This is a genomic window from Microbacterium longlingense, assembly GCF_058349825.2.
This window is the reverse complement of sequence record NZ_JBYRJA020000006.1, coordinates 110,663-168,333: the sequence shown is the minus strand read 5'-3', so window position 1 is coordinate 168,333 and position 57,671 is coordinate 110,663. Positions and strand designations below refer to the sequence as shown.

Annotated in this window: 44 protein-coding genes, 2 tRNA genes and 1 pseudogene (2 of these 47 running past the window's edge); 20 read left to right on the top strand and 27 right to left on the bottom strand. The window is 70.3% G+C overall.

What is annotated here, in order from left to right; genetic code table 11:
• Positions 1 to 552, top strand: partial view of a glycosyltransferase family 2 protein gene (locus AC3RXY_RS10505; RefSeq protein WP_491510974.1) — the 3' portion only. The gene continues 477 nt to the left of window position 1, outside the view; 552 of the gene's 1,029 nt are visible here — the last part of the coding sequence; the start codon falls outside the window, past its left edge; the stop codon is at positions 550 to 552.
• Between the two features lie 12 nt (positions 553 to 564).
• On the opposite strand, the gene AC3RXY_RS10500 is transcribed toward AC3RXY_RS10505, so the two are convergent.
• The 3 genes from AC3RXY_RS10500 to AC3RXY_RS10490 form a co-directional block, all read right to left on the bottom strand.
• Complete coding sequence (locus AC3RXY_RS10500; RefSeq protein WP_491510864.1) at positions 565 to 2,007, bottom strand: CDP-glycerol glycerophosphotransferase family protein; 1,443 nt, start codon at positions 2,005 to 2,007, stop codon at positions 565 to 567.
• Positions 2,004 to 3,260 (bottom strand): CDP-glycerol glycerophosphotransferase family protein, encoded by a 1,257-nt coding sequence (locus AC3RXY_RS10495; protein WP_491510863.1) that lies wholly within the window; start codon positions 3,258 to 3,260, stop codon positions 2,004 to 2,006. The genes AC3RXY_RS10500 and AC3RXY_RS10495 overlap by 4 nt, the downstream gene beginning before the upstream one ends.
• Before the next feature lie 64 nt (positions 3,261 to 3,324).
• Positions 3,325 to 4,890 carry a S1C family serine protease gene (locus tag AC3RXY_RS10490; protein ID WP_491510862.1) on the bottom strand — a complete coding sequence of 522 codons (1,566 nt, stop codon included), beginning with the start codon at positions 4,888 to 4,890 and terminating at the stop codon, positions 3,325 to 3,327.
• 96 nt (positions 4,891 to 4,986) lie between these two features.
• Here AC3RXY_RS10490 and AC3RXY_RS10485 point away from each other — a divergent pair, with 96 nt between their 5' ends.
• Positions 4,987 to 6,180, top strand: coding sequence for an aminotransferase class I/II-fold pyridoxal phosphate-dependent enzyme (locus tag AC3RXY_RS10485; protein WP_491510861.1), 1,194 nt, complete (start codon positions 4,987 to 4,989; stop codon positions 6,178 to 6,180).
• Between the two features lie 63 nt (positions 6,181 to 6,243).
• Here AC3RXY_RS10485 and AC3RXY_RS10480 read toward each other — a convergent pair whose 3' ends face one another.
• Positions 6,244 to 7,053, bottom strand: coding sequence for a carbon-nitrogen hydrolase family protein (locus tag AC3RXY_RS10480; RefSeq protein ID WP_491510860.1), 810 nt, complete (start codon positions 7,051 to 7,053; stop codon positions 6,244 to 6,246).
• 85 nt (positions 7,054 to 7,138) lie between these two features.
• On the opposite strand from AC3RXY_RS10480, the gene AC3RXY_RS10475 reads away from it, so the two are divergent.
• Positions 7,139 to 7,212, top strand: a tRNA-Met gene (locus AC3RXY_RS10475).
• A 294-nt stretch (positions 7,213 to 7,506) separates the two neighbouring features.
• Positions 7,507 to 8,121 (top strand): PadR family transcriptional regulator, encoded by a 615-nt coding sequence (locus AC3RXY_RS10470; protein WP_491510859.1) that lies wholly within the window; start codon positions 7,507 to 7,509, stop codon positions 8,119 to 8,121.
• Here AC3RXY_RS10470 and AC3RXY_RS10465 read toward each other — a convergent pair.
• The 5 genes from AC3RXY_RS10465 to AC3RXY_RS10445 form a co-directional block, all read right to left on the bottom strand.
• A complete protein-coding gene (locus tag AC3RXY_RS10465) occupies positions 8,064 to 9,845 on the bottom strand; it encodes a sulfatase family protein (RefSeq protein ID WP_491510858.1) in 1,782 nt (593 codons plus the stop codon). The two genes, AC3RXY_RS10470 and AC3RXY_RS10465, sit on opposite strands and share 58 nt — an antisense overlap.
• On the bottom strand, positions 9,842 to 10,720 hold the full coding sequence (locus AC3RXY_RS10460) for an ATP-binding cassette domain-containing protein (RefSeq protein ID WP_491510857.1): 879 nt from the start codon (positions 10,718 to 10,720) through the stop codon (positions 9,842 to 9,844). Before AC3RXY_RS10460 ends, AC3RXY_RS10465 begins: the two co-directional genes overlap by 4 nt.
• Entirely contained in the window at positions 10,713 to 12,476 is a 1,764-nt protein-coding gene (locus AC3RXY_RS10455) for an ATP-binding cassette domain-containing protein (RefSeq protein WP_491510856.1), read from the bottom strand. The genes AC3RXY_RS10460 and AC3RXY_RS10455 overlap by 8 nt, the downstream gene beginning before the upstream one ends.
• Positions 12,473 to 13,414, bottom strand: coding sequence for an ABC transporter permease (locus AC3RXY_RS10450; protein WP_491510855.1), 942 nt, complete (start codon positions 13,412 to 13,414; stop codon positions 12,473 to 12,475). The genes AC3RXY_RS10455 and AC3RXY_RS10450 overlap by 4 nt, the downstream gene beginning before the upstream one ends.
• A gap of 63 nt (positions 13,415 to 13,477) precedes the next feature.
• A complete protein-coding gene (locus AC3RXY_RS10445) occupies positions 13,478 to 15,025 on the bottom strand; it encodes an ABC transporter substrate-binding protein (protein WP_491510854.1) in 1,548 nt (515 codons plus the stop codon).
• Between the two features lie 289 nt (positions 15,026 to 15,314).
• On the opposite strand from AC3RXY_RS10445, the gene AC3RXY_RS10440 reads away from it, so the two are divergent.
• The 4 genes from AC3RXY_RS10440 to AC3RXY_RS10425 all read left to right on the top strand — a co-directional run bounded on the left by AC3RXY_RS10440 (position 15,315) and on the right by AC3RXY_RS10425 (position 18,803).
• Positions 15,315 to 16,244, top strand: coding sequence for a MetQ/NlpA family ABC transporter substrate-binding protein (locus AC3RXY_RS10440; RefSeq protein WP_491510853.1), 930 nt, complete (start codon positions 15,315 to 15,317; stop codon positions 16,242 to 16,244).
• 122 nt (positions 16,245 to 16,366) lie between these two features.
• Positions 16,367 to 17,461, top strand: coding sequence for a methionine ABC transporter ATP-binding protein (locus AC3RXY_RS10435; protein ID WP_491510852.1), 1,095 nt, complete (start codon positions 16,367 to 16,369; stop codon positions 17,459 to 17,461).
• Complete coding sequence (locus AC3RXY_RS10430; RefSeq protein WP_491510851.1) at positions 17,458 to 18,141, top strand: methionine ABC transporter permease; 684 nt, start codon at positions 17,458 to 17,460, stop codon at positions 18,139 to 18,141. The genes AC3RXY_RS10435 and AC3RXY_RS10430 overlap by 4 nt, the downstream gene beginning before the upstream one ends.
• A gap of 113 nt (positions 18,142 to 18,254) precedes the next feature.
• Positions 18,255 to 18,803, top strand: coding sequence for a flavin reductase family protein (locus AC3RXY_RS10425; protein WP_491510850.1), 549 nt, complete (start codon positions 18,255 to 18,257; stop codon positions 18,801 to 18,803).
• An 86-nt stretch (positions 18,804 to 18,889) separates the two neighbouring features.
• On the opposite strand, the gene AC3RXY_RS10420 is transcribed toward AC3RXY_RS10425, so the two are convergent.
• From AC3RXY_RS10420 to AC3RXY_RS10405, 4 genes are all read right to left on the bottom strand, one after another.
• The gene (locus AC3RXY_RS10420; protein ID WP_491510849.1) at positions 18,890 to 20,077 is read right to left on the bottom strand and encodes an acyl-CoA dehydrogenase family protein; all 1,188 of its coding nucleotides are present in this window, start codon (positions 20,075 to 20,077) and stop codon (positions 18,890 to 18,892) included.
• A complete protein-coding gene (locus tag AC3RXY_RS10415) occupies positions 20,074 to 21,426 on the bottom strand; it encodes an LLM class flavin-dependent oxidoreductase (RefSeq protein WP_491510848.1) in 1,353 nt (450 codons plus the stop codon). Before AC3RXY_RS10415 ends, AC3RXY_RS10420 begins: the two co-directional genes overlap by 4 nt.
• Complete coding sequence (locus AC3RXY_RS10410) at positions 21,423 to 22,274, bottom strand: LLM class oxidoreductase (RefSeq protein WP_491510847.1); 852 nt, start codon at positions 22,272 to 22,274, stop codon at positions 21,423 to 21,425. The genes AC3RXY_RS10415 and AC3RXY_RS10410 overlap by 4 nt, the downstream gene beginning before the upstream one ends.
• Positions 22,275 to 22,463: 189 nt before the next feature.
• Positions 22,464 to 23,786: a M20/M25/M40 family metallo-hydrolase gene (locus AC3RXY_RS10405; RefSeq protein WP_491510846.1), complete on the bottom strand. Its 1,323-nt coding sequence runs from the start codon at positions 23,784 to 23,786 to the stop codon at positions 22,464 to 22,466.
• Between the two features lie 144 nt (positions 23,787 to 23,930).
• Here AC3RXY_RS10405 and AC3RXY_RS10400 point away from each other — a divergent pair.
• A tRNA-Met gene (locus tag AC3RXY_RS10400) sits at positions 23,931 to 24,001 on the top strand.
• 96 nt (positions 24,002 to 24,097) lie between these two features.
• Here AC3RXY_RS10400 and AC3RXY_RS10395 read toward each other — a convergent pair.
• Positions 24,098 to 27,007 (bottom strand): UPF0182 family membrane protein, encoded by a 2,910-nt coding sequence (locus tag AC3RXY_RS10395; RefSeq protein ID WP_491510845.1) that lies wholly within the window; start codon positions 27,005 to 27,007, stop codon positions 24,098 to 24,100.
• A 56-nt stretch (positions 27,008 to 27,063) separates the two neighbouring features.
• Positions 27,064 to 28,287: a YlbL family protein gene (locus AC3RXY_RS10390; RefSeq protein ID WP_491510844.1), complete on the bottom strand. Its 1,224-nt coding sequence runs from the start codon at positions 28,285 to 28,287 to the stop codon at positions 27,064 to 27,066.
• A gap of 146 nt (positions 28,288 to 28,433) precedes the next feature.
• Between AC3RXY_RS10390 and AC3RXY_RS10385 the strand changes: the two genes are divergently transcribed.
• A complete protein-coding gene (locus AC3RXY_RS10385; protein ID WP_491510843.1) occupies positions 28,434 to 29,852 on the top strand; it encodes a zinc-dependent metalloprotease in 1,419 nt (472 codons plus the stop codon).
• 818 nt (positions 29,853 to 30,670) lie between these two features.
• Here AC3RXY_RS10385 and AC3RXY_RS10380 read toward each other — a convergent pair.
• Together AC3RXY_RS10380 and nudC are read right to left on the bottom strand one after the other, a co-directional pair.
• The gene (locus AC3RXY_RS10380) at positions 30,671 to 32,380 is read right to left on the bottom strand and encodes an ATP-dependent helicase (RefSeq protein WP_491510842.1); all 1,710 of its coding nucleotides are present in this window, start codon (positions 32,378 to 32,380) and stop codon (positions 30,671 to 30,673) included.
• Positions 32,377 to 33,309, bottom strand: coding sequence for an NAD(+) diphosphatase (gene nudC, locus AC3RXY_RS10375; protein ID WP_491510841.1), 933 nt, complete (start codon positions 33,307 to 33,309; stop codon positions 32,377 to 32,379). The genes AC3RXY_RS10380 and nudC overlap by 4 nt, the downstream gene beginning before the upstream one ends.
• Positions 33,310 to 33,398: 89 nt before the next feature.
• On the opposite strand from nudC, the gene AC3RXY_RS10370 reads away from it, so the two are divergent.
• Positions 33,399 to 34,709: a phosphotransferase gene (locus tag AC3RXY_RS10370; protein ID WP_491510840.1), complete on the top strand. Its 1,311-nt coding sequence runs from the start codon at positions 33,399 to 33,401 to the stop codon at positions 34,707 to 34,709.
• Here AC3RXY_RS10370 and AC3RXY_RS10365 read toward each other — a convergent pair.
• A complete protein-coding gene (locus AC3RXY_RS10365) occupies positions 34,655 to 38,164 on the bottom strand; it encodes an ATP-dependent DNA helicase (protein WP_491510839.1) in 3,510 nt (1,169 codons plus the stop codon). The genes AC3RXY_RS10370 and AC3RXY_RS10365 overlap by 55 nt on opposite strands.
• Positions 38,165 to 38,294: 130 nt before the next feature.
• Positions 38,295 to 41,534, bottom strand: coding sequence for an ATP-dependent helicase (locus AC3RXY_RS10360; protein WP_491510838.1), 3,240 nt, complete (start codon positions 41,532 to 41,534; stop codon positions 38,295 to 38,297).
• Positions 41,535 to 41,760: 226 nt separating this feature from the next.
• Here AC3RXY_RS10360 and AC3RXY_RS10355 point away from each other — a divergent pair, with 226 nt between their 5' ends.
• Positions 41,761 to 41,985, top strand: a complete 225-nt coding sequence (locus AC3RXY_RS10355) for a DUF3107 domain-containing protein (protein ID WP_491510837.1) — start codon at positions 41,761 to 41,763, stop codon at positions 41,983 to 41,985.
• A 59-nt stretch (positions 41,986 to 42,044) separates the two neighbouring features.
• Here AC3RXY_RS10355 and AC3RXY_RS10350 read toward each other — a convergent pair whose 3' ends face one another.
• Positions 42,045 to 42,755 (bottom strand): ferritin-like fold-containing protein, encoded by a 711-nt coding sequence (locus AC3RXY_RS10350; RefSeq protein WP_491510836.1) that lies wholly within the window; start codon positions 42,753 to 42,755, stop codon positions 42,045 to 42,047.
• Between the two features lie 150 nt (positions 42,756 to 42,905).
• On the opposite strand from AC3RXY_RS10350, the gene AC3RXY_RS10345 reads away from it, so the two are divergent.
• A complete protein-coding gene (locus tag AC3RXY_RS10345; RefSeq protein ID WP_491510835.1) occupies positions 42,906 to 44,432 on the top strand; it encodes a DEAD/DEAH box helicase in 1,527 nt (508 codons plus the stop codon).
• 61 nt (positions 44,433 to 44,493) lie between these two features.
• Here AC3RXY_RS10345 and AC3RXY_RS10340 read toward each other — a convergent pair whose 3' ends face one another.
• Positions 44,494 to 45,363: a PHP domain-containing protein gene (locus AC3RXY_RS10340; protein ID WP_491510834.1), complete on the bottom strand. Its 870-nt coding sequence runs from the start codon at positions 45,361 to 45,363 to the stop codon at positions 44,494 to 44,496.
• A gap of 92 nt (positions 45,364 to 45,455) precedes the next feature.
• Here AC3RXY_RS10340 and AC3RXY_RS10335 point away from each other — a divergent pair, with 92 nt between their 5' ends.
• Positions 45,456 to 46,481, top strand: a complete 1,026-nt coding sequence (locus AC3RXY_RS10335; RefSeq protein ID WP_491510833.1) for an endonuclease/exonuclease/phosphatase family protein — start codon at positions 45,456 to 45,458, stop codon at positions 46,479 to 46,481.
• A 74-nt stretch (positions 46,482 to 46,555) separates the two neighbouring features.
• Positions 46,556 to 47,986 carry an aminopeptidase P family protein gene (locus AC3RXY_RS10330; RefSeq protein ID WP_491510832.1) on the top strand — a complete coding sequence of 477 codons (1,431 nt, stop codon included), beginning with the start codon at positions 46,556 to 46,558 and terminating at the stop codon, positions 47,984 to 47,986.
• A 63-nt stretch (positions 47,987 to 48,049) separates the two neighbouring features.
• Here the strand turns inward: AC3RXY_RS10330 and AC3RXY_RS10325 are convergent.
• The 4 genes and pseudogenes from AC3RXY_RS10325 to AC3RXY_RS10310 all read right to left on the bottom strand — a co-directional run.
• Positions 48,050 to 48,300 (bottom strand): annotated as a pseudogene (locus AC3RXY_RS10325) (transposase); the annotation flags it as partial.
• Between the two features lie 14 nt (positions 48,301 to 48,314).
• Complete coding sequence (locus tag AC3RXY_RS10320) at positions 48,315 to 49,124, bottom strand: beta-keto acid cleavage family enzyme (RefSeq protein WP_491510831.1); 810 nt, start codon at positions 49,122 to 49,124, stop codon at positions 48,315 to 48,317.
• Complete coding sequence (locus tag AC3RXY_RS10315) at positions 49,121 to 49,915, bottom strand: cyclase family protein (RefSeq protein WP_491510830.1); 795 nt, start codon at positions 49,913 to 49,915, stop codon at positions 49,121 to 49,123. Before AC3RXY_RS10315 ends, AC3RXY_RS10320 begins: the two co-directional genes overlap by 4 nt.
• The gene (locus tag AC3RXY_RS10310) at positions 49,912 to 51,657 is read right to left on the bottom strand and encodes a CocE/NonD family hydrolase (protein ID WP_491510829.1); all 1,746 of its coding nucleotides are present in this window, start codon (positions 51,655 to 51,657) and stop codon (positions 49,912 to 49,914) included. The genes AC3RXY_RS10315 and AC3RXY_RS10310 overlap by 4 nt, the downstream gene beginning before the upstream one ends.
• 72 nt (positions 51,658 to 51,729) lie before the next feature.
• On the opposite strand from AC3RXY_RS10310, the gene AC3RXY_RS10305 reads away from it, so the two are divergent.
• Both AC3RXY_RS10305 and AC3RXY_RS10300 read left to right on the top strand, forming a co-directional pair.
• Positions 51,730 to 52,338 (top strand): TetR/AcrR family transcriptional regulator, encoded by a 609-nt coding sequence (locus AC3RXY_RS10305; protein ID WP_491510828.1) that lies wholly within the window; start codon positions 51,730 to 51,732, stop codon positions 52,336 to 52,338.
• A gap of 393 nt (positions 52,339 to 52,731) precedes the next feature.
• Positions 52,732 to 53,322 (top strand): sugar O-acetyltransferase, encoded by a 591-nt coding sequence (locus AC3RXY_RS10300; RefSeq protein ID WP_491510827.1) that lies wholly within the window; start codon positions 52,732 to 52,734, stop codon positions 53,320 to 53,322.
• 379 nt (positions 53,323 to 53,701) lie between these two features.
• On the opposite strand, the gene AC3RXY_RS10295 is transcribed toward AC3RXY_RS10300, so the two are convergent.
• Positions 53,702 to 54,415, bottom strand: a complete 714-nt coding sequence (locus tag AC3RXY_RS10295; RefSeq protein ID WP_491510826.1) for a YflT domain-containing protein — start codon at positions 54,413 to 54,415, stop codon at positions 53,702 to 53,704.
• Positions 54,416 to 54,629: 214 nt separating this feature from the next.
• On the opposite strand from AC3RXY_RS10295, the gene AC3RXY_RS10290 reads away from it, so the two are divergent.
• From AC3RXY_RS10290 to AC3RXY_RS10280, 3 genes are read left to right on the top strand one after another with little or no spacing between them, the layout of a single operon-like run.
• The gene (locus AC3RXY_RS10290) at positions 54,630 to 55,901 is read left to right on the top strand and encodes a magnesium transporter MgtE N-terminal domain-containing protein (RefSeq protein WP_491510825.1); all 1,272 of its coding nucleotides are present in this window, start codon (positions 54,630 to 54,632) and stop codon (positions 55,899 to 55,901) included.
• Complete coding sequence (locus tag AC3RXY_RS10285) at positions 55,901 to 56,446, top strand: DUF1003 domain-containing protein (RefSeq protein ID WP_491510824.1); 546 nt, start codon at positions 55,901 to 55,903, stop codon at positions 56,444 to 56,446. Before AC3RXY_RS10290 ends, AC3RXY_RS10285 begins: the two co-directional genes overlap by 1 nt.
• On the top strand, positions 56,443 to 57,582 hold the full coding sequence (locus AC3RXY_RS10280; protein WP_491510823.1) for an Mrp/NBP35 family ATP-binding protein: 1,140 nt from the start codon (positions 56,443 to 56,445) through the stop codon (positions 57,580 to 57,582). The genes AC3RXY_RS10285 and AC3RXY_RS10280 overlap by 4 nt, the downstream gene beginning before the upstream one ends.
• Before the next feature lie 35 nt (positions 57,583 to 57,617).
• Here AC3RXY_RS10280 and AC3RXY_RS10275 read toward each other — a convergent pair whose 3' ends face one another.
• Positions 57,618 to 57,671 carry the final stretch of a twin-arginine translocase TatA/TatE family subunit gene (locus tag AC3RXY_RS10275; RefSeq protein ID WP_491510822.1) on the bottom strand. It continues 348 nt past the right edge of the window, so only the last 54 of its 402 coding nucleotides appear in the window; its start codon lies off the right edge, out of view; its stop codon occupies positions 57,618 to 57,620.

Here is a 57,671-nt window from a genome sequence, read left to right as displayed (position 1 = left end):
GTGCTGGACGAGGTGGGTGGTTTCGACGAGTCGATCCGGCGGGGTGAGGACTGGGAGCTCAACCTGCGCATCCGCAGCGCCGGGCACCGGGTGTGGTTCGACCCGGCCCTGGTCGTCACGTACTGGCCGCGCGAGAGCTGGACGCGTCTGGCACGGCAGTTCCGCGCGACCGGCGCGTGGCGCGGTGAACTCGTCCGGCGCTATGGGCGACGAAACAGCCTGCGCTACTTCGCCCCTCCCCTTCTCGTGGCCGCCCTCGCGATCGCGATCGTGGTCGCGCTGCTGCAGGTCACGGGCGTGGTGACCGGCACCGCGTCGATCCTGGCGAGTATCGCCTCTCTGCCGGTCCTGGCCTACGCACTCCTCGTCGTGGCCGTCGCGCTCACCGCACGCGGTCTCGGAGGCGGGTGGCGAGAGCGGATCTGGCTGGCGGCCGTCCTGCCGACGATGCATCTCTCCTGGGGTCTCGGCTTCCTCGGCGGCCTGCTGCGCGGCGCGCGAGGCACGGTCGATGCATCGCGGCTGGCCACGCGGAACACACCGCTCCCCTGACGCGCAGCGAACTCACTCCGCGTCGACGAAGCCCAGATCCAGGATGCGGTCGACGACGCGCTGCGCTGCACGGCCGTCGTCACGCGCATTGAAGCGGCGGCGCCAGCTGCGATAACGGTCGGCGTAGACGTCTGTGACGCCACCCTCTGCGGCGAGCGCGGCGTGCAGGTCCTCCTGGGTACGCACGAGCGGCCCGGGGGCTTGCTCGGCGAGATCGAAGTAGAAACCCCGCAGCCGGCCGCGATAGTGCTCGAGATCTGGCACGAAGAAGTAGATCGGCCGGCCGGTCACGGTGAAGTCGAACATCACCGAGGAGTAGTCGGTGATGAGCGCATCGGCTGCGAGCAGCAGTTCGGCGGTATCCGGGAAACCGGTCACATCGATCACGCGGGCGCCCACCTGATCGCGGCCGGGGGCGAGCGTGCGCGAGTGCCCGCGCACCAGCACGACGGCGTCAGCAGCCTGGGCGAGGCGCTCCGGGTCGAGGAAGTCCACCATGTCCTCGCGGTCGTCGCGCCAGGTCGGCGCGTAGAGCAGCACGCGCTCCCCCTCGCCGATGCCCAACCGGGTGCGGATGCCCGAGCGGTCCCCCGTGGACAGCAGGTCGTTGCGCGGATAGCCCTCGGTCCAGACCGGTCGTCCGCGGAAGGCGTAGGCCCGCCCCAGGATCCCCGCCGCATAGGGGTTCTGCGCGAGCAGGACATCCCAACGCCGCGACTCGCGCAGCACCGCGGCGATGCGGCGCGGGTGGAAACCCGGGCGGTGCAGCGCGAGCCGTTTGAGCGGGGTGCCGTGCCAGGTCTGCAGCACCTTCTGGCCACGCTTGCGCACGAAACGACGGCGGAGCCATTCGTTGACGACGAGAAGACGCGCATCGCCGCGGGCCCGCCACCATTCCGGTGTGCCCTCGATCACGGCGATCGCTCCGTCCGGCACCGACTCGGACAGATCGTTCACGCTCCAATAGCGTCGCACCGCGGGCGCGCGTGCGGCGAGCTCCCGGTCGATCGCCAGCGGATTGCAGCCCACGTGCACGCCGTAGAAGCTCTCGAAGAACACCGCGTTCTCGGTGCCCCCCTGCTGCACCGCATAACGGCCCTCGAGCGCTGCCTGCGCCTCGGGTGCTTCGAATGCCGGATCGACGGGAGCCGCGATCGCGACATCCGCTCCCGACACCGCGATGCGCAGCCCCGGCAGCACCGTGGGCGGCACGGCGATCTCGGAGAGGTCTGCCCCGTCGATCTCCAGACGATACCCGCCGGTGGGCAGCGGGAGCTCCTGCCCTCCCCACCGGGACAGGTGCAGCGGGAAGCGGGCCTTCCATGTCTTGCCGCCGCCGGTGAGGCGGCCATCGACGCGGGCTCGCGCCCCCACCAGCACGGCGCTCGCCGGGCGCTCCCCGAGGCCCGCGACGATCAGCGTCTCGGCGGACTCGTCGATCAGCGCGCTGGTCATGCTGCTCCCTTCGGGGCGGGCACTCCCCGCGCCCGGATGGCGCGGTAGACCCGTTCGGTGTTGCGCCCGTCTCGGAAGGCGTGCATCACGGCGCTCAGGCTAGCCGACGCCGCCGACCGTTCGGTGAAGACCGCGTCGTCGGTGAGGAGCACCCGCAGCTGGGCGATGGTCTCCGGCCAGTCGCGCGCCGCATCCGGACCGGCGACGTCGCGGAACCGGCCGTAGAAGCCGCGCGTCCTGGCGTAGTCCTCGGGGTCGGGAGCCAGGTACACCACCGGCATCGCGAGCAGGCCCACATCGTATGCGAGCGAGGAGTAGTCGGTGACCAGCACGTCGACGGCCGGCAACGCCGGGGTGATGTCGGCGATCGCATCGGACCCCACCAGCCGAATGCGGTCGGCAGCCACACCGGGTGGCGGGGTGTAGGCGCCGGCCCCGAGGGGATGCGAACGGACCAGCAGGGCTGTGTCGGTCTCCTCGAGCAGGTGTGCGATCGCGGCCCACTCCGACGCCGTGGGCACCGCAGGGTCCGGCGCGCCGTCGCGCCAGGTCGGGGCGTACAGCACGATCCGTGCGGCGTCGGGAAGGGCGTCGACCGCGGCGAGTGCCGCGCGCGCCCATGACCGCCGCTGTGCTGCCGTGCCGGAGGACAGCACGTCCACACGCGGCTCACCGGTCACCACCACGCGGTCGGAGCCGAGCCCGAACGCGGACTCGAGTCGCCCCCTGGCCCGGTGGGACGCCGCCGGCAGCACACGGATGCGGCGCGTGGCACGGGCATAGAGCAGCGCGAGCAGCCCCCCGAGCAGCGCCGAGTGCGGCAAGATCCGGCTCGCGAACATCGCCGGGGAGTCCAGGCCGATGCGCTTGAGGGGAATGCCGTGCCACAGCTGCACGAGGAGTGCCCCGGAGAGGCCGTAGCGGTTGGCGTCTCCGAAGCCGTGGGTGACCACCACCACGCCGGCCCGTGCGGTGGCCCACCATCCGCGCATCGTCGCCTTGGGGATCGTGCGGATGCCGAGGGCGGCCGCGTCACGGCGCTCACGCTCATCACCGGTGAGCCAGACCACATCGTGCCCGGCGCGGACGGCGGTGCGCCAGAGGGCGAGAGCGCCATCGCCGATGCCGGCACCACAACCGATCACCCAGGCGTCACCGCGCGGCACGATCAGCGTGGCCAGACGGCCGAGGGCATAGAGCGGTAGCCGCAGAAGCTGCGCGACATTGCCGGCGCCGAAGGAGAAGGACCCCACTCGGCGAGCCTATCGCGCGGTGCGGGGTCCTTCTCCGAGTCCGTCCGGAGCGGCAGTCGGCCGATCAGGTCGTGAGCGAGCCCAGGGTCACGGTGACCGTGCGGGTCTCATCGCCGCGCACGTAGCGCACCTCCGCCTCAGCGCCCGCCGCGAGGGCGCGCACCTGGGCCGTCAGGTCCTGGGCGTCGGTGATGGGCACACCGTTGAAGCCGGTGACGACGTCGCCGGACTTCAGCCCGGCGGCCTCCGCTGCGCCACCCGGGGAGAGCTTGACGATCTCCGCCCCGGCGAGCCGGGCGCCGTTGGTGTTCGACGCCGGGGTGACCGTGGAGCCGAGCAGGCCGTGGGTGGCCTCGCCGTTCTGAATCAGCTCCTGCGAGATGCGCTGGGCGATGTCCACCGGAATCGCGAAGCCGAGCCCGATCGAGCCGGCCTCTGTCGAGGTGCCGCCGGCGGTCGCGATCGCCACGTTGATGCCGATGAGCTTGCCCTCGCCGTCCACCAGGGCACCGCCGGAGTTGCCGGGGTTGATGGCCGCATCGGTCTGCACCACGGCGATCGAGATGGACCCGGTCGACGCACGCGGCGTGTTCTGCCCGGGGATGTCGAACTGGAACGGACCGCCGGAGGAGCCGTTGTCCTCCTCCGGAGCGCTCTCCGGGGTGCTCTCCGGCACGGCGGAGGAGGCGACCTGGATGCTGCGGTTGAGTGCGCTGACGATGCCGGTGGTGACGGAGTTGGCCAAGCCGAGCGGAGCACCGACCGCGATCGCCGTCTCCCCGACGTTCAGGGCGGACGAGTCGCCGAACTCGATCGGCTGGAGCCCGTCGTAGCTCTCCAGCTTCAGCACCGCGAGATCGTACACCGGGTCGATCCCGACGACCGCGGCGGTGATGAGTCGCCCGTCGGCGGTCGTGACCCGGATCGCGGGGTCGGCCACGGCGCCCCCGAGGGTCACCACATGCGCGTTGGTGAGGACGTGGCCCTGATCGTCGATCACGACGCCGGAACCGCTGCCGCCCTCTGTGCTGCTGGAGACGTCGATCGTGACCACCGACGGCACGACCTTCGTCGCGATCGCGGTGGTCTGGTTGACGTCGTCGGTGTTGTTGACGGTGACGGCCACCGGCCCGCTGGCCGGTCCGCTGGCCGCACCGCCGTTCAGCTGCGGTCCGAGCAGGCTCCCACCGAACCCGGCGATACCGCCGACGAGCGCTGCGGCGACGATGATCGCGGCGACCTTGCCCGCTCCGACGCGCGCCTTCGGCGCGGCCGGGGACAGCGGCGTCGGCTCGGCGACGGCGCTCTGCGCCGGGAGCCCGAACGCGGCGCCCGCATCGGAGAGCGGCACGGTGGGCGCTGTGGCACCCCAGCCGTGCTGCGGGTCAGAGTGGGCTGCTGCTTGCGCCGGAGACGGTGCGGCCCACCGCTCGGCGCCCGGGCCGGCGGCCGCAGGGTTCTGGGCCGCAGGGTTCTGGGCAGATGCGCCGAAGCCGGTCGGGAACGCGTGCGCCTGCGCGGGGGTCTGGTGAGCCGCGCCGGCCGCGGACGGAGTGGCGGGATCCGCCGGAACCGCGCTGCGGTCATCGGCCGGCTCACCGGTTCCAGGGGTGGGGAACTGATCGTTCATGTGTGCTCCTTCGTGCAACACCCTCAGGTTCGCCCGTGTCGCTGTGTGTTCCCTATGCAGGAAGTGGGATCCGGTTGTGCCATTACCCTGGGCGACATGGGAATCGTGGCGGGCGCGTGGCGCCGGACAGCGCAGGGTGCCGGGCTCCTCTCGGCGGATGGTGAAGCAGCCCCGACGATCTTCGCAGAGATGTCGGCGCTGGCCGCGCGCACCGGCGCCGTGAATCTCGGTCAGGGGTTCCCCGACGAAGACGGCCCCGCCGAGATCCTGGCGGCGGCGAAGGCGGCGATCGACGCCGGCGCGAACCAGTATCCGCCGGGGCGCGGCATCCCCGACCTGCTGCAGGCGATCTCCGAGCATCAGCACCGCTTCTATGGACTCGTGGTCGACCCCGAGCGCGAGGTCATCGTCACCACGGGTGCGACCGAAGCTCTGGCTGCGGCGCTCCTGGCGCTGGTGGACGGACCGGAGGACGAGGTCGTCGTCTTCGAGCCCTATTACGACTCCTATGCGGCTTCGGTGGCGCTGGCCGGAGCCCGGTTGCGCACGGTGCCGCTGCGGCTCCCGGACTTCCAGCCGGATCTCGACGACCTCGCGGCCGTGGTGAACGACCGCACCCGCGTGATCCTCGTCAACGATCCGCACAATCCCACCGGTTCGGTCTTCTCCGCCGAGGTCCAGGCGGAGGTGGTGCGCCTGGCGGCGAGGCACGACGCCGTCATCATCACGGACGAGGTGTATGAGCATCTGACCTTCACGGTCCCGCACGTGCCGCTGGCGACGCTGCCGGGCGCGGCGGAGCGCACCCTCACGATCTCGTCGGCCGGGAAGACGTTCAACACGACCGGCTGGAAGATCGGCTGGATCCACGGACCCGCCGCACTCATCACCGCGGTGCTGACGGTCAAGCAGTTCCTCACCTACGTGAGCGGATCGCCCTTCCAGTCCGCGATCGCCGCCGGGCTCCGGATGCCCGACGCGTTCTTCACCGGGATCGCCGACACGATGGCCGCCAAGCACGCGCTGCTGGGCGCCGGTCTGCGTGACGCCGGCTTCGCGGTCTTCTCCCCCGCCGGCGGTTACTTCACGGTGGCCGATGCGACAGCGCTCGGCGGCCGCGACGCCGACGCCTTCTGCCGTGCTCTGCCCGAGCGCGCCGGCGTGGTGGCGATCCCGATCAGTGCGTTCGTGACCGATGAGCACCGCGACGACTATGCCGGTCTCGTGCGCTTCGCCGCGTGCAAGCGCACCGAGGTCCTCGCCGACGCCGTCTCCCGCCTCCGCCCCTGACCCCGCACGCTTCGCCGCCGCCGCTGAAGGCGGTGGGACGGGACGACGCTCGCGGAGGTGGGGCTAACGCGGACGGACGGTGTAGCGACGCAGCTGAAGGGCCGGGTTGACGCGGCGCACGGCCGCGATCTCCGCAGCCTCCAGTTGAGCGACGGCGATCCCCTCCCCCGTGCCGACACCGGCAAGAACGACGCCGCGCGGGTCGATGATCGACGACCACCCCACGCCCACCGGGGTCGGATGGTCTGCGGCCACGACGTACACCGTGTTCTCGATCGCCCGTGCTGCCAGCAGCGTGTTCCAGTGATGCTCCTTGAGCGGACCGCGCACCCACTCCGCTGGCACGACGATCGCGTCGGCACCCGCGTCTGCAAGGGTGCGAGCCAACTCGGGAAACCGCAGATCGTAACAGGTCATGAGGCCGAACCGGATGCCGTCGACGTCCAGCACCGCCGGCTCCGTGATCGCGCCCCGCTCGATCCAGTCGGACTCCTTCTGACCGAACGCGTCATAGAGGTGCTGCTTGCGATAGACCGCCCTGATGCCTTCGGCGTCGACAGCGACCACGGTGTTGTGCACTTTCCCGCCGTCCGCCCGTTCGGCGAAACCGGCCACCAGCACCGCCGCGTGCTCAGCGGCCAACTCCCGCAGGAACGACACGAAGGACCCGTCGAGATCTTCCGCGTTCGCGGCCAGGCGCTCATCCATCGGCTCGGAGAAGGCCGCGGCGTACTCGGGGAACACCATCATCCGCGCGCCGCGCGCCGCCGCCGTGGCGGCCATGGCGGCGATGCGGTCGCGATTCCCCGCGGGGTCCGCGCCCGGAGCAAACTGGCAGACGGCGACGGAGAGGGACGGTGAAGGCGTGCTCATGGCACCATCTTCGCGCATCATCGCGGCAGCTCTTCCAACCCGATTGGCGCTCACCCAAAAGCCGTGCTAGGCTAAGTTCTTGTGCCGCGGGGTGGAGCAGTTCGGTAGCTCGCCGGGCTCATAACCCGGAGGTCGTAGGTTCAAATCCTGCCCCCGCAACAAAGAACAGCCCCTGATCTGGTGAAAACTAGGTCAGGGGCTGTTGGCTTTCCGCCTTCACGCAACCCGATCAGCGGAGACGAGGCATGCGGTACGCGGCGCCGGGGAACGCCGTCGGCGGTGTCTGCACGGCACCGCTCCCCTCGGGACGCGACGTTATCCGGGCCCGCTGACAGGCGACCGGGGCCTCCGGAGGGGCGAGCCGACGCGGCGTCCGGCCCCGGGTGCACCGGCAGCGCGGGCCACCAGTGCTCCCCGGCTCCGAACCCTAGCGCGGATAGAATCAGGGGCACCATGAACTTCGACGACATCCTGCTCTCCCTCGTCGCCCGCCGCGCGCGCAGCGGGTACGAGCTGAAGCGGTGGCTCGATGTCGAGGGCGTGTTCATCCGCGCCAACGCCGATCAGTCCCAGATCTACCGCACGCTGCGGCGCCTGGCCAAGCAGGGCTTCATCACGCACGATGTCGTGCGCAGGGGCGGCCCGGACGCCAAGGTCTACTCCATCACCGCGGACGGCGCCGACTATCTGCGCGCGCTCGCGGAGAAGCCGTACGAGCCCCCCGCCCGCTGGCAGGAGGCCGACTTCAACGCCTGGATCTCCTTGCTCGGCCCCATCGCACCCGCGACCGTCCTGACCACGATCGACCGCGAGATCGCGTTCCGGAAGGAGCAGATCAGCCGCTTCCGGGAACGCGAACGCCGCCTCGACGCCGAGCCCGGTCCGATCGCCTTCGACGCCGCGTTCGTCTCGGCGCTGCTCGACGGGCTGGATCAGTACGGTCGCGACTCGATGGACGCCTGGCTCACCTGGCTCACCGAGATGCGTGCGCGCTGGGCGATGCTGATCGATCAGGAGGCGTCAGACGACGACGCCTCGGCGAGCGCGGCCTCCAGCTCCTCCAGCTGATCCCGCCCGACGCCGGGCACACTCGCGGCCAGGTTGACCAGAGTCTCCGTCCCGCCCATGAAGGCCACCGTGCTCTCGCGGGCGAGTGCGGGCAGCGTGCCGACGATCATCGTGCGCAAACGGTCGTCCTGGAGCAGCTCCCGCACCGGCGATGAGGCGACGATCGCATCATCGGGGAAATCGGTGCGTCGGGCGGCGAGGGCGCGCGACCGCTGCACCGTGTCCCATTGGGCGGCGATGAGGAGGTGCTCTGCTCCCACGGCTCCGGTGGCCGGCAGCCCCAGCCGCTCGTACTGCTCGTGCGGCGCATCGTTGGCGCGCATGAGGTCGACCAGCAGCGTGGCCATGCGCTTCTCGAGTGCGTCGTCACGGAGCGGGGTGAGCTGTTCCGGGTCCGTCTTCAGGTCGAACAGAAGGGTGCCGAAGTCCGCCGGGTTGCCCAACGCCCAGGACGGCACCCGGAGCACCGACAGGCCCTTGGTGAACGAGAAGCCGTCGACCAGCTCCGCCTGAGCGAGCTCGGCGACGGTGAACATGCTCCGCATGTGCGTGGGCATGAGCGTGTAGTCGTACAGCGGCGAGTTCGAGGCGTCGGCGCAGGCTCGCATATAGACGTATCGGCCGTCGGTGACGCTGACGTGTCCGCCGTGGATCCCGAACAGCGCCCCGTCCCGCACCGCCGCATCGGTCGCGACGGTCTCGCGCAGCGGGCGCCCCTGCATGTCCGGCGTCGGCTCCAGGCCGAACAGGTCCAGGAGCGTCGGACCGATGTCGATGGTCTGCACGAGGCTCTCTCGACGCTCCCCGCGCACCCCGCTGCGCGGGTCCCAGACGAACAGCGGCGTGTGGATGGTCTCGTCGTACCAGGGCATCACCGACTTCCCCCACCAGCCATGCTCGCCGAGGAGGAAACCGTGGTCGGTGCACACGATCAGCATCGTGTCGTCCCACATGTCGTGCTCGTCCATCTGGTCGAGGACGCGGCCCAGAGAACGATCGCACATCGTCACCAGGGCGAAGTAGGAGTCGCGCGCGATGCGCATCTCCTCGTCGCTCTCTGTGACGCGGCGGTACGAGGGCCAGTCGAAGACGGGCTCGCTGCCGAGCCCGTACCGCTCCCGGTAACGGTCGTAACTGAAGAAGGGCTCGTGCGGGTCGAAGGTCTCCAGGTGCAGCAGCCAGCGATCCTCGTCGCGGTTGGTCTCGAGGAAGTGGAGCCCGGCGTCGAAGGCACGCGTCTGGGGGTGGTCTGCCTCGTCCCTGAGGTACTGCCGGTTGATCCAGTCCTGCCGCACCATGGCGTGCTTCGGATTCAGGTTCGCGGGGACCTCGGGGTCCGCCACGTGGCCCTTCCAGAGGTCGCCTTCCTGGCCGCGGAAGAACTCGTAGCTGTTGAAGCGGTTGTGGTAGGTCGCACCGCCGTCCTCCCAGTAGTGCTGATGGTCGGTGACCATGTGGGTGTAGACGCCCGCCTTCTTCAGCATCTCTGGCACCGAGTCGTCGAAGGGCTCCAGCGGACCCCAGGAGCGATGCAGGAAGTTGTGGCGGCCGGTGTGCAGCTCTCGGCGCGCCGGCATGCAGGGCATGCTTCCGGCGTAGCACTGGTCGAAGGTCGCGGTGCGCTGCGCGAGCCTGGCGAAGTTCGGCGCCTCGATCTCCAGCCCTCCGTAGCCCGGCAGCATCCGGCGGTTCAGGCTGTCGAACATCACAACGATGGCTCTCATGACATCATCTCTTCCTGTGGGAGGGTGGCCGCCTCGGCGTCACGCAGACGCCGACGTTCTTCGCGGCGAGCTCGCTGCCTGACGGGGTCGGCGATGGGCGCAGCCATCAGGAGCTTCTGCGAGTACTCGTGCGACGGAGCAGAGGTGAGCTCCGCTCCGGGCCCGAGCTCGACGATCTTGCCGTGGTACATCACGGCGACGCGGTGACTGATCGCGCGCACAACCGACAGGTCGTGCGAGATGAACAGGTAGGACACGCCCGTGCGCTCCTGGATCTCGATGAGCAGATCGAGCACGCGCGCCTGCGTGGACAGGTCGAGCGCGGAGACCGGCTCGTCGCACACGATGAGCCGGGGCTCCAGGGCGAGCGCCCGGGCGATCGCCACACGCTGACGCTGACCGCCGGAGAACTCCCGCGGGTACCGGTCGACGGCATCCGCGGGGAGGTTCACCGCGTCCAGAAGCTCTCGCACCCGCGCCCGCGCATCCGCCGCCGTACGCCGCTGCGTGATCAGCGGCTCTGCGAGGATGTCCCCGATCGTCATGGCCGGGTTGAGCGAGCTGTACGGATCCTGGAACACCACCTGGATCTCCTGGGAGAGCGCGCGCCGCTCGCGGTGGCTCAGCTGCGCGACGTCGCGCCCGGCGAACTCGATCGTGCCGGACGCGACGGGCACGAGACCCAGCACCGCACGGCCGAGGGTGGTCTTGCCCGATCCGGACTCGCCCACCAGACCCAGGGTCTCCCCCTGCCGGATATCGACCGACACGGAGTGGAGTGCCCGGAAGGGTGGCCGGCGCCAGCCCTTCATCGGGAACTCGACAACGAGGTCTCTGACGTCGAGGAGGCCGCTCCCCCGGACGAACTCAGTCATCGCTTGTTCCTTCCCGCAGCAGCGCGCCTCGCGGTGCGACGTCGTCGAGCGTCGAGCTCAGCAGCATCCGTGTGTAGTCGTCTTCCGGGTTCTGGAAGAGATCGTCGACGGCGCCTTCCTCCACGACACGACCGTGCTGCATCACCACGACGCGGTCACAGATGTCGGCGACGACGCCGAGGTTGTGGGTGACGAGCATGACGCCCATCCCGGATTCGGCCTGCAGCTCGCGCAACAGGTCGAGCACCTCGGCCTGCACGGTCACATCCAGAGCGGTCGTCGGCTCGTCGGCGATCAGCAGGCGCGGATTGCACGAGACGGCGCCGGCGATGAGCACGCGCTGCGCCATGCCGCCGGAGATCTCGTGGGGGTACGCGTCGAAGGTGCGCTGCGGGTCGACGATGCCCACGCGGGAGAGCAGATCGAGCGCTCGTTTCTTCGCGGCGCGCGCCGAGATGCCCAGCACCGCTCGCATGGGCTCGACGAGCTGATACCCGATGCGGAACGACGGGTCGAGGTTGCTCATCGGCTCCTGCGGGACGTAGGCGATGTCGCGCCCCCGCAGGTTGGCGAGCGCGTCCGGAGCCGCGCCGGCAAGCTCGCGACCATCGACGAGGATCGATCCGGCGACGACCCGACCGCCGCGGGGCAGCAGGCCGAGGATCGAGAACGCCGTCTGCGTCTTGCCAGACCCTGACTCGCCGACCACCCCGACGATCTCGCCCTGGCGGATGTCGAAGCCGACGTCGTGCACCACGACAGTGGGGTGTTCCGCGCTGCCGTAGGCGACGCTGAGTCCGCGAACGGACAGCAGCGCCCCGGCGTCGCCGGAACCGGCCGGCTGCGGGATGTCCTCCGCGCGGACCCGTGGCGCGGCGGCCCCAGCCACGCGTCGGCCCTGGAGCGCATCGCGCACGGCGTTGCCCAGCAGGACGAGCGCGGCGACCGTGATCGAGATCATGAGGCCGGGCCAGAGGACCGAGAGCGGCGCGATGTAGATATTCGCGAACGCGTCCTGCAGCATGCCGCCCCAGGTCGGGGTGTTGGGGTCGCCCAGGCCGAGGAACTCGAGGCCGGACTGGATGATGATCGCGATACCCGCCACGATCGCCGTCTGAATGATGATGGGAGAGCGGACGACCCGGAGGATGTGCCGCGCGATGATGCGCAGGTCGCTCAGTCCGGCCACGCGCGCGGCATCGACGTACAGCTCGCGCTTGACCGAGATCACCTGATTGCGCACGAGGCGGAAGAAGCCCGGGGCGAGCATCACGCCGAACACCACCATGCTGGCGTAGACCGAGCCGCCCAGGCTCTGGTAGAGCGCGAGGAGGACGATCATCGCCGGCAGCGCCAGGATCACATTCGCCAGCCAGCTGGAGATGCCGTCGAACAGCTTCCCGAAGTAGCCCGCGAGCAGTCCGGCGGTGGTGCCGAGGACGAGCGCTATCGACACCGCGATGAGCGCACCGATCAGAGTGTTGCGCCCACCGGCGATGAGGCGGCTGAAGATGTCGCGACCGGCACCGTCGCCGCCCAGGAGATAGTCGCTTCCCGGAGGTGCGAGGATCATGTCGATGCGCACGTCCGTGGGCGAATGCGGCGTCAGGAAGGGGCCGACCACGCTGATCAGCGTCACGAGAGCCAGCACGATCACCGAGGTGAGGCCGAGCGGGTTCTTCAGCACAGCACGGGCGAGAGAGGTGCGCGCCGTCGCGGGCGTCGCGATGGCGACGGTGTCGGGTGCGGTGGTCACTGGAGTCTCGCTTTCGGGTTGATCCAGCCGTTCGCGAGATCGATCAGGAGGTTGACGATCACGACGACGATCACGAGCGCGACGACGATGCCCATGATTGCGGGGATGTCGCCCTGGATGGAGGAGTTGACCGTGAGGGTGCCGAGGCCGGGGATCGCGAAGATGCGCTCGATGACCACCGCCCCGCCGAGGAGCGCGATGAACTGGAGGGAGAGCACGGTGAGAGCGGGCGGTGCGGCGTTGCGCAGCACGTGTCGCAGGAGCACCGAGCGTCGGCTGATCCCCCGCGCCTGCAGCGTGCGGACATAGTCGAGCTCGAGGACATCGATGAAGGCGCCGCGGATCTGCTGCGCGGCCGAGGCGATACCCCCGATCACGAGTGCTGTCACGGGGAGGACGAGGCTCAGAGCCCAGGCCGCAGGGTCGCGCTCGAAGGGGACGTATCCGGTGGCGGGGAAGATCTGCAGGGTCAGCGCGAAAGCGATGACCAGCATGAGAGCCACCCAGAAGTTCGGCAGGGCGAAGCCGATGACCGAGACGAACTGGAGGACGCGGTCGGTCATCCCGCCGCGGACCGCTGCGGTCACGCCGAGGACGGCGCTGATGGCCGCGGTCACGACCACCGCCAGGATGACCATGGAGAGGGTGACGGGCAGGCGGTTGGCGACCATCTGCGTCACGGACTCGCTGGTGAACCACGACACGCCGAGGTCTCCGACGACGGCATGACGGAGCCAGTCGAGGTACTGGGCGACGAGCGGTCGGTCCAGTCCCAGTTCCGCGGCCTTCGCCGCAACGAGCTCCTCGCTGGCGTTCTCGCCGAGGAGGTTCGTCGCCACGTCTGCGGCCGATGAGTAGACGAGGAGGAAGGTGACGGTCGAGATCACGAAGATCAAGACGATGCCGGCGAGGATCCGCCGGATGATGAAGGTCAGCATGGGTGTGCTCCCGGGTTGACGCGGGGGCGGCCGAGGAGGGCCGCCCCCGCGGAATCGGTGGGATCAGGACGCCGGAGCGAAGTTCCGGATCCAGGGCACGACGTTCCACGCCTGTGGGGTGGCGGTGACGTCGGAGGACGTGACCAGCAGGGTGTTCGCCCGGTACCAGGGCGCCAGCCAGGCGTTGTCCACGACGTACTCGTTCACCGCCTGGAAGGCGCTGATCTGATCGTCGCCCGTCGCGGTGCGCGCGGCGTCAAGGAGGGCGATGATGTCCGGGTCCGCGACGTGGGCGGTGTTCCACGGCGACTCGGGGAAGGCGAACTTGCGCAGGTCCTGCCACGGGCTCTGGCTGCCCAGGGAGAACCAGAACACCGGGTACTTGCCGGAGAGGACCTCGCCGATCGACGCGTCCGCGGCGACCTTCTCGAAGGTGATCTCGATGCCGAGCTGGCCCAGCTGCTGGGCGACGATCGGCGCGACCTGCGGGTACTGCGCCAGGTCGGGCATCGTCATCGAGAACCCGTCGGCGTAGCCGGCCTCGGCCATGAGCTTCTTGGCCTGCTCCAGGTCGTGCTCATAGGCCGCATCGAGCGCGGGGACGAAGGCCTCGCTCCGTGCGTTGAAGGCCTGCGCGGTGATCTCCCCCTCGCCGCGCGCGAGGTTGGCGAGGATCGCCTCCTTGTCGAAGGCGAGGTTGATCGCCTGCCGCACCCGCACGTCGGCGAGCGCTGGCACCATCGTTCCCTCACGGTCGTTGAGGAACAGGCCCTGCCAGTCGGTCGGATAGCGCTCGACGGTCAGACCGCTGTTCTCCGCCTCCGCGACGTTGTTCGCGAGGATCAGGCCGACGTCGACCTGACCGGACTTGAGCGCGTTCAGGCGCGCGGTGACATCGGAGATGGGCTTGATGACGATCTCGTCATAGGGGAACGCCTCCGCGTTCCAGTAGTCCTCGTTGCGCTCGTACACGTACTGACTGCCCGGGGTGGCCTCGGCGAGCACATAAGGGCCGCTGCCGATCGCACTGGTCGCCGGGTCTCCGCTGCCCAGGGAGGCGGGGCTCGCCATTGCTCCGCCGACCACCGCGAGGTAACCGAGGAGGCCGGGGTCCGGCGCGCTCAGGTGGAGCGTCAGCTCGGTCGGCGAGAGCACCTCGATCTGGTCGATCGCGGCCGCCATGTAGGAGTTCTGGCCCGTGCTGTCCTTGAGGTATTCGAGGTTGGCCTTGACCGCCTCGGCGTCGAAGGGCGTTCCGTCTGTGAACGCCACGCCGTCGCGAAGCGTGAGGCTCAGCGCCGTCGCGTCGTCGTTGTACTCCCATGCGGTCGCGAGGTTCGGCTGCAGCTGCGCCTCGGGGTCCAGAACAAGCAGCGTGTCGTAGACCGGCATCCAGAAGTGCACCCGGGTGCCGATCTCGAGTGCGGCACGATCGAACGAGTTGTTGTCGGCCGAGGCCGCAAGTGTCAGGGTGCCTCCGCCCTCTCCCGCCGGTGCGGCCGTGGGCGAGGGGGTGTTGCCACCGCCGCAGGCGCTCAGGGCGAGGGCGACGGCTGTGGCCGCGGCGAGGGCGGCGAAGACCCTGAACGGGCGGGCGCTGCGTCCTTGCATGGCATTCTCCTTCGAATGTTTATGCGGATGAATATATTTGTGTGCAGTGGTGCGTGCTCTCTCAGTGATCCACGCAGGATCACTAGTGGATTCATCCCATAGTGGGCTGCGGGCGTATTCCTGTCAAGCCTCCGATCCGACTCCCGCAGGACCGGCGAGAGCCCACCGCACCAGGGGGCACCGCACGGGCGCGGCGGGCGCGGGGCGGACCGTTACCACCTGATTCCTTCGATGACGAGGGGTTACTCGTCGGATTTGCACACCGCCGGCACGGTGTTTCCCTGGTCAGGTGAAACGCACCGCACTCAACAGACTCCTGCCCACCGCCGCTGTCGCCCTCGTCGGCGCTCTGACCCTCGCGATGGCCGGATGCGCGGCCGACGCACCCGCCTCGGATACCGCCGACGGCGCGAACACCGAGGAGACCCGCTCGACGGTGGTGATCGGCACCGATGACGGCAACGAGCCGCACTGGCAGATCCTCACCGAGAAGCTCGCCGAGGAGGGCATCGACCTCGATGTCCGGATCATCAACGACGGCGTCGCTCTGAACCAGGGCGTGCAGGACGGCGACCTCGACATCAACCTGTTCCAGCACCTGATCTTCCTCTCGCAGTTCAACGTGAACAACGACGGCGATCTGGTTCCCGTCGGCGCCACCGCGGTCTACCCGCTGGCGCTCTACTCCGAGAAGTACAAGAGCGTGGCAGAGCTGCCGGAGGGGGCGGTCGTCGCGCTGCCGAACAACCCGACCAACCTCGCGCGCGGCCTGCTCAACCTGCAGACCGCCGGCCTGATCGAGCTGAAGGACGGCGGCAACGCGCTGTCGACCCCGGCGGACATCCTCAGCAGCAAGATCGAGCTGCTGCCGGTGGACTCCAACCAGACGGTGGCCGCGCTCAAGGACGGCAGCGCCGATGCGTCGATCGTCAACAACACCCAGGCGCAGAAGGGCGGCCTGGGCGACGAACTGATCATCTTCAAGGAAGACCTCGACAACCCGGAGCTGGCGCCCTACATCAACGCCTTCGTCGTGCACGCCGACAACAAGGATGACCCGCGCTGGCAGAAGATCGTCGACGCCTATCACTCCCCCGAGGTGGAGGCTGCGGTCACCGAGCTGAACCAGGGGAACCTGAAGTTCAAGGCCGAGTGGACCGCTGAGCAGTTGCAGGAAGAGCTCGCAAAGCTCGAGGAACAGCTCAAAGCCACCCAGTGAGCACGTCCGCGTCGCGGACGCGGACGGCACGACCAGGCTCAGGCATGCGGGTTCCGCGGTGACGACTCCGTCGCCGCGGAACCCGCATGCCCGCCGTGAACGATGATGCCGAGGAGTGAACGATGACCAGCGTCGTCGCATTCGACCATGTGTCCAAGACCTTCCCCGCCACCCGGGGGCACGACGAGCTCCGCGCCGTGGACGATGTCGATCTGAGAATCGAGAAGGGATCGATCGTCGGCGTGATCGGCTACTCGGGTGCCGGGAAGTCGACGCTCGTCCGGCTCATCAACGGGCTCGAGACGCCGACATCCGGCACCGTCGAGGTTCTCGGGGTAGACGTCGGGCGCGCGTCCGAGTCCGCCCTGCGGGCGCTCCGCGCCCGCGTCGGCATGATCTTCCAGCAGTTCAACCTCTTCGACTCCCGCACCGTTCAGGGAAACATCGAGTACCCGTTGAAGGTGGCCGGCTGGAAGAAGGAGGCCATCCGCGACCGGGTGGCAGAGCTGCTCGCGTTCGTGGGAATCGCCGACAAGGCACAGCAGTATCCGCGGCGACTGTCCGGCGGGCAGAAGCAACGCGTGGGCATCGCGCGCGCCATCGCCACCAACCCCGAGCTCCTGCTGGCCGACGAGGCCACCAGCGCGCTGGACCCGCAGACCACCGCCGAGGTGCTCGCCCTGCTGCGCGAGATCAACCGCACGCTCGGCATCACGATCGTCGTCATCACCCACCAGATCTCCATCGTCCACGAACTCTGCGACCAGGTGGTGGTGATGGAGAAGGGCCGGGTCGTGGAGAGCGGCGCGACCTACGACGTCTTCGCCCACCCGAAGGCCGGACTGACCCGTCGGTTCGTCGCGGCGGTCACGCAGGGCGTTCCGCGCGAGTCCGTCCTGCGTGCTCTCCTGTCGGGCGGCGGATCTCTGGTGAGCGTCGAGGTGAACGAGTTCTCCAGCGAGGACGTCGAGGAGGTGTTCGCGCGGCACGGCGTGCACGGCCCTGTCGTGTTCGGCGGTGTCACCGACGTCCTCGGCCGGCAGCTGGGGACGCTCACGTACCGCATCGACGCGGATGACGCCGTGCTGGACCGGCTCCTCGACGACCTCAACCAGCGCACCGAGGCTCGGGTGCTCACCGCCGCAGACCTGCCGGACGGCACGCCATCCGCGGCCGCCGACCGCGTTTCCGCACCCACGAACGGAGCCAACCGATGAGCAGCTTCCTCGTGCCGACGGCCGCAGACTGGGACACGCTGACGCCCGCGCTGCTGAAGTCGATCCAGGAGACCGTCCACATGGTCGCCGTCACCCTGGCGATCAGCGGGGTCGTCGGTCTCCTGATCGGTGCCACCCTCTACGCGACGCGCCCCGGAAACCTCTTCCAGAACCGCATCGTGTTCAACGCGATGAACTTCGTCATCAACATCATCCGCCCCATCCCGTTCATCATCTTCCTCACCGCCGTCGCACCCGTGACCAAAGTCGTCGCCGGGACGACTCTCGGCACGATCGCCGCGATCGTTCCGATGACGATCATGGCCTCCGTGGTGATCGGGCGCGTCGTCGAGCAGAACCTCGTCGCCGTCGATCCCGGCACCGTGGAGGCAGCCAGGGCGGTGGGTGCCCGGCGGCTCAGCATCCTGTTCGGCGTCGTGATCCCGGAGGCGCTCGCACCGCTCATCCTCGGCTACACGTTCATGTTCATCGCGGTCGTCGACATGTCCGCGATGGCCGGGTACATCGGCGGCGGCGGCCTGGGGAACTTCGCGATCCTCTACGGCTATCAGCAGTTCAACCAGCAGGCCACGTGGGTCACCGTCGGGATCATCATCGTGATCGTGCAGGCCGGCCAGCTCTTCGGAAACTGGCTGGCGCATCGCATCCTGCGCCGCTGACTCCTCCGTTGTCCGGGGCTGACCGCCGACCGGCGGCCGGCCCCGGACAACGGTGTGAACGCATGTTGCGCGGACGGGCCGACCAGTACACCGGGTCGCGTAGCGTTTCTCCCATGACTCCTTCGACGCTCACCAACACCCCCGTGTCGTTCGATGCCGACTCCTCGGCGCTCGCTCCGGATGTGTTCAAAGCGCTGTTCCGGGGCCATCCCGGCGGGATCGCGGTCATCACAGCGCAGGGCGCGGACGGACCGGTCGCCCTGACCGCCTCCTCGGTCTCCTCGGTGAGCGTCGACCCGCCCCTGCTGGTCTTCTCGGTGTCGCACCTGTCCTCGGCGGCACCGGTGGTGCGCGAGGCCGCGACGGTCGTCGTGCACCTGCTCGACGCAGACGACGTCGCGCTGGCACGCACCGGCGCCACCAGCGGCATCGACCGCTTCGCCGACCGCTCCATCTGGGCGCCCCTGGCCACCGGAGAGCCGGTCTTCGGCGCCGCACGCGCCTGGGCGCGCTGCAGCGTGGTCGAGCGGGTGCCTGCGGGCAACGCGACGGTCATCATCGCCCAGGCCCTGCAGGCGAACGTCGACCGCGAAGGAGGCGACGCCCTCGTCTACCACGACCGGACGTGGCACCGCCTGGGCGGCCACTCCGTCATCGACTGAGGAGCCGCAGCGGGACGCCCCCGGCTCCGGTCGGCCGGCATCGGCGCGGCCGACGGCGCGCTCGGTACGGCGTCAGGTCCGCGCGATCACACCGGCCCGTTGACGAGGGCATCACCGATGATCCGCGCCACGTAGACCCGCGGGTTGTGCGAGGCGAGCGTGCGCGCATTGCGCCAATGCCGATCGAGGGCGTAGCGCGCACTGGTGCCAGATGAGCCGAGCGCGTCGAACACCCGCGTTGCCGCGTCGAGCACCGCCGTGGTCGCCGCCAGCTGTGCCTGTCCCACGGCGATCACGCTCTCGTGCCCGAGCCCGTCGTCGTCGGGGGCGCCCGCCGCCCCTGACCTGTCGATGAACGCGTCGGTGAGCGCGAGGGAGTGCCGGAAGATCGCGTCCGCCGCGTGGATCTCGGCGGAGATGCCTCCGATCACCTCCAGCAACTCCGGGTCTGCCGTCGGCGTGGGCCCGGTGGCGTTCGGATGCGAACGCACGCGATCCCGCAGGGCAGCCACCCCGTCCCGCTCGATCGCGTGACCGATGCCGATCAGCAGCGCGTTGAGAGCGGACTGGTAGAACTGCGCCTGATAGCTGTAACGCGTCGCATAGGGGAACACCCGATCGGCGGGGACATGCACGTCGTCGTAGACCACGCCGCCGCTGCCCGTGAGACGCTGCCCGAAACCGTCCCAGTCATCGCCGACGTGCACGCCCGGCGACGATGTGTCGACCAGCGCGACGACGCGGGCCCCGTCCGGGAGCACGCCGAGCACGGTGGCCCAGTGCGCGTAGACGCTGCCGGTGGCATAGTACTTCGTTCCGCGCAGCAGCCATCCGGCGCCGTCCGGGACCAGCGTCGTCGACACCGCAGCGGCGGCATCGGCCTGCCCCGGCTCGCTCCACCCGCCGCCGACGATCTCGCCGGCCGCGAGACGGACCAGCCACGCGTCGGATCGCGGATCGGCGCGATCGTACCGGCGGTCCTCGAGGAAGGAGAGGTGATTCCGCCAGATGTGGGCGAGGTTGACGTCGGCCGTCGCGAGCTCGGCGATCAGCCGGAGCACCGTGGACAGTCGCGCGTCCTCGCCGCCGAGCTCACGCGGCACGCGCAAACCGGCGAACCCCGCGTCGATCAGGCGCTGCAGCTGGGTACGGGGGTGGGCGCCGGCGCGCTCGCGCTGCGCCTCGCCCTCAGCGATCTCAGCGAAGAGCGGTCGGAACCGCTCGGCGAGCCGGGTGAACTCGTCCTCAGCCGTCTCGAGCACAGTGTGTGTCATGACCTTCTCCTCGCCGCTGTCGTGATCGCGAGGCGCCCTCGCAGAGTGGGTTCTTCGTAGTCCTCACGGAAAAGTCCGCGCCGGCGCAGCAGCGGCAGCACTTCGTCGACGACGGTCGTCAGCCCGGCGGGGAACGCATCGGGCATGAGATTGAACCCGTCGGCCGCGCCCGCGCGGAACCAGGTCTCCAGCGTGTCGGCGACGCGCTCGGGGGTCCCGACGATGATCGGATGCCCGTAGCCGCCGTAAGCCCGCAGCAACGCGCGCACGGTGAGCCGATGGGTCCGTGCGTAACGCACCGTCGTCGCGCGGAATGACAGGCTCGCAGCGAACGAGGCCGGATCCTCCGGCACCTCGGTGATCTCGGCGGGCAGCTCGGCGTCCAGCGCGAAGGCCGCCGCGTCGCACCCGAGGATCCCCGACAGGCGGCGCAGCGTGTAGTCGTCCGGCCCGAGCTCCTCCCAGGCGTCGTAACGCCGAACGGCCTCGGCTTCGGTGCTCCCGATCACGAGAGCGAAGCCCGGCAGCACGCTGAGCTCCTCGTCGCGGCGTCCCGCCTCGCCGACGTACCGCTTGACGAGGTCGTAGTGCTCGATCGCCGATTCCAGCGTCATCTCAGCGCTGAAGACCGCGTCGGCGTGCTGCGCCGCGAGCCGGCGGCCCGCGGTGGTGCCTCCGGCTTGCACGACGACCGGTGAACCCTGGGGGCTGCGGGGCAGCGCCAGGCGCGCGCCACCACCGCCGAGCGCCGCCGGGATCGGCACGGCGTCGCCGCCCGCACCGGCCCAGAGGGTCCGCACCGTCGTGACGACATCGTGGGCGCGCGCGTATCGTGTGTCGCGGTCCAGGCCGGAGCGGATGCCGAAGTTCTCCCCCACCTGGGGATCGGCGGTGGTCACGACGTTCCAGCCCGCTCGTCCGCCGGAGATGTGATCGAGCGTGAGCACCCGCGCGGCCAGCTCCACCGGGTCGTTGTAGGTCGAGGTGAGCGTGCCGACGAGGCCGATACGCTCCGTCTCCGCGGCGACCGCGGAGAGCGCCACGGTGGGTTCCAGCGCACCGGAGGGGCGCGCGGACGGGTCGGCGAGAGCGGGGGCGTCGGCGAGGAAGAGCGCGTCGAGCGCACCCCGTTCCGCCTCCCGCCCGACCGCTGCCCAGTAGTCGGCGTCGATGAAGGAGTCCCCCGCGAGGCCGGGCGCCTGCCACGCTGCTGGCCGCTGCCCGAGACCGAGGACGTTCACGCCGAGGACCATCTGGTCGCGCGCCCCGGGCCGACGTCCCCGCCCTGCGGGCACGCCGCTGCGCAGCGTCGCGTCGGCCACGCTCTGCGCTGCGGCACGGGCGCTCAATGGAGCACCACCGGATCGGCGAATGCCCGAACCGGGTCTCGGAGTGAGGACACGACCGCGGGGAGACCCAGCGCGCCACGGATACCACCCGTCCCCCGGCGTGCGTCACCCCGACCGCGCGCCCCGCTCCGCTGCTCGGCCGCCGCGGTCTTCCGCAGGGCGCGGAGGTTGCTCTCCGTGGCCCCGGCGAACACCGTCCCGATCCGCTCGTCATCAGCCGACACCACCGTGCCTGCCGCGGTGAGTGCGACATCAGCACCGGGCACCACCCGATCCGACCACACCGCGATCGGCGGACGCTGCGCCGGGTCGACCGGAACCTGCAGCGGGCCGCGGACCTGGAAGACGGCGTCGTGGTCGACGCGGACGATCCGATCGGAGTCGACGAAGACCTTGGTCTCACGATCGGCGACGATGGAGTCCTGCGGCCAGGACTCCCACAACCCGCGCATCGCGACAGCGGCGTCAGAGATCAGCTCCTCCGCTGCGGCGGCGCGGGTCGTCGGCAGCAGCGTCGGGGCGGGAGCGAGCGCCACCCCCGATCGCGATCCGGTCGTCGCGGCGAGCGACGCGATGCGCCGGGCCAGGTTGTACGGGTAGTCACGTGCCACGGAGGCCGTCACCAGCCAGCGGGCCCCGGGGAAGCGCCGGGCGAGACCGGCGACGAGAACGCTCGGGTCCGGTCCGCGCTGCTCCCCGGAGACGACGTCGTCCGGCCGGCCGATGATCACGGCGTCGACGCGTTCGATCCACGCCGCGAGCGGGTGATCGGGCTGGGCGCCGGAGAGGGCGAGCCCCTCCGCCGCCGACAGGGCCAGGACGACCAGTCCCGGAGATGCGGATGGCACGCGACGAACCTCCTCCAACGAACGGAATCGACTCCGGCCGGGTGCCGACGCGCATCCGACCACCCCATCGTGCGCCTGCCGGGGCGCGGCCGGAATTCCTCTTACCCCCTGTTACCGGGCGTTGCGATGGAAGACACGACAGCCTCTCCGGCCTCGCGTTTCGCGCTACCGCGAGGCTGCCGCCCCGGATCAGGCGCGGCGGAGGATCCCCGCCGTGACACGGGCGCTGAACCGGAGGGCATCAACGGGCACGCGCTCGTCGGCGGCGTGGAACTGCCCGTACACATCGAAGTCGGCCGGAACGCGCAGCGGCGTGAACCCGTACCCGTGGATCCCCAGGCGCGCGAAATGCTTGTTGTCGGTCGATGCCGGCAGCCGGTACGGGAGGACCGTGCCGTCGGGATCCTCGGCGGCGACCTCCTCGGCGATGACCCGCTGCAATCGTGTGCCCGCGGGTGCGGCGATCGCACGGGATCCGCCGAGCCAGTCGATCACGGCATCGGCGCCTGCGAGACGCTGCAGGGTCTCACGCACCTGCTCTTCCTCGCCAGGGAGCGCGCGGATGTCCAGCAGCGCCGATGCCTCACCGGGGATCACATTGCCCTTGAGCCCGGCACGGAGCACCGTGGGCGCGACCGTGCTGCGCAGCGATGCGCCGATCAGCTCACCGGGAAATCCGAGCGCAGCGAGGTCGTCTGCCAGTGCGTCGTCCTCGAAGGCGCGTCCGGTGGCCGCTGCGAAGGCGGCGAGCAACGCTTCGGTCGCCTCGTCGCGCGTGACGGGGAAGGCGTGCTCCCCGATCCGTACCAGCGCGTTGGCCAGCCGGATGACGGGGTCATCCGGGCGCGGGCGCGAGCCATGCGCCGCGGCACCGCGAGCAACGAGCGACGCGGCGAGGGCGCCCTTCTCCGCGGTCGCGAAGAGATAGGCCCGGCGATTCCCGAGCGGCACCGAGAAGCCGCCGACCTCGCCGAGCGCTTGCGTGGCGCCGGCGAACAGCTCGGGGCGGTTCGCCACGAGCCAGCCCGCGCCCCACTGTCCCCCGGCCTCTTCGTCGGCGACGAAGGCGAGGATCAGATCACGCCGGGGCACCGCCCCCGTCAGCGCGAACCAGCGCGCGACGGCGAGCAGCACGCCGGCGAAGCCCTTCATGTCCACCGCGCCGCGCCCGTAGAGGTGGCCGTCCTCGATCACGCCCCCGAAGGGCGGGCGGGTCCAGTCCGCCTCCACGACCGGCACCACATCCAGATGGGCGTGCACCACCAGCGCCCCCGCCGCAGGGTCGCTCCCGGGAAGCCGGGCGAGAACGCTCCCGCGGCCGGGGACGGGTTCGACGAAGACGGATCCGATGCCGGCGTCGGCGAGCCGCTCCTGCACGTACCGGGCCGCGCGGGTCTCGCCGTCGCCGATGGTCGCGGGGTCCGCGGTGTTCACGCTGTCGATGCGGATGAGGCCCGCGGCGAACGCCAGCGCCTCCTCCTCGAGCCGGGTGGTCTCTGTCGCGGAGGTCATGGCGCCACGATAGGCGCGATCCCCGCATGCAGCGCACCCCGGCGAGACACCCCGTAACGGGGCCGTCATCGCTCCGCGTCACGCGCGGTCATGCATCGCAACAACGATGGCCCTGCCGTTACGTGATCGTTATGCTGTGACTATCGCGGCGCCCGAGTGGCTTCGGTAGGCGGTCCATACCCGCCGATCTGAGGGTTCGATTCCCTCCGTCGCGTCGAGATCCCCAGAACAGGCGAACAGCACCAAAACAGGCGAACAGCACGAGAAACTGCCTGTTCTCGTGCTGTTCGCCTGTTGTGGTGCTGGGTGGATCAGCCAGCGCTGTCCAGGGCCAGCAGCTTCTCGATCGTGGCGGTCAGACGCTCGTCCGCCGCGGCATAGGCGGCGAGGTCGCCCGCCTTGAGCGCGGCGTCCTTGTCCGTCATCGCCTGCCGTGCCTCGTTGAGCAGCGAGTCCAGCGTCACGTCGGCCGGGACGCCGGTGCCCGGGGTCGTCCCGCCCTCCGGCGTCTCCCCCTCGGCCGGCTCACTGCCCGGCTCCTCCGGCTCGACGTCGTCATCGCCCGTCGGCGCACCGGAGTCGCCGCCGAACAGGGTGTCCAGGGCGCCGGCGAGGGTGTCCTCGAAGGCGAGCTGGTCACCGAAGGCCACGAGCACCTTGCGCAGCAGCGGGTAGGACGTCCCACCGGTGGACTGCACGTAGACCGGCTGAACATACAGCAGACCGCCACCCACCGGAAGGGTCAGCAGGTTGCCCAGCTTGACGTCCGATGCGCCGATCCGGAGCACGTTCATCTCCTGCGCGATGGCGGTGTCGGAGTTGAACGAGTTCTGCACCTGGCCCGGTCCTGGCACCGTAGTGTCCGCGGAGATCTCCAGCAGGCGCAGCGTGCCGTAGTCCTCGCGCACCTCGCCGGAGGTCGAGCCGGCATCCGCATCGACCGCGAGATAGCCCATGAGCACGTTGCGCGTGCCGCCGTCGGGGATGAACGTCGAGAACATCGAGAAGGTCGCCTCGTCCTGGCCTGGCATCTTCATCGACAGGTAGTACGGCGGCTGCAGCTGCGCCTCCGAGGTCGGGTCGTTCGGGGTGGTCCACGCGTTGTCACGCTGGTAGAAGGCGCGCGCCTGGTCGACGTGATAGGTGCCGAGCATCGCACGCTGCACCTTGAACAGGTCGGTCGGATACCGCACGTGGCTCATCAGGTCGCCCGACATCTCGCTGATCGGCTCGAGCGAGGTCGGATAGACCTTCTGCCAGGCCTGCAGGATCGGATCCTCGGTGTCCCACGCGTACAGCGTCACGCTGCCGTCATAGGCGTCCACCGTGGCCTTGACCGAGTTGCGGATGTAGTTGATCTCATCGATCAGCAGATTCGGCCGCGGGTTGGTCGAGTCGCTGATGGCCTGGGACAGACTCACCTGCTTGGAGTACGGATAGGTGGCGCTGGTGGTGTAGCCGTCGACGATCCACACGATCCGTCCGTCGACCACGCTGGGGTACGGGTCGTTGTCGAGCGTCAGGTACGGCGCCACCTTCTGCACCCGGTCGCGCGGGTTGCGGTCGTAGAGGATCTGCGAGTCCTCGTTCAGGTCGTCGGAGAACAGGATCTGCTCCGACTGGAACTTCAGGGCGTACACGACGCGGTTGAACACGCTGCCGATGCTGGGCCCGCCGTCGCCGGAGAAGGTGTAGTTCGTCTGGCTCTCGCCGTCCTGACCGCGGGGGTAGTCGAGCTCGATCGGCGCGGTGCCCTCCGGGGCTCCGACGATCGAGAACTCGGGCGAGCCCTCGCCGAAGTACACGCGCGGCTCGTAGTCCATGTCGGTGAACACACCCCGCGAGGGGATCTCGCTCTCGACGAAGACCGGCTCGCCCTCGCTCGTGCGCTCGTTGCCCTTGGCCGCGACCATGCCGTAGCCGTGGGTGTAGACCAGCGTGGTGTTCACCCACGACCGCGCGCTGGCGTCGAGCTCATTGAGATCGAGCTCGCGGATCGCGACGATCATGTCCTGGGTCTCCCCGTCGATCTCGTAGCGGTCGACGTCGAGCGTGGGGGTGAACCGGTAGTAGCCGCGGTACTGCTGCAGCTGCTGCACCGTGGGGCTGATCAGGCCCGGGTCCATGAGCCGGATGGATGCGGTGGTGTCCGCGTCTCCGCGCAGCTGACCGGCCTCGGCCTCGGTGCGCGCCTCGAACGGCACCTTCTCGACGTTCGACAGGCCATACGCCTCGCGGGTCGCGTCGACGTTGCGCTGATAGAACGGCGTCTCGAGCACCTGCTCGTTCGGACGCACCTGGAAGGTGGTGACCGCCCACGGGTAGGCGATGCCGACCACGAGCGACGCGGCGACGAGGAGCGCGGTCGCCACCAGCGGGTAGCGCCAGCGGCCGATGATCGCGGTCACGAAGAACAGCACAGCGACGAGCGCGGCGATGACGGCGAGGATGGTCATTCCGGGGATCACGGCATTGGTGCCGGCATAGCCGGGGCCGGTGATACGGCCGTTGGGCTCGATCACGGTGAGGTAGCGATCCAGCCACAGGCTGGCGGCCTGCACGAGCAGGTAGAGGCCCGCGAGGACGGCGAGCTGGATGCGTGCCGGCTTGGAGATGCGCAGCTCGCGCTGGCCGACGCGGACCGAGCCGTACAGGTACGACACGAGGGCCGTGGCGATCAGGCACAGCAGCAGCACGGCGGAGGCGAAGGCGAGCACCATCGAGTAGAACGGCATGGCGAACAGGTAGAACCCGGTGTCCAACCCGAACTCGGGATCGGTGACCCCGGTGCTCACGCCGTTCGCCCAGAGCCAGGCGGTCTGCCAGTTGCCGGCCGCGGCGAAGCCGGCGAAGATGCCGAAGAAGATCGGCATGCCCCACATCGCGAGGCGGCGCAGCGGCTCGACGACCTCCTGATAGCGGTCGAGCTGGGAGCTCAGCTGCACATAGACCGGGCGGAGCCGGTAGGCCAGCTGCAGCGCGATGAAAAGCGGCGCGGCCATCGCGAGGAAGCCGATGACGAACATGAGCACGGTGGCGAACCAGCGCGTGGTCAGCACCTCGGAGAATCCGAGTTGATCGAACCACAGGAAGTCGGTGTAGAAGTTGGCGAAGCCGAAGAACGCCGCGATGAGAGCCGCGATGATCGCGATCGTCACCGCGAAGATGCGTCGGGAGGGTGCTGGCGTGGCCGGATTCGGCGCTGAAGTCGTCGTGGTCACCCGACCATCCTAAACGCCGCGGCTGAACGCACGGCGGACGGCAGCGACGACGACGCTCAGCGCGTGGCTGCTGCGGCCGCCTCGCAGGTCGGCAGCGCGTTGATGTCTCCACCGTCTGCGATCACCCCGATGGCCTCGAGGGACTCGTCCAGCGAGCTCGTGCGGATGACGCGCAGCCCGTCGGGGATGTGCCCGACCACCTGGTCGCAGTTGTCCGCGGGGGCGAGGAAGTAGTCCGCTCCGTTGTCGCGCGCGCCGTACAGCTTCTGCCGGATCCCGCCGATCGGGCCCACGTCTCCGGAGACGTCGATGGTGCCGGTTCCGGCGATCGACGCTCCGCCGGTGAGCTCGCCCGGCGTGAGGACGTCGACGATGGCGAGGGCGAACATCATGCCGGCGCTCGGGCCGCCGACGTTCTCGAGCTGGAACTCGACATCGACCGGAAGATCGAACGACGCCGCGAAGGAGACTCCGATGAGCCACGCCGTCTCGCCGTCGATCTCGCCCCGTGCCGGAGCGACCTCGACCGTCACGTCCTCCTCGCCCCGGCGGAGCTGGAGCGACACCGGCTCGCCCTGGCGCTCCTGGATGATCTCCCGCAATGCACCAACGTCGGTGATCGCGGCGCCGTCGGCGGCCACCAGTACGTCCCCGACCTCGACGAGCCCCGCGGCCGGGGAATCGTCGGTGAGCCCTGCGACCGTCATGCGCAGACCGACCTCGTACCCGAGATGCGTGAGCGCGGCGGCCGTGGCCTCCCCCTGCGAGTCGGTCATGAGCACGGCGTTCTGCTGATTGCGCTGCTCCGTCGTGACCCCGGCGGGGAAGACGCTGTCGAGCGGGAGCACGGCGAGCGACGGATTGAACCAGGCCTCGATCAGCTGCGGCCAGGCGAGCCGGTGCTCGCGATCCCCCAGGAGCTGGACCGTGGTGAGGTAGAGCTGTCCGGAGGTGGGAAAGGTCTCGGCGCCTTCGACGGTGAACAGCGGAACGGACTCGCCGTCGGCGTTCTTCACCGTGCCCAGGGTGTCGGTGATGGGCCCCGGCTGCTGGATGACATAGGGGGTGGGGAGGAAGGTCAGCACCACCAGACCGATCAGCGCGATCGAGACGGCCCACAGCCCGATGACGGTGCTCCGCTTGCGGGGCGGGCGCGCCGGAGGCTCGCCCGGCCGTGCCTCGCGACGGGCCTCGGAGCGGGACGCCGGGGCGGGGGCGCCCGGTGCGTCCACGATCCGCTCGCCGAAGCGGGGCTCGCCGGGGTACGGGCCTGTCGCCATGGTCTCTCCTTCTGACGCCCGCGGCCGGGCGGCGGGCGGAGACGTTCGCGAGCGGCGTACAGGAAGTTCGCCCAGCTCCGGGTGGAACGTCTGATGGTGTGACTAGCGTAGAACTCGACGGCTTTACGAGCGCTGAGAGGGTGCACATGTCCCACGATGACAACCCGCAGAACACGCCGGGCCCCGACGACTTCCGCGAGTTCCTGCGCCGCATGATGAACGGCGAGGGCGGCTTCTCCTTCGACGGCGTCAACCCGTTCGGGGCGGGTGAGGGCGTTCCCTTCGATCCGGCGATGCTCGGCCCGCTCCTGCAGCAGCTCCAGGGCGCGTTCGGCGGCGACCCCTGGGGCAACGCGCGCACGCAGGCGCTGCATGTCGCCAATCAGGAGGGTCAGCAGATCCCGGCAGCGTCGCGATCCTCGCTGGCGGACGCCTTCACGCTGGCGAACCTGTGGCTCGGCGAGGCCACGGTGATCTCCGAGCTCACCGACGCCCCGGCCCCGCTCACCCGCGGGGAGTGGGTCGAACGCACCTTCCCGGTGTGGCGCGAGCTGGCCGTGCCGGTCTCGACCTCGATCGCCGACTCCCTCACCACCGCGCTCGATGAGCAGGTGCCGGAAGAGATGCGCACGATCATGCAGAGCGCGGGGCAGATGATGCGCGGCCTCGCGGCGGGGTTGTTCGCCGCGCAGTTCGGCCGGGTGCTCGGCGAGCTCTCGCGCGAGGTGGTCTCCGGCGGAGATGTCGGCATCCCCGTACTCCCGCCGGGCACGGCGGCGATCGTGCCGCAGAACCTCGCGGCCTTCGGAGAAGGACTCGAGATCCCGGAAGACCAGATCGCGCTGTACCTGTCGGTGCGCGAGCTGGCCTACGCCCGCCTCTACCGCCACGCGCGCTGGCTGCACCTGCACGTGATGACGCAGATCACCGAGTTCGCCCGGGGGGTCTCGGTCGACGTCGAGGCACTGGAAGACGTCGCCAGCCGCCTGGACCCCTCGAACCCGGAGGAGCTGCGCGCCGCGATCGAGGGCGGGGCGCTGCTCCCCGTGCTCTCCGAGGTTCAGAAGGAGGCGCTGGAACGCCTGGAGAATCTCGTGGCGATGATCGACGGCTGGGTCGACGTGGTCACGGCCGCGGCGACAGCGCGCCTGCCGGACGGCGTCCGCATCGCCGAGGCGGCGCGCCGGCGCCGCGCGGTGGGCGGCCCCGCGGAAGACGCACTGGGCGCCCTGGTCGGACTGCGTCTGCGACCGAAGCGACTGCGCGAGGCCGCGGCGATGTGGCGGGCGATCACCGACGCCGTGGGCGTCGCCGCCCGGGACGGCCTCTGGGACTACCCCGACATGATGCCCACCGCGGAGGACATCGACGACCCTGCCGCGCTCATCGCACGGCTGCAGGCGCGGCTGCGCGGCGAGGAACCCGCCCCCGATGAGATGGATGAGGCTCTCGCGCGTCTGCTCGACGGCGATGACTTCTCCGCAGACGCCGGTGAGGCATCCGACGCTGACACGACCTCGGGGACGGAGGACGACGGCCCCGAGGCCGGCGAGCAGCCGGTCTGACCCGGGTGCCGGCGCCCACGCACCGGCACCCGGGAGCTCTTCCCGCATCGGGACCGCGAGCCGCGTTCTCCACAGCTCTCGGTTCCCTCGGACGTGAGGGGACGGCACGCCGCAGAATCGGATCATGCGGACGCTCCGGCTGGACCCGACCTACCCGATCCTGTGGCGTGATGCGACCACCCTCCAGTTCGGGATGCCGGCGCTGGTGACCCTCGACGACGTCGAGCCGTGGGCCGAACGCCTGCTGCTGGCCCTGCACAGCGGTGTGCGGACGGCGGCCTTCGACCTCGCGGCGTTCCGCTGCGGGGCGCCGCGGGACGCCGCCCACGCCCTGCTCGCGCGCATCGCCGACGTGCTCCTGCCGGATCCGGTTCCGCTCCCCTCGGTGGTGGTCGTCGCCCGGGACGGAATCTCCGCGGCGACGATATCGCGCATGCACGAGGCCCTGACCGACGAGGGCGTCGCGCTGGAAGAGACGGCCAGGGCCGACATCGTCATCGCACTGTTCGCCGGTGTCGCGACGGCGCGGGGCCTCGCCGCCTCCCTGCGCGCGGATCGCGCTCATCTGCCGATCGCCTTCGACGCCGGCGGGGCGAGCGTCGGACCGCTCGTCGTGCCCGGCGTTTCGCCGTGCCTCAGCTGCCGCGACGCGCATGACCGTGATCGCGACCCCGCCTGGCCGGCACTGCACGCGCAGCTGATCGGCCGGGGGCCGGAGCGTCCTCCCCTGCGGATCATCACCCGGGCAGCGCACAGCGCGGCACACCTGCTGCGGCGCTGTGCGGAGACAGCGGGGGCGGACACGGGCATCGTGCGGCTCAGCCCGGACGACCGCTCACATCTCCGGCCGGCGATGTTCCACGCAGGATGCCGGTGCCGATCTCTCGCAGGAACCGCGACGGCGAACGACCGGACGATCCCTGCCGCCCTTCCGACCATGTCAGCGACAGGGTGCGCGCGGCGCGCGTGATGCCGACGTAGGCAAGACGACGCTCCTCGTCGATCGCATCGAAGCCGGTCGCATAGGAGATGGGCAGCAGGCCCTCTGAGCAGCCGGCGAGGTGCACATGGGGCCATTCGAGCCCCTTCGCGGCGTGCAGGGTCGACAGCGTCACGGTGTCCAGCGCCGGCTCGTGCTGATCCTTCGCGCGCGCCATCAGCTCATCCGCGAAGGACCGCAGTGTCGCGCCGGGTCCGGCATCTTCGGCGAGCCGGAGGATCGCCCGTCGGGCTTCCCATCCGTCGCGCTGCGCGCCCCCGGCCTGCGGAGCGTCGTCGGTGTACCCCACCCCGCGCAGCACGTCCCTGACCGTCGCGAGGAACCCGGTCGAGACCGGCGCCACAGCGGCGGCCCGAAGGGCCAGCACCGCTTGACGCACCTCCGGCATGTCGAAGAAGCGCGTGCCGCCCAGCACGCTCGTCGGCACCCCGGCGTCGGCCAGGGCCGCCTGGATCAGGGCAGACTGCGCGTGGGAGCGATACAGCACGGCGATCTCGCTCGGCGCAGCCCCCTGGTCGATCTGGGCGGTCACCGCCCGGGCGATCCCGGCGGCCTCAGCGGCGTCCGAGGGGAATCGCGCGACGGTGGGGGGTTCGGCGCTGGGCGCCGAACGCGCGGGGATGAGCTCGAGAGCGCCCGGCCGTCCCTTCATGAGCGCGTTCGCGGCCGCCAGCACCGGGGCAGGCGAACGGTAGCTGGTCTCGAGCCGCACCACGCGCGCATCGGGGTGGCGCCGCTCGAACTCGAGCAGGTATCGCTGGTCGGCACCCGCGAACGAGTAGATGGTCTGGGACGCGTCACCGACGACGCACAGGTCGCGCCGGTCACCCAGCCAGAGCTCGAGCAGATGGTTCTGCAGGGGCGAGACGTCCTGGTACTCGTCCACCGTGAAATGCCGGTACCGCTCCCGCACCGTCGCGGCCACGCGCGGTTCTGCTTCGAGCATCCCGGCACACGCCAGCAGCACATCCTCGAAGTCGAGCTGGTGCCGCTCGTCCTTGATGCGTTCGTAGGCCTCCTGAATGCCGGAGAGCGCCGTCACGTCGAGACCGGTCACCTGCGGTCCCCGCACCGCGCCCTCCGTGATCGACAGCATCGACACCTTGCGCCACTCGATCGCCGCAGCGATATCGCGCAGCGTCGCGGTCTCGAACCGATGGCCGGCCTCCTGCGCCGCCTGCGCCAGCAGCCGCACCTTGTTGTCGATGATGCGCGGCGCCGTACCGCCGGTGAGCGTCGGCCAGAAGTGGTTGAGCTGCGCCAGGGCTGCGGCGTGGAATGTGCGTGCCGCGACACCGGCCGCTCCGAGCGCTCGCAGGCGCCCCCGCAGCTCTCCGGCCGCTTTCGCGGTAAAGGTGACCGCGAGCACCCATTCGGCACGGTACACGCCCGTCTCGACGCCGTGGGCGATGCGATGGGTGATCACCCGGGTCTTGCCGGCACCGGCTCCGGCCAGCACCGCCACCGGTCCGCGCAGCACGGCCGCTGCCGCCCGCTGCCGCTCGTCGAGTCCGTCGAGGACGCTCACGCGCGCCCTTCGAGCCAGTCCGAGATCAGGGAGTGCGCGATCGTGGGGGGTCCGGGCAGGCGCACGTCGCCCTCACCGGCGTAGGCACGACGCACGTCCTCGCGCGTGAACCAGCGCACGTCGATGATCTCCTCGCCGTCCGGACGGGCTGCGTCCGGATCGACGGCGACCACGCGGAAGCCGACCATGAGCGACCGGGGGTAGGGCCACGGCTGCGATCCGCGGTAACGCACATCGCGCACGCGGATACCCGCCTCCTCTTCGAGCTCGCGGTGCACGGTGGTCTCCAGCGACTCTCCCGCTTCCACGAACCCGGCGAAGCAGCTGAACATCCGGCCCTGCCAGTTGGCGTTGGCGCCCAGCAGCAGGCGATCGCCGTCCGGGTGCTCGACCGCGACGATCGCTGCCGGATCGGTCCGGGGGAAGTGATCGCGCCCGCACGCGCTGCACCGGCGCGACCAGCCGGCCTGGGCGATCTCGGCAGGGGCACCGCAGCGCGGGCAGTGCGCGCCGTCGGCGAGCCAGCCGGCGAGCGCGACGGCCTCGACGAGGAACTCGGCATCCTCCCCCGTCATCCGCTCGTCGATGTCGCGCACCGTCGCCCAGTCGCCTTCCCAGCCGAACCAGGTGTCTGCGGGCAGGGCAGCGAGCAGAAGAGGGGCGCCGTCGCTGCGGGTCCCCAGGAACGCCCACCCCGTTCCCTGGCCGGTGAGATCGATCTCGGTGGCGGGGATCCCGGCGACACGCCCGTCGACCACCGGCACCGCACCACCGCGCACGACCACGACACGGGTCGCGGCATCAGCGCGGAGACGGTCGATCAATCCATCCTCATCGCGGAGACGAGCCGTGCGATCGATGGTTCCCGGTTCATCAGGACGATGCCCGACGGCGCCGCGGCTGCTGTCCTCCTGCGGTGCGGCGCTCATCGGATCCCCTCTTCCCGGTGCAGAACATGTCGGACGCAGCGCCGCAGGGATCGGCCGGGATCGACCCCGGCGCGGATAACCTGGAGACCATGGCCCGCTCAGTTCTCACTCTAGCCGCGGCGGTCACAGCGGCCCGCCCCGGCGCTGATGTCTCCGGCGCTCGCGAGCTCACCGCCGGGGGCGACGCTCGCTTCGACTCCGCCGTGGTGACGCTGCGCGACGGCGGCGAGCTCGTGATCCGCGTCGCGTCCAGCGATGACGCCGCCGCCGAACTGGGTGCGGAGGGGCTGGCACTGCGCGCCCTCACCGACGGTGCGCGCGCCGTGCTCGGACTCGGCGTGCCGGAGTACGTCGGCGAGACACGCGTCGGAGAGGACCGGGCCCTGGTGGCGACGTTCCTGCCCGGGTTCCAGATCGATGACGCCGACATCCCCGCGGGACGCGGAGCAGCCGTCTCGATCGGCGAGGCGATCGCGGCCCTGCACGCTCTGCCTGGCTCCGTGGTGCGCAGCGCCGGCCTGTCTGAGCGCTCCGCCGCGCAGGTGCGCGACGACATCCGCCGCCTTGTCGACCGCGCAGCGGCCACCGGACACGTGCCTGCACGGCTCACCGTGCGCTGGCGCGAAGCCGTGGAGGACGACACGCTGTGGCGCTTCGCCTCCACCGTGATCCTCGGCAGCGCGCATGACCGGTCCTTCCTTTTCCGCGACGACCCGGAGCGCGGCCCGGAGGTCACCGGGATCGTCGGCTGGCACGCCCTGTCGATCGGTGACCCGGCCGCCGATCTCGCGTGGCTGAGCAGCGCCCCGGAGGCTGCGGCCGACGTCCGTGCGTCCTATGCGGCGGCCTCGGTGCGAACACCGGACCCGGCGCTGGGCGTGCGGGCACGTCTGCACGCCGAGCTGGAATTCGCACAGTGGCTCGTCCACGGCGACGAGACGCGCCGTCAGGATGTCATCGACGACGCTGCGGCCCTCCTGGACTCCCTGGCCGAGGGCGTGCGCGACGACGATCTGATCCCGCGGCGCCGCCCGGACGACGCCGCGGTCGATGACGCGGTCGACGACGCGCTCGCGGCGGCCGAGCGGATCCCCGACATCCCCGAGGGCGTCGACACATCGATGCAGACGGATGCGTACAACCCTCATGAGCTGTGGAGCGCATCTGTCGAGCCCGACCAGGGGGACGCCGATCCGGCTGTCTCCCGGTTCCCGTCCGAGGAACCGGCATCAGCATCCCCGGAGAGCGCTGCGACCTCTGTCGCCGACACGGCCACAGAGGAGCCTGGAGCCGCTGCCCCGCCCGGCGGGCCTGCCTCGGACGCCGAGGAGATCGACGCAGAGGCTCAGCGGGCGGCGCGCGCCGCCATCCAGCGCTGGACGAGCTCTGCCTCGGAGTAGACCCGGTCGCCGCGGATGACCAGATCGTCGGCGACGTAGAACAGCGCGACGTCGATCTCGTCGAGCGGCACCCCGAAGCGCCGATGGTAGGCCAGCCGGTAGAGGGCCAGCTGCAGCATGCGCTCCTCACGCTCCTCTGCCGTGCGCGGCGCTCGACCGGTCTTCCAGTCGACGATCTCGATGCGGCCGCCGCGGTCCTCTCGCCGGTACACCGCATCGAGCTTGCAGATGACGATGTGCCCTGCGCCTCCGGCACCGCCGTCTGCTGCGGCCCCGAAGGCGAAGTCGATCTCGATCTCGACGGCGAGCGGGCGGAGCGCCCCCCACTCGCTGCGTTCGAAGGTCGCCTGGAGCACGTCGAGCGCTGCGGCATCCGATGCGGTCGTGTCGGAGGAGGCGCCGTCCGTCACGGGGGCGTCGTCGTCGATCTCCCACAGTCCGCTCTCCGCGACGGACGCCGACCCGACCAGCCCGGAACGATGTTCCACCCAGGCATGGAAGAGGGTGCCGATGCGGGTCTGGGTGTAGGGGCGCTCCGGCATCGGCCGGTCGAGCTCACGCAGCGTGCCGCGGTAGTCGGTGACCCAGTCTTTGAAACGCGAAGCAGGAAGCCGCGTCGGCGCCGCACCGGTCGAGCCCCGCATCCGTTCGGCGCGCTCGGCCAGCAGACGCTCGAGGCGCGGCTCCGGAGCCGGCCTCTCCTGCGCGAACGCCTCCTGTACGTCGGCGACGGCGCGCATCACCACCCCGCGCCGACGCCCCAGCGGATCCATCGGCCACGACAGGGTCTCGCCCTCGCCGGCATAGGGGTTGTCGTCGTCTTCCGGCAGGGGTGGGATCTCGGGCATCCCCAGAGCCTCGATCCCGTCGCGCAGATAGGCGCTGGGCACGCGCGGCTTGGTCTGTCCGGACCAGAATGAACCACTCAGCAGCAGATCGCTGCGTGCGCGGGTCACCGCCACGTACGCCAGCCGGCGTTCTTCCTGCAGCTGATAGTCCTTGAAGGCGTCCTGGAATCGCTTCAGCGCGCCGCCCGCCGGATAGGCGCGGGTGATGCCGGCCGCCAGCGCATCGAGCGCGGCCCTGTGCTGTTTCGCGGGGTCGTCTCCGGCCACTGCCTTCTCCGCCGCCGGGTCCCAGGCGAAGCGCGGGAGCGCGTCGCGGTCGCCCCGCAGCGCGAAGGGCACCACGCCGAAGCCGAACCAGCCGGATGTATCGGTGACGCGGCCGGGCAATTCGTCCTCGACGAGACGGACGACGGCGACGGCGTCCCATTCCAGCCCCTTGGAACCGTGGATCGTGAGCAGCTGCACCACGCCGGGCTCGGGGGGCTCCGTCCGGGGCTTGAGGTCGTCGGCGGTCTCGGACTTGTCGAGCCAGGCCAGCAGACTGCCCGCTGTGCCGCGATCGTCGGCGCTGAGGAAGGCCCGCACCTCGTCGGTGAAGGCCCGCAGCTGCGCCGATGCCGACCGCGCCGGCCCCCGTGACTCGTTCGCGGCGAGCTCGATATCGAGCCGCAGCTCGAGCTCGATGAGCCGCAGCAGTTCGATGAGCGGCAGGCCCGCAGCGCGGCGCAGGCGTTCGAGGATCTCCCCGGCCTCCCGCATCCGGCGCCGACCGTCGGCACTGATGGGCTCGAGGAGGCGGTAGTCGTCGCGGGCTGTGCGCACGAAGTCGAGCGCGTCGACGATCGACACCGCCTCGTCGACGCCCTGCGAGGAGCGCAGCCGGGCGCGCATCTCGTCGGAGAGCGGTGAGAGCGAGGCGTCGCGACGTGCGAGCTCGACGGCGAGGCGGTGCAGCCCGGCGAGGTCGGCGACGCCGATCGAGAACCGCGGCCCGGAGAGCAGCCGGATGAGCGCGGAGCCCGCCGTGGGGTCGTGGATCACCCGCAGCATCGAGACGACATCCACCACCTCGGGCGACGACAGCAGTCCACCGAGCCCCAGGATGCGGTACGGGATGCCGCGCTCGGCGAGCGCTTCGGCGAACAACGGCATGTGGTGCTTGGAACGGAACAGGATCGCGCCCGTGTGCGCTTTCGATGGCGCCTCCCCCGTGGCCGCGCGCCTGGCCTGCTCGCGCTCGTGGGCGCCGCGCTGCGCGGTGAACCAGTCGGCGACCTGGGCCGCCTCCTCGTCGACCGTGCGCGGGAAGCGCACCTCCACCCGCCCCGGGCCCGCACCGGGACGCGCGTCGAGCGGCGGGACGTCGAGCGTCGGCCGCCGGAGCGGCGCGAGAACGCGGTTGGCGACCGCGAGGATGCTCTCGTCGTTGCGCCAGCTCGTCATGAGGCTGTATGTCTCAGCCTCACCAGCCGAGGAGAACGCGCGGCCGAAGCCGTAGAGGTTGTCGGCGCTCGCGCCGCGCCAGCCGTAGATCGACTGGTGCGGGTCGCCGACGGCCATGACCGCGGCGTCCTGGAACAGGGCGGCGAGGAACTGGGTCTGCACGACCGAGGTGTCCTGATACTCGTCGAGGAGGACGATACGGTGCTGGGCGCGCAGCTCCGCGCGCACATCCGGGGCCGTCTCGATGATCTCGAAGGCGCCGCCCACCTGGTCGGCGAAGTCGAGCACCCCGCGACGCTCCTTCTCGGCGATGTACTCGCGCACCAGCCGGGTGAGCACGGGGAGTGCGAGGAGGTTCGCCGCGGCCGTGTCGACGCCGCTGCGCACACGGTAGGGTTCGAAGGCCGCGGCCTGGTCGCGGGCAAGGCGGTCCATCTCGTCGAGATCGACGCGGTGATCGAGCGCCTCGGCGGCGAGGCGCTGCACAGTGTCGACGAGTCCGTTCACGCCGCGGTCGATGGCCTCGAGGCCCGGCACGTCCGCGCGCACCACGACACCGCGCGCGATGAGCCACGACGCGGCGGACGACAGCATCGCCGCCTCGGGGTCGCGCCCGATCCGAGCGGCATGCTCGCGCACGATGCCGTCGGCGAACGCGTTGTAGGTCGACACGCGTGGCCGGTTCAGCAGGTGCTCTGCGCCCCGCGGCGTCGCCGGGTCCCATCCGGTCTCGAGGCGCGCCGCCTGCTCGTCGAGCACCTGGCGTCGCACGGTCTCGCGCTGAGCGCCCGGGGCGGCGGCGTGGATGCGGTCGAGCGCCCCGGTTGCGACCAGTTCGGCGAGGTGCGGCAGCAGGCCGCGCCGCGCGAACTCATCGATGGCCTCGAGTCGCGCGGCGATGCGCTCGGCGAGCTCACCGGCGGCCTTGCGGGTGAAGGTGAGGCCGAGGATCTCGTCGGGGCGCACGAGGCCGTTCGCCACGAGCCACACGACGCGCCCCGACATGGTCTCGGTCTTGCCGCTGCCCGCTCCTGCGACGACGAGGGCCGGTGAGGGCGGCGCCTCGATCACCCGCTGCTGGGCCGGGGTCGGCGTCGGCAGCCCGAGGGCGGCAGCAATCGTCAGCGCCGACAATGGCGTCAGGGGCCAGGTCGCGGCGGTCATCCGATCCTCCGCCCGGCTGAGCGCACGGCGCCGCGCTTCGCGTGGCGGACGGCCGCGGCGGTGCGCAAGGCGGGGCACCGGGTGCAGCACGAGGCCGGGTCGTGCGGCGAGCGCGTGTCGATGACGCCGCTCATGAGCTCACCGCCGGGACCGTGTGGATGCGACAGATGCTCACCCGGCGCTGGGTGTCCGAGCAGTGCGTCTCGACCTGCGCCACGAACGACCCCGCTGCCATCCCGCGCGCCGTGTCGGCAACACGCCGCAGGAACTCTTCCCGTTCGGTCTCTGTCAGGACGTGCTGGTGGGCCACTCGGTACTCCGCCTTTCCCACGGTCTTCGACACGATCACCAGACGCGCTCCGACGAGTGCGTCGGGGACGGCCCCCTCGATGCGTCCCTGAGCGACGGCGATCTGGTACGCGGCGAGCTGCGCGTGGTCGCGTACGCCGGCCTCGGTCTCGGGGTCGCCGCGTCCGGTCTTGAGGTCCACGACGACGACCCGCTCTCCCCCGGAGCCCTCCGCCATCGGATCCCAGCGCTGCCCGCGCGCCGCCCCGTGTTCCCCGCCGCCGAGGGGATAGACCTCGACCCGGTCGATCGTGCCGCCGAGCAGGGCCAGCCCTGCTCGCTCTTCCTCTCCGTCGATGGGACGAAGCACGGGGGCGTCGGGGTCGGCGAGATCGACCGCGAAGCGGAAACCCGCCTCCGCTCCGACCACGCGACCACCGTCCCGTGCGACCTCACGCAGATAGGCCTGCAGCCGCTCGACGTACAGCTCCGCACGCGCGCGCTCCTTGCGGTCGATCCACTCGGCCTCGAAGTCGAGCTCTGGCCATCGCTCCTCGACGACCGCCGCCATCGTGTCGGGGTCGCCGTCCGGCGCCTTCTCCATCGCCTCGTGGATGATCGTGCCGATGCCGGCCGCCGCGGGCCGGGTCGTGTCGCCGCCGAGCGCCCCGATCGCCCACTCGAGGCCGCACGCATCGAAGCCGGCGATCGCGGAGGGCGAGACGCGGACGCCCTCGACGTCGAGATCACGCAGCGGTGCGTCGCTGGACACCGGCCGGACGCCATACCACTCGTCTGGCGCCGCGCCGGGCACGGCGGCCTCGGCGAGCAGGCGCAGCTGCCCCGCCGCATGGGCACGCGCTCCGGCGTCTCCTGATGTCGTCAGTGTGCGGCGATGCCGCGCCACCAGCCCGCGCAGGGTGAGCGGGTGCGCATGGCGTTCCTCGTCCTCCGCGGTGTCCAGCGGCGGCGGCAGGAAGGAGAAGAACGGACTCGGCGTGTGGTCGTCGTCCGAGACGGCCGACACCACGATCCGCGACCGCGCGCGCGACAGTGCACGCACGAACAGCCGGAGCTCGTCGTGGAGAGCGGCGCGGCGACGATCGATCACCGCCGGTTCATCGGCCGGCCGACCCTCGCGCGCCGCGAGGACGGTATCTGCCAGCCGCCACGTGTCGAGCATGCCGCCGCGCAGGCGCACGTTGGGCCAGATGCCGTCTTGCACACCGGCGATGACGACGGCCTCGAACTCCGCCCCCAGGGCGGTCGCGGGGGTCATCAGAGCCACGCGGCCAGGCCGCTCCGGCGATGTCAGCGCGTCCTCGGGGACCTCGCTGTCGAGGATGTCGCGGATGAAGCGCCCCGGCCCTTCGTGCGGCGCGCGCTCGACCGAGCGCTTCGCGGCGTCGAACAGCGCGACGAGGCTGTCCAGCGACCGGGCGATCTCGGTGCCGCCCGGCTGCGCCGCCGCCTCCCGCCAGGCGGTCTGCAGGGCGACGCCGCCGAGCGTGCGCGCTCTGTCCCACACCCGCCACAGCAGTTCGTGCACGGTCTCCCCAGCCCGGCCGGCTGCGTGCAGCTGGGCGAGCGTCTCGGCGAAGCGATGCGCGACGCGGGCCTCCGGGGCATCGATCAGCAGCAGGTGCGCAGGCTCGGCCATCGCCCCGCGCAGGAGCTCACGCGCCGGGCGCCGACCGCCGCCGTCGAGCTCATGGTGCCGCAGCCGCGCGCGAAGACGCCGGAGCCCCACCGCGTCGAGCCCGCCGAAGGGCGACGTGAGAGCCTCGGCGAGCGGCTCGACCTCACGCTCCTCTGGTTCCTGCAGCGCGAGTCGCACGATCCCGACGACGTCGCGCACGATGGGCTCGCTGCCCAGGGGACGCTGCACGCCCGCGGCCCGCGTCGGCACCTCGCGAGCCGCGAGCTCGGCCTCGAGCGCCACGATCTGGCGGGTGTCGTGCGCGATCACCGCCATCTCGTGCCACGGGATGCCGTCGCTCAGGTGCCACTCGCGCAGCACCGCTGCGATGCGATCCGCCTCCGTGTGCGGCGCCGAGGCGTGCATCGCCGTCACGCCGTCGAGTCCCGCCAGCGCGTCGGGCGCGCGCCGGTGGTCGACGCGACCCGCCACGCCGATCGCCTGCGTGACGGTGCGGGTGAGGGCGGTCAGAGCCGGTCGCTGACGATGCGGCCTGTCGAGCACGTGCACATCGCCGAGCACGCCCGCGAGCCGCGCGAACAGCTGCGGGCTCGCCCCCCGGAAGGCCCCGGAGGAGATGTCGGGGTCGCCGAACGCGAGCACGGCGACCCCGCGTTCACGCAGCGCCTCCACGAGCCGCACGCCGCCCAGCGTGAGCTCTTGCGCGTCGTCGATGAGCACCGCGCGCAGCGGCGCGAGCGGACCGAGCACCGCTGCGTCCGCCGTGCGCAGCACCGCGGACGCCTCCGCGAGGAGATCGGGGATGTCGCGGTGCGCTGAGCGCATCCCCGACATCACGCGGCGATACTCCTGCAGGAAGTCGGCCGCCGCCCGCCAGGCCGGCCGGCCGGAGGCTGCGAGCTCGGCCAGGCTCACGCCGAGCTCTGTGCTCTCGGCGAGGAATGCGCGCAGCTCGGAGCGGAAAGCCGTCGATGCGCGCACGGCGGGCCCGAGCCCCTCTGGCCACGAGCGGATACCGTCCTCCGCATCACCCGCGAGGAGGTCGGCGATGATGAGATCCTGATCCGCGCCGGTGAGGAGGGCAGGCGGCTCGTGTCCCGCCCGCACCATCGCGCCCCGCACGATCTGGAACGCGAAGGCCCCCAGCGATCGGGCGAGCGGACCGGGCGTGGCGCGCTCGATCCGCACGCCGATGCGGTCGCGCAGCACCGTCGCGGCCTGACGGCTCGGGGTCAGGACCAGAAGCTCCTCGGGGCGCAGCGCCGCGGAGCTCGCGGGCCCGCCGCCGATGAGCCGCGCGACGCGATCGACGAGCGTACGGGTCTTGCCCGTTCCGGGCGCGCCGATCACGACGCCGGAGGCCGCGACGGGCGCCTGGACGACGACGCGCTGCGCGGCGTCCAGGGCGGCATCCGGGTTCATGCGCTCCACGCTATCCCCGCCCTCCGACATCCCCGCTCCCCGGCGTCCCTGGTCCCCGCGTGCCGGTCCCCCGCGTACGCTGCCGGGGCTTCGCGCGCGCCGGACCGATGCCCGGCCTCCGCCGTCACGCCCACAGCGAACCCCGTGCCAGCGCGCCCCGGACGCCGGACCGCCCCGGGTAGAGTTGCTTCGACATCGAGCCCGTTCCGTCTAAGGAGTGCATCCCGTGGAGATCCGCATCGGCATCGTCAACACCGGCCGCGAGCTGAGCTTCGAGACCGGAGCCGCAGCCGACGACGTGCGCGCGCAGGTCGCCGACGCCCTCGAGCAGGGATCGAAGCTCGTGACCCTCTCCGACGTGAAGGGCAACACCTACCTCATCCCGACCGCGACCCTCGCCTACGTCGAGGTCGGCACCGAGGAGTCCCGCCGCGTCGGCTTCGTCGCCTGACGGCTCCGGCTCCGGCTCCGGGCGCAGGAAGTACCGCACCGCCCGCGAGAACGCGGGTCTTAGGACGCCAGCCCCATCGCGTCCATCCGGCGTGCGTGCGCGCCCATGAGCTCGGTGAAGACCGGCTCGACCTGCTTCTCGTCCTCGGCGTCCAGCCGGCGCCGCAACGCGGCCCGGGCGACGAGCAGCGTGTCGCCCACGAGCCGCCGCGCCCACATCGACAGCAGCGAGCGCCACTCCTCATCGCTCGCGATGGTGTCGTTGATGATCGCCACGATCTCCTCGCGAGCGTCGTCGGCGGCGAGCGCCTTGGCGACTTTGCGCCCGGTGTCGCCGGAGCTCTTGGCGAGCGCCAGGTAGAAGTCGTCCAGCATGCCGGCGGTGATGTAGACGGACAGCAGCGTCTCGCGCGGTCGCGCCCCGAGGGTCTTGCCCCGGAACGCGTCCAGTTCTTCCCGGAACGGAAGCATGATCTCCAGCGGATCCAGACCGCGTTCGCGGATGATCGACACGATCGCCTGGTGCTTGGTGAGCGCCGCGGCTGCTGCCTGGGAGAGCGTCTCCTTCTCGGACAGATCGGGCGTTGCCCTGAGCAGCCGGGTGAGGGTCTCGAAATAGCCGAGCTGCAGATACGCCGCCTGGCCCAGGAACGTCTCGGTGTCTGGAACGAGCTCGGCGAACGCGACGCGCGTGGCGTCGCCGGCGTCGCCCCGTGCCCGCAGTTGGAACGTGCGACCGGGTCTTCTGCGCTGCCAGAACCACCTCACCACCCGATCAGCCTACCGGCGCTCCGCTGTGGGCCGCTGTCGCTCGGGTAGGCTGGGCTCATCCCGCCATCGGAGCGGGAGCCCCGCGCCTCGAGATGACAACGGCGTGGATCCGTTATCGAGGCGGCACGGCCGCCGGACAGGCATGAACACATGACCTCATTCTCTGAGCTCGGCGTCGACCAGGACATCGTGGACGCACTGGCCGCCAAGGGCATCATCGATGCGTTCCCCATCCAGGAACAGACCATCCCCCTGGGCCTTCCCGGGCAGGACATCATCGGCCAGGCCAAGACCGGCACCGGCAAGACCTTCGGCTTCGGCATCCCCGTCGTCCAGCGGCTGGGCGAGAACCCGGAGCCCGGTGTCAAGGCGCTCATCGTCGTCCCGACCCGCGAGCTCGCCGTCCAGGTGTACGAAGACATCGACCTGCTCACCTCCGGGCGCTCGACCAGCGTCGTCGCAATCTACGGCGGCAAGGCATACGAGGGCCAGATCGAGCAGCTGAAGGCCGGCGCGCAGATCGTCGTCGGAACCCCCGGTCGCCTCATCGACCTCGCCGGGCAGCGTCTGCTCGATCTGTCCAACGCCACCGAGGTCGTGCTCGACGAGGCCGACAAGATGCTCGACCTCGGCTTCCTCGCCGACATCGAGAAGATCTTCCAGAAGGTGCCGGCGGTGCGGCACACGCAGCTGTTCTCGGCGACCATGCCCGGCCCGATCGTCGCGCTGGCACGGCGGTTCATGTCGAACCCGATCCACATCCGGGCCAATGACCCCGATGAGGGCCTCACCCAGGCGAACATCAAGCACATCATCTATCGGGCCCACTCGCTCGACAAGGACGAGATCATCGCGCGCATCCTGCAGGCGGAGGGGCGCGGCAAGACCGTCATCTTCACCCGCACCAAGCGCGCAGCGCAGAAGCTCGTCGACGAGCTGACCGACCGCGGCTTCAACGTCGGCGGGGTGCACGGCGACATGGGCCAGGAGCAGCGCGAGCGCTCGATGGCCGCGTTCAAGGCCGGCAAGAAGGACGTCCTCATTGCGACAGACGTCGCCGCACGCGGCATCGACGTCGACGACGTGACGCACGTCATCAACCACACGATCCCCGACGAGGAGAAGACCTACCTCCACCGCGCGGGGCGCACCGGCCGGGCGGGCAAGACCGGCATCGCCGTCACCTTCGTCGACTGGGAGGACCTGCACAAGTGGGCCCTCATCAACCGTGCCCTCGAGTTCGGCCAGCCCGAGCCCGTGGAGACCTATTCGTCGAGCCCGCACCTGTTCGCCGACCTCGACATCCCCGCCGGAACCAAGGGCCGGTTGACGCCGGCCCGGCCGGCGGAGCGCAAGCCCCCGCGCGAGCGGAAGCCGGAACGGGCGGCGGAAGCCGCGGAGAACGCCGGGGATGAGGGCACGACGCGTCGCCGGCGCCGCCGCCGGCGCGCTGCGGACGCCGCGACCGTTGGCTCGACCTTCGGCGAGACCGCGGACAGCTCTGCACCCTCGTCGTCCCCTGCCCAGGGCGACACCGCCGACCGCCCCCTCGAGGGCGGCGGGACCCATGACGGCAAGGGCGGCGAGCACCACGACGGCAAGCCCGCTCCCGCACGCCGCCGGCGTCGGCGGCGTGGCGGCAGCGGTGGCACGGGAGCGCCCGCAGCCGGAGCCTGAACCTCACCGGGCGGCTGACCGCCGCCCGGTGTTCCGACGGCCGTTCGCGCGGCGTTTCCCCTCAGGGCAAGACCGGGGGCGTGCCGGTGGCCCTGTCGATGATGCGCGCGACCATCGCGTCGGATGTCGTGTTCTCACCGGGCCGATTAGGCTTTCCTGCGCCGTGATAGTCGCTCGAGCCGGTGAGGATCAGGTCATGGCGGGCCGCCAGCGCCCGGAGCGCGTGCTTGCCGCTGGCGGTGTTCTCGCGGTGGTCGATCTCGAAGCCGCCGAGGCCGGCGGCGATGAGCTGCTCCAGAAGGTCGTCTGACATCATCCGATCGCGGCCGGCCCCCGCGGGGTGCGCGATGACCGCCACCCCGCCCGCGTCGTCGATCAGACGCACGGCGGTGAGCGGGTCGGGCGCATAGTGCGACTCGTAGTATCCCTCCCGCGGGTGCAGGATGCCCGCGAACGCGTGTCCGCGGTCGCGGGCGAAACCACGCGCGACGAGGGCGTCGGCGATGTGGGGACGCCCGACGGTCGCATCTCCCCCGGTCTGAGCGAGCACGTCATCCCAGGTGAGGTCGTAGTCGCGGCCGATGTTGCGCACCATGCGTTCTGCACGGCCGACGCGGTCGCCGCGAATCCGGTTCATCTCGGCGACGAGTGCCGTGTCGGCCGGGTCGAAGAGGTAGCCCAGGACGTGCACGCTGCGCCAGCCGTCCAGCGCCGACAGCTCCGCCCCTGGCAGGAGCGTCATGCCCAGGGCGCGCGTGGTGGCGGCGGCCTCCGCCCAGCCGGCGGTGGTGTCGTGGTCGGTCAGTGCCATCGTGCGGATGCCGTGCGCGTGGGCCGCCCGCACGACGTCTGCCGGAGCCTCCGTACCATCGGAACGGTTGGAGTGCAGGTGCAGATCGCTGGGACCTTCGAATCGTTCTGCTCCTGGCATCCTTCGATCGTATCGGCCGACGATCGTCTTCCGGCGGCTTCTGCTCCCGGGCAGGAGCCCGCTCCCAGGCGCGACGCCCTAGGCTCGATGACGTGTTCCGACTGCTCGGCGGCCTTCTGACGGTCTTGTTCGCGATCGCCTGTGCGATCGCGATCTGGCCGTCGTTCTTCCGGCTGGAGCAGACGTTCCCCTTCGCGCATCTCGTCGCGGCTCGGGGCCTGCTCACGATCGGTTTCGTCGTCGTGCTCCTGCTCGCGCTCCTGACGGCGCTGATCCGGCCGCTGCGCGGGTTCGCGGTCTCGATCGCCCTCGTCGCCCTCCTCGCCGTGATCGCGTCCGGCGCGGTCGGCGCCCTGCGCGGGCTCGGCAACGAGGCGCTCCCCGCGAAGGGGCCGGAGAGCATCAGGGTGCTCACCTGGAACACCGCCGGCGAACAGGTCTCCGCGGCGACGGTCGCCGAGACGGTGATCGCCCAGGAGGCCGACATCGTCGCGCTCCCCGAGACCACGGACGAGGTGGGTGAGGAGATCGCGCTGCTGCTGCGCGATCAGGGGCATCCGATGTGGGTGCACCACGTGCAGTTCCACCCCGACATCGAGCGCGGACCGGACGCCTGGCAGACGACGATCCTGATCTCGCCCGAGCTCGGGGACTACGCGGTGATCGCATCGTCGGCCGACGGGTCGAGCAACACCGGCCAGTTGCCGAGCGCGGTGGCGATGCCGGTGGACGGCGAGGGGCCGACAGTCGTCGCGGTGCACGCCGTGGCACCGCGCCCGACCGACCTCGCGCAGTGGCGCGAAGATCTGAGCTGGATCGCCGATCAGTGTCCCGGAGGCGATGTGATTCTCGCGGGCGACTTCAACGCCACGATCGACCACATGGCTTCGCTGGGCCTCGAGGGCAACGATCTGGGATACTGCCGTGACGCCGCGGCCCAGGCAGGGGCCGGCGCTCGGGGCACCTGGCCGACGCTGCTGCCCGATCTGCTCGGCGCTCCCATCGACCATGTCATGGCGACCGACAACTGGACACCGTCCGGCGCGGTCGTGCTCGACCCTGCGGGCAACGACAGCGACCACCGCCCCCTGGTCGTGCAGCTCGACCCCGCTCCCTGAGCCCGATCGCCCCGGTCCGGCGCCCGCGACTCACGGGCTGCCAGACGCCGGCGCAGCGGTGAGAGACTGGGGGCATGAGCACCGCAGAGACCGACACCGTCACGGGTGAGACCGCCGAGGCCACCGCCGACGCACCGAAGCCCGTGGCGAGCAACCGCCGCCAGCCGTTCCCCCAGGGCTTCCTCGACACGATCTCCACCGGCTGGGCGGAGCGTGACGAGACGCTCCCGCCTGCCCGGGAGCAGGCACCGTTCGCCGCGGAACGCCGTGCGAGGCTCTCCGCAGCGTTCCCGGGCCAGCGCATCGTCGTTCCGGCGGGCGACGCGAAGACACGCAGCAACGACACCGACTATCCGTTCCGTGCCCACACGGCCTTCGCTCACCTGACCGGCTGGGAGACACAGTCCGAGCCCGGCGCCGTGCTGGTGCTCGAACCGACCGACGACGGCCACGCCGCAACGCTCTATTTCCGCGAGCGCGCCGGGCGCGACACCCCCGAGTTCTACGCGAATGCCGCGATCGGCGAGTTCTGGGCCGGCCCCCGTCCCTCGCTCGAGACGGTCGCCGCCGATCTGGCTATCCGCACCGCGCACGTCGACGACTTCTCCGCATCCGACGACGACCGCACGGTCGGCGAGGACGAGGAGGTCACCCGCTTCGTCTCCGAGCTGCGCCTGGTCAAGGACGCCTTCGAGATCGCCGAGATGCGCCGCGCCGTCGAGGTCACCTCGGCGGGCTTCGACGACATCATCCGCGAGCTGCCCCGCGCGATCGCGCACCCGCGCGGCGAACGCGTGGTCGAGGGCGTGTTCCACCAGCGGGCACGCGCGGACGGCAACTGGGAGGGCTACGACACGATCGCGGCATCCGGCCCGCACGCCTGCTACCTGCACTGGATGCGCAACGACGGCCCCGTCGTCCCGGGCGACCTGATCCTCGTCGACGCCGGGGTCGAGCTCGACTCGCTCTTCACCGCCGACATCACCCGCACGCTTCCCGTGAACGGGCGCTTCACCGAGGTGCAGCGCCGCGTGTACGAGACGGTGCGCGAGGCAGCCGACGCCGCATTCGCCGCCGCTCGGCCCGGCGTGCCGTTCCGCACGGTGCACGAGGCCGCGATGGAGGTCATCGCCGCCCGCGTCGCCGCGTGGGGAATGCTGCCGGTCACCGCGCAGGAGGCTCTCGACGCCGAGCGCGGCGGCCAGCACCGCCGTTACATGGTGCACGGCACGAGCCACCACCTAGGCCTGGATGTACACGACTGCGCGCAGGCCCGCCGCGAGATGTACTACGACGGCGTGCTGGAACCGGGCATGGTCTTCACGATCGAGCCCGGCCTGTACTTCCAGATCGACGACCTGGCCGTGCCGGAGGAGTACCGGGGCATCGGCGTGCGGATCGAGGACGACATCCTCATGACCGAGGACGGCCCGGAGAACCTCTCCGCCGGCATCCCCCGCACGGCCGACGACGTCGAGGCCTGGATGGAGCGCCTGATCGGATAGGTGGGCCGTGCGGGTGCCCGGATCGACACAGCCACGGTGACCCCGGCGACGATCCGGCCAGGCGGCGGCGAACGCAACGTCGCCCCGTGCGCGCTGCCGATCGGTGAGGAATGCGTCGCCGATGTGGGGCGCGCGACGGAACCCATCGAGCGGATCGCCGGCATAGCCGCGGTATCCGAAGCGGCCTGCTGGACGCGCTGCCTGGCGCGGTCGAGTCCGTCGTCGGCGAGCTGGACGACGTGGATCGGGCCCATGACCTCGACCGCATCAGGCAGCGCCTCCGCCGCCGCGGTCATGAACCCGATGAACCCGTCGGCGAGGCGAACAGTCAGACCTCCAGGATCTGTCGTGCCTCCTCCGCGGATACCACGGTGCGCCCGAGGTCTTGAGCGAGGCGGGCTGTGCGCTCGATCAACGGGTTGTTGCCGGGGGCGAGTTGACCTTTGCCGAGGTGGAGGGTGTCCTCCAGGCCCGTTCTGGCGTTGCCGCCGAGCGCGAGTCCGATCGCGGTGAGCTCGAGGTTGTAACGGCCGATCGCGATGATCTGCCAGATGGCGTCGTCGGGCAGACGGTCGACCATCGTGATGAGGTTTTGTGGTGTCGCCGCCATTCCGCCTCGGACGCCGAGCACGATGCTGAACTGGGGCGAGCCCGTGATGAGGCCTTTGTCGCGCAGGCGCAGGCACTCGTCGAGGTGTCCCGTGTCGTATATCTCGAGTTCGGGTTTGACGCCGAGGTCCTGCATGCGGGCGGCGAGGCGGGCCACCTGTTCGGGCGGGTTGCGGAACTCGTCGGTCCCGAAGGACATGCTGCACGGGTTGAGCGTGGCCATCTGGGGGCGCAGTTCGACCAGTGCGGCGCGTTCCTCAAAGGGAACCGACAACCCCACGCCTGTGGATAGCTGGATGAGGATCGGGCACCGGTCCCGGATCATATCGACGGTCTGTCGGGCGATCGTGAGGTCGGCAGTGGGTCGATCGTGCTCGTCTCGAAGGTGGATGTGCGCCACGGCCGCGCCACGCTCGTACGCCTCGGCCACGGCATCGGCGATCTCGTTGGGCTGCGTCGGTAGATCCGGATTGTCTCGCTTGGTGGCGATCGGGCCGGTCGGGGCGATGGTGAGAATGACTGCGCTCATTCAGAGTCTCCGATCTCTGGGGAGTTGTCGATGATGGCGACGGCCCGGGTCCATCCGGCGGATGCGCGGGATATTTTGGTGGGGAAGCACGCGACCGTGAAGCCCGTGTCCGGGAGCTGTTCCAGGCCGTGAAGCTTCTCGATCTGGCAGTAGCCTGCCTCGATGCCGGCCTTGTGGCCCTCCCAGACGATCGAGGCGTCTCCGGTCTCCGCGTAGCGCCGCAGGGTGGAACGGAACGGCGCGTCCCAGCTCCACGCATCCGTTCCGACGACGCGGATGCCTTGGTCGGTGAGGAAGAGCGTGGCGTCGCGCCCGAATCCGCACCCCCGATGGATGTAGTCATCCTGTCCGAAGGCCGCGCCTGCGGCGGTGTTCATCAGAACGATCTCGTAGGGTCGCAGTCTGTGGCCGATGCGATCGAGTTCTTCTCGGATCTCGGCTGCTGTCACGATGTGCCCGTCGGGCCGGTCGCGGAAGTCGAGTCTGACCCCGGGGCGGAAGAACCAGTCGAGCGGCAGTTCGTCGACGGTGATGGCCCGCCGGCCGCCGTCCATGGTCGGGTGGTAGTGCCAGGGAGCATCCACATGGGTGCCGTTGTGGGTCGACAGCGTCACTGTCTCCACCGCCCATCCGAGACCGTCGGGGAGATCCTCGACATGGAGCCCGGGAAACTGGGCCGTGAGCTCGCGAGCGCCCTCCTCATGGCTGGTGTAGTCGATGCGGACGCGCTGGAAAGGCGGGTCAGCGGGGGTGGTGTCGTCCGTGGGGATCGACAGGTCGATGATCTTCATCGGGACTCGTCGCCGTTCGGGACGATCGGCAGCACAAGAACCGCGTCGTGTTCTCCGCCTGCGTGGATCGTGGTGCGTCCTCCGAACAGCTCGGTGGGGCGGTCCTCCGGATCGTCGTGCAGGTACACGGATGATCCGCGCTGTTCGACTCCGTACAGCTTCGGGAGCGGGCCGGAGAGGCCGTTATCGAAGTCGTGGCCGGAGATGGTCAGGCCGAGACGATAGTGGGCGGGGATGACGATCGACGTCGGCCAGAGCTCCACGTCGAGTTCGTACACCTCGCCAGGCGTGACCGGCAAGAGTTCATTGTGCGCGTACACCGGTCGCCAGGGCTCGCTGCGCGCCGGATCGAGCTTGCGGTGTGAGGCGCGCAGCCACCCCTGCGTCACGGGCGCATGGGGCTCGACGGCTCCGACGAAGAGCACCTCGCTCTCGTCCTCCCGGAAGAGTCGCACCGTGAGGAAGAGGTCGAGATCCTCCGTCGACGATGATGCAGCGATGCGCGCCGTGATCGGGCCGATGATCGTCGTCTCAGCGGGGAACGGCTCGGTGGTGAGGTCGATCTGCTCCGTCAGCGCGTCGAACTCGACCGTCGTCTCACTCGCCACCGGATCGGTGGCGAGGCGACCAGCAGCGAGGTCGAGGTGGAAGGGGGTCCATGTCGTGTCGGGCAGTGGCCAGGAGTCGGCCGTTCGGTCAACGAAGCCGTCCGTCGTGCGCACGCGCATCGAGATCGCAGGCTGGTCGCCCCAACCGGTGTCGCGGCCGTGCAGGAAATGACCGAAGAAGCGCTTCTGGATGTCGAGACCATAGTCGGTGTAGAACTCTGTCCAGTGCTCGAGCCCATGCATCTCGAGCCACTTCTGAGCGGAGCCGGCGCCGAGGTACCCTTCGACATTCCCGCGCAAGTGCAGCCCCTGGCCGCCCCAGTTGCCGCACGACAGCACAGGTACGTCGATCCGTGCGAGGTCGGGCAGGCGTTCGGCCCAGTACTCGTCGAGCAGAGGATGGTCGAGCTGGTCACGGTTGATGTCGACGCGGTTGCGGGCCATCTCCTGGGGGCTCAGTTCGCAGTCACCGCCGATCGGTTCACCGGTGACGGCACTGACGCGGCCGTTGCGACCCAAGCCGTACTGCGCGTTGGTGACCTGGAGCGGATACCAACGCGTCCAGAAGGTGCACATGATTCCGCCGTGCCGAGTGCCGTCCCGGTAGACATCGGATGCGCCCTCGAAAGGACAGATCGCCGCGAGATGAGGGGGCCGCAGCGCCGCGACCTGCCACTGATTCATCGCATAGTAGGACACGCCCAGCAGCCCCACCTTGCCCGAGCTCCAGCTCTGCTCCCCGGCCCACTCGATGCACGCGTAGTAGTCCCGGGTCTCCCGCGCCGAGAACGGGTCGATCGACCCGGGTGACATTCCCGCGCCGCGCGAGTCGACGCGGACCACGACGTAGTTGTCGGGGACCCAGCGCTCGGGATCTGCCGTCTCCCAGTTCGCGTAGCGGGTGGAGGTTCCCTGGGCAACGTCCGGATGATCGGCGATCAGGTTCGTCCACTGGGCAGGATATCCATCGGCGAACGAGAGGCCTTTCGCGTATGGGCCATACGTCATCAGAACCGGGTATCGACCTTCTCTGATCGGCCGGAAGACGTCCGCGCGCAGGACGATCCCGTCGTCCATCGCGACCGGCACATTCCAGTCGATCCGCATCCCGTCGGCAACCTCGGATCGTTCCATCCTGCACACTCCTTCGTGTCAAAATTGAAGTGAGTACTCACTTCCGTTCCAGTATTGCGTTATGGTGGTGCGATGGTCAAGGGGTCAGTCGAGGAGCGCCGCGAACGAATCCTGACGGCGACAGCGAACCTCATCCGGCGCGACGGCGTCGCCGCTTTGACCACCAAACGCGTTGCCGCCGAGGCCGGTTGCGCTGAGGGCACGATCTTCCGCCATTTCGGCGACAAGGGGGGCCTCATCGCCGCTGTCCTCTCTTTCGGGCTGCCCGAGATCGATCACCTCGAGCATGTCGCCGCCCGCGAGCCGTCCGGCGATCTTGTCGGCGACCTCACCGACCTGTGCACGGCCGCGCTCGACTTCTACCGAGCGAGCTACCCCATCGCCGCCAGCGCGCTCACCGACGCCGCGATGTTCCAGCGCTATCGGGACGCTCACAACGCCCGTAAAACCGGCCCCCGGCAGATCTGGGAGCTCATCCACGGCTACCTTCGCACCGCGGCGGAACGCGGGATCATCGATACGGCACTCGACCTCGAAGCCGAGGCATTGGTCCTCGCGGGCGCCTGCCAGAACGCAGTCTGGGTCGCGCTCGTCAACGGCGACGAGGCACTCCCCCACCAGGGCCGCGACATCGCCGGATACATCGCTCGCGGCATGTCAGCGACGCTCCAGCGCGGCTGACATGACCCGAGAGCGGATGCTCTCGCGGGCGTCGCCCCGGTCGCAGAGAGGTGGAGATCGCCACGCGCTGACCGAGCGGACGGTGTGATCACCGAGCCACCGGCGACGCTCCGCCGGCAGAGCGATGAGTTCGTCGCCGACGCCGAAAGGCCTGTGGCCGTGCCCCCGCCTCAACCAGACCTCACGAGGAAGCGGTTATGCCGCCCGGCGTGCTCATCGACGCCGAGACGATGCGCAATCCGCGCGACGGCGAGGGGCCGACCACGAGTGCAGACAGCGCCCATCCCACCGCACCGCACCGCACCGCAGCCGGGAATTGCCTGGTTCACCAATTCGGTCTGACAGAATCGTGGCATAGATTGGCTGGATCGGGATTCGATTGCCGATGAGGGCATGCGCGAAATGCTGTCGGGCGCGTGGTATCTCGACAATGAGGTTCTTCAGGCGGCACGGCGCCGATGCGCAACACTGATCTACCAGCTGAACCAGCTCGGCCCCGACCGAGTTTCGGAACGGGAGGATCTCCTGACGGACCTCCTGGGAGATCTGGGTCCGGCGTGCGAAGTGATGCCGACATTTCGATGCAGCTACGGCGCCCACATCAGCCTGGGAGGTCGCGTCTTCGTCAACAGTGATGCGATCTTCATGGACGATGCGCCAATCCGAGTCGACGACGACGTCAGAATCGGACCTCGGGTGCAGCTCCTGACCGCCCAACACCCGATCGAGGACCACGAGCGACGACGAGCGGGATGGGAGCGAGCCCTCCCCATCCGGATCCGACGCAACGCCTGGATCGGAGGCGGGGCCATCATTCTCGCTGGGGTCACGATCGGGGAGAACTCCATCGTCGGAGCAGGCAGCGTCGTCAGCAAGGATGTGCCCGACAACACCCTCGTCGCAGGCGTCCCCGCCAGGCCTATTCGCGAGATTTCAGGCACCGCCGCTCCTGCACGCGCGCGAGGCACCCGTCCCACCGAATGAGCAGCTCCCTCGGAGCCACGACATGAGTGCGGGTCAGGGGCGCCGGGATCTGTCGCTTTGAGTCGGCCTGACTTTCGTTCCGTTCTTGACGCGAGGATGGGAGACGATGAACCGGAGTATTCGCCGGAGATGCGTGAGCGGGCGTTGCGGATACTCGCGGAAACGCGGCCGTCAAGCCGGGCGCCCCGACCGATGCGGCCCCGGAGATCACGCGGCCGCAGAAAGAGAATCCTGAACTACGCAAGGCGAATGAGATTCTCGCGGCTGCAAGCGTGATTTTGGCGCAGGAGCTCGACCGCCGCCGACCGAGATGATCCGATTCATCACCGCGCACCGGGATTGGTCCAGGCTCGAGCTCATCTGCCGGGCGCGTGAGCGCTCAGCGGCCGGGATACGGGCCGTGCAGGTCGTTCGGGTCCGAGCGATCGGATGCCGGTGCAGGCTGCTCACCGCCGGCCGGCTCAGAAACAGCCGGCTCAGGAGCAGCCGGCACCGGCGCGTCGACGGGCGGCGCCGGCTCGACGGGCGGCGCAGGAGCGGGGGCCGGCTGAACACCGCCCTCGGGAATCCGCTCGCCGTACCGCGGCGGCTCATCGAGCACCGGAGAGTGACGCGGTGCGGGCCGGGTCGCCGGAGCGCCCAGCGCCTGGCGAGCCTTGCCGAAAGACGCGTCGGCGACCGTCACCTCGTAGTGGTCTGCCGCCAGCTGCGTGACGCTGGCGTAGTCCCGGCGGCGGCGCAGGATCGCGTACATCACCAGGCTCATGATCATGCCCATCGCGACACCGACGAACAGCATTCCGACGAAGAGCTGCACCGGAGCAGCCGGATTCCCCAGCACGAAGATCGCTGAGAGGAACAGGCCGATCAGCACCCCGTTGACCGCGCCGGAACGCGCGGCGGTGGCATAGCCGAGCCGACCGGTGACCCGCTCGATGGTGCGCACACCCTCACCGACGATCGCGATGTCGCGGGCGGGGACATCGGCCGCGATCAGCGTCGACACCGCCTTCTGCGCTGCCGCATAGTCACGCGTCGAGAGGACCGTCTCACCGGTGGGCGCGGGGGGTCCGCTCGGGTTCAGCATGCTCATGGATTCATTGTCCCACGCGGGGTTCCGATCAACCCTGGATGCGCTTCCCCCAGGAGCGAACGGTCACCGGCACTGCCCCGCCCTCGGGTGTGCGGCGCCCCGCACGGCGGGCGGTGCGCAGGCCAGCAGACCCCGGGCGGAAGCGAGCAGCGACGCCGGAAATCCGTTCCGCTCACACGGATGCCCAGAGCACCCCGCGGACTACGCTTGAGCCGTGAGCACTCAGCGGGTTTTCGTCGCGCGCCTGGCCGGCTGCGCCGTCTTCGACCCCGCCGGCGACCGTCTCGGCAAGGTCCGCGACGTCGTCGTGGTGTACCGAAGTTCTGGCGCGCCCCGCGTGATCGGCCTGGTGTGCGAGATCCCCGGACGCCGCCAGGTGTTCCTCTCCATCGGGCGGATCACGTCGATCAACACCGGCCAGGTCATCACGACCGGCCTGATCAATGTGCGCCGCTTCAAACCGCGTGCCGGCGAGGTGCGCGTCCTCGCCGAGATGCTCGGTCGCCGCGTCCACTTCGTCGACGGCTCGGGAACCGGCGTGATCGAGGATGTCGCGATCGAGCCGAACCGCCTGGGCGAGTGGACGGTGAGCCAGCTGTTCCTCCGCCGCCCGAAGACCTCCGCCTCCCCCTTCGCGAAAGGCCCGACCACCTTCGCGACCTGGTCGGAGGTGCGCGAGCTCACGGCTCCCGGCGAAGCGCAGTCCGCCGAGCAGCTGGCCGCCAGCTACTCGGAGCTGCTGCCAGCCGATCTCGCCAACACCCTGCGCGACCTCCCCGAGAAGCGGCGTCTGGAGGTCGCAGAGGAGCTGCCGGACGAACGCCTCGCCGACGCCCTCGAGGAGATGCCGGAACGCGAGCAGCTGAACATCCTGGAGCGCCTGGGCGACGAGCGTGCCGCAGACATCCTGGACGAGATGGAGCCAGACGACGCCGCCGACCTCCTCGCCCAGCTGCCTCCGGCCCGGCTGGAGCAGCTTCTGGAGCTGATGGAGCCGGAGGAGGCCGACGACGTCCGGGCCCTGCTCCGTTACGGCCCGGACACCGCGGGCGGCCTGATGACGCCGGAGCCGATCATCCTGCCCGCCGATGCCACCGTCGCGGAGGGCCTGGCACTCATCCGACGCCACGAGCTGCACCCGGCCCTCGCCGCTGCGGTCTATCTGACCCTGCCGCCGTTCGAGACGCCGACCGGGCGGCTGCTCGGCGTGGTGCATTTCCAACGCATGCTGCGCTATCCGCCGCACGAGCGTCTGGGGGCGATCATCGACGAGTCCGTCGAGCCCCTGCTCGTCACCGCATCGGCGGCGGAGGTCGCCCGCCGCCTGGCCAGCTACGACCTTGTGGCCCTTCCCGTGGTCGATCAGGCCCACCGTCTGGTGGGCGTGGTGAGCGTGGACGACGTGCTGGACTACCTGCTCCCGGACGACTGGCGCTCGCAGGACGACGACAGCCCGGTCTCCGGTGCCCGCGGAGGTGCCAGATGATGGCGAGATCACGACGCCCCGGCCTCGACGCTCCCCTGGGCCGCGGAGGCGTCATCGGCCGCTCGCAAGGGCCGTCGGACGACACCTTCGGGCGATTCACCGAGTGGGTGGCCCGCGCGATGGGCACACCCACCTTCCTGGCGATCCTCACGCTCTTCTGCGCGGCGTGGCTGGCGTGGAACACCCTCGCCCCGACGACATGGCGCTTCGACTCGGCAGCCAACGGTTTCACCGCGCTGACCCTCATGCTGTCCCTGCAGGCGTCGTACGCCGCCCCGCTGATCCTGCTCGCGCAGAACCGGCAGGACGACCGGGACCGCGTGCAGATCGAGCAGGATCGTCAGCGCGCAGAACGCAACCTCGCCGACACCGAGTACCTGGCCAGGGAGATCGTGGCGTTGCGCATGCTCGTGGAGGAATCGGATGGGCAGCGCCTGACGCGCGATGCGCTGCGCGCGGAGCTGCGCAGCGTGCTGGCAGAGCTGCAGCAGCAGGAGCGAGCCGCGGAGCGCGATGCCCGGGGCTCTGACGGCGAGGTCCCATGACCGGCCCCGGGACCGACGCGGTCCGCGCGGCCGTCGGTGCGGTCACAGACCCGGAGCTGCGCCGATCCCTCGCCGAGCTCGAGATGGTGCGCGACGTGTCGGTCGACCGGGGCAGAGCGCACGTATCGATCGTGCTGACGATCGCTGGGTGCCCCGCGGCGCGGCAGATCGAGTCCGAGGTGCGATCGGCGGCGGCATCGGTGCCCGGTGTCTCGGAGGTGGCCGTCGAGGTCGGCACGATGACGCCGGCCGAACGGCGCGCACTCGTGGAGAGACTGCGGGGCGGCCGCCCCGCCCGCGAGATCCCGTTCGGCCCCGGTTCGACCACGCGCGTGATTCTCGTCGGCAGCGGGAAGGGCGGCGTCGGCAAGTCTTCTGTCACGGCGAACCTCGCCGTGGCTCTCGCCGCTCGCGGACGAGCCGTCGGGCTCATCGACGCCGATGTGCACGGCTTCTCGATCCCTGGCCTGCTCGGGCTCGTCGAGAACGGCCGTGCCCCCCAGCCGACCCGGATCGATGAGGTGATGCTGCCGCCGATCGGCCACGGGGTGAAGACGATCTCGATCGGCATGTTCCTCCCCGAGGGCGACAGTGTCGTCGCGTGGCGCGGGCCGATGCTGCACCGCGCGGTGGCGCAGTTCCTCACCGATGTGCACTTCGGCGATCTCGATGTCCTCCTGGTCGACATGCCCCCGGGGACGGGCGACATCGCGATCTCGATCGGTCAGCTGCTGCCCGGCGCCGAGGTGGTGGTGGTGACCACCCCGCAGGAGGCCGCCGCCGAGGTCGCCATCCGCTCCGGCCTCGTCGCCCGGCGCACCGGCCAGCGTGTGATCGGCGTGATCGAGAACATGAGCTCTGCGCGGATGCCGGACGGCACCCTGTTCGACCTGTTCGGCTCAGGAGGCGGTCAGACCGTGGCGCGCTCGCTCTCGGAGGAGGGCGTTGCCGTGCCGCTGCTCGGCATGGTCCCGCTCAGCGCCCCGCTGCGCGTCGGCGGTGATGCGGGTGTGCCGATCGTCCTCGGCGCTCCCGACGATCCGGCGGCGATCGCGCTGAACGAGATCGCGGAGCGGATCGACGCCGCCCGCCCGCCGCTCGCCGGACGGCCGCTGTCGGTGCGCATCACGGACTGACCGCCCGACAGGCGCGATACCGCGCTGATGCCGCCTCAGGTCGCTTCGGAGTCGAAGGGCGGTGGTGCGGCGGCACTGAAGTCGCGCCG

Bases quoted from the DNA above. Each gene is read 5' to 3' on its own strand.
- AC3RXY_RS10300 (WP_491510827.1), top strand. From the start codon at position 52,732: ATGCGCGAAATGCTGTCGGGCGCGTGGTATCTCGACAATGAGGTTCTT.
- AC3RXY_RS10295 (WP_491510826.1), bottom strand. From the start codon at position 54,415: ATGAGCATGCTGAACCCGAGCGGACCCCCCGCGCCCACCGGTGAGACG.
- AC3RXY_RS10365 (WP_491510839.1), bottom strand. From the start codon at position 38,164: ATGACCGCCGCGACCTGGCCCCTGACGCCATTGTCGGCGCTGACGATT.
- AC3RXY_RS10330 (WP_491510832.1), top strand. From the start codon at position 46,556: ATGAGCACCGCAGAGACCGACACCGTCACGGGTGAGACCGCCGAGGCC.
- AC3RXY_RS10310 (WP_491510829.1), bottom strand. From the start codon at position 51,657: ATGGAACGATCCGAGGTTGCCGACGGGATGCGGATCGACTGGAATGTG.
- AC3RXY_RS10445 (WP_491510854.1), bottom strand. From the start codon at position 15,025: ATGCAAGGACGCAGCGCCCGCCCGTTCAGGGTCTTCGCCGCCCTCGCC.
- nudC (WP_491510841.1), bottom strand. From the start codon at position 33,309: ATGAGCGCCGCACCGCAGGAGGACAGCAGCCGCGGCGCCGTCGGGCAT.
- AC3RXY_RS10425 (WP_491510850.1), top strand. From the start codon at position 18,255: ATGACTCCTTCGACGCTCACCAACACCCCCGTGTCGTTCGATGCCGAC.
- AC3RXY_RS10340 (WP_491510834.1), bottom strand. From the start codon at position 45,363: ATGCCAGGAGCAGAACGATTCGAAGGTCCCAGCGATCTGCACCTGCAC.
- AC3RXY_RS10405 (WP_491510846.1), bottom strand. From the start codon at position 23,786: ATGACCTCCGCGACAGAGACCACCCGGCTCGAGGAGGAGGCGCTGGCG.
- AC3RXY_RS10490 (WP_491510862.1), bottom strand. From the start codon at position 4,890: ATGAACGATCAGTTCCCCACCCCTGGAACCGGTGAGCCGGCCGATGAC.
- AC3RXY_RS10465 (WP_491510858.1), bottom strand. From the start codon at position 9,845: ATGAGAGCCATCGTTGTGATGTTCGACAGCCTGAACCGCCGGATGCTG.
- AC3RXY_RS10420 (WP_491510849.1), bottom strand. From the start codon at position 20,077: ATGACACACACTGTGCTCGAGACGGCTGAGGACGAGTTCACCCGGCTC.
- AC3RXY_RS10385 (WP_491510843.1), top strand. From the start codon at position 28,434: ATGTCCCACGATGACAACCCGCAGAACACGCCGGGCCCCGACGACTTC.
- AC3RXY_RS10435 (WP_491510852.1), top strand. From the start codon at position 16,367: ATGACCAGCGTCGTCGCATTCGACCATGTGTCCAAGACCTTCCCCGCC.
- AC3RXY_RS10345 (WP_491510835.1), top strand. From the start codon at position 42,906: ATGACCTCATTCTCTGAGCTCGGCGTCGACCAGGACATCGTGGACGCA.
- AC3RXY_RS10450 (WP_491510855.1), bottom strand. From the start codon at position 13,414: ATGCTGACCTTCATCATCCGGCGGATCCTCGCCGGCATCGTCTTGATC.
- AC3RXY_RS10315 (WP_491510830.1), bottom strand. From the start codon at position 49,915: ATGAAGATCATCGACCTGTCGATCCCCACGGACGACACCACCCCCGCT.
- AC3RXY_RS10390 (WP_491510844.1), bottom strand. From the start codon at position 28,287: ATGGCGACAGGCCCGTACCCCGGCGAGCCCCGCTTCGGCGAGCGGATC.
- AC3RXY_RS10360 (WP_491510838.1), bottom strand. From the start codon at position 41,534: ATGAACCCGGATGCCGCCCTGGACGCCGCGCAGCGCGTCGTCGTCCAG.
- AC3RXY_RS10370 (WP_491510840.1), top strand. From the start codon at position 33,399: ATGGCCCGCTCAGTTCTCACTCTAGCCGCGGCGGTCACAGCGGCCCGC.
- AC3RXY_RS10500 (WP_491510864.1), bottom strand. From the start codon at position 2,007: ATGACCAGCGCGCTGATCGACGAGTCCGCCGAGACGCTGATCGTCGCG.
- AC3RXY_RS10460 (WP_491510857.1), bottom strand. From the start codon at position 10,720: ATGACTGAGTTCGTCCGGGGGAGCGGCCTCCTCGACGTCAGAGACCTC.
- AC3RXY_RS10485 (WP_491510861.1), top strand. From the start codon at position 4,987: ATGGGAATCGTGGCGGGCGCGTGGCGCCGGACAGCGCAGGGTGCCGGG.
- AC3RXY_RS10430 (WP_491510851.1), top strand. From the start codon at position 17,458: ATGAGCAGCTTCCTCGTGCCGACGGCCGCAGACTGGGACACGCTGACG.
- AC3RXY_RS10280 (WP_491510823.1), top strand. From the start codon at position 56,443: ATGACCGGCCCCGGGACCGACGCGGTCCGCGCGGCCGTCGGTGCGGTC.
- AC3RXY_RS10285 (WP_491510824.1), top strand. From the start codon at position 55,901: ATGGCGAGATCACGACGCCCCGGCCTCGACGCTCCCCTGGGCCGCGGA.
- AC3RXY_RS10470 (WP_491510859.1), top strand. From the start codon at position 7,507: ATGAACTTCGACGACATCCTGCTCTCCCTCGTCGCCCGCCGCGCGCGC.
- AC3RXY_RS10305 (WP_491510828.1), top strand. From the start codon at position 51,730: ATGGTCAAGGGGTCAGTCGAGGAGCGCCGCGAACGAATCCTGACGGCG.
- AC3RXY_RS10320 (WP_491510831.1), bottom strand. From the start codon at position 49,124: ATGAGCGCAGTCATTCTCACCATCGCCCCGACCGGCCCGATCGCCACC.
- AC3RXY_RS10480 (WP_491510860.1), bottom strand. From the start codon at position 7,053: ATGAGCACGCCTTCACCGTCCCTCTCCGTCGCCGTCTGCCAGTTTGCT.